Source organism: Spirosoma endbachense (assembly GCF_010233585.1).
Lineage (GTDB): Bacteria > Bacteroidota > Bacteroidia > Cytophagales > Spirosomataceae > Spirosoma > Spirosoma endbachense.
Genome location: NZ_CP045997.1, coordinates 7,052,914 through 7,110,584, shown reverse-complemented (window position 1 = coordinate 7,110,584; position 57,671 = coordinate 7,052,914). Strand labels below are relative to the sequence as shown.

The 57,671-nt window shown below is 48.0% G+C and carries 43 protein-coding genes (1 of these 43 running past the window's edge); 20 read left to right on the top strand and 23 right to left on the bottom strand.

Annotated features, from left to right (window positions below):
- Together GJR95_RS42315 and GJR95_RS28980 are read right to left on the bottom strand one after the other, a co-directional pair.
- Nucleotides 1-350, bottom strand: partial view of a hypothetical protein gene (locus tag GJR95_RS42315; RefSeq protein ID WP_232540891.1) — the 5' portion only. 25 nt of this gene lie to the left of the window's left edge; only the first 350 of its 375 coding nucleotides appear in the window; its start codon is at nt 348-350; its stop codon lies off the left edge, out of view.
- Between the two features lie 68 nt (nt 351-418).
- On the bottom strand, nt 419-967 hold the full coding sequence (locus GJR95_RS28980; protein ID WP_174260241.1) for an RNA polymerase sigma factor: 549 nt from the start codon (nt 965-967) through the stop codon (nt 419-421).
- A 615-nt stretch (nt 968-1,582) separates the two neighbouring features.
- Between GJR95_RS28980 and GJR95_RS28975 the strand changes: the two genes are divergently transcribed.
- Both GJR95_RS28975 and GJR95_RS28970 read left to right on the top strand, forming a co-directional pair.
- The gene (locus GJR95_RS28975; RefSeq protein WP_232540890.1) at nt 1,583-3,814 is read left to right on the top strand and encodes a hypothetical protein; all 2,232 of its coding nucleotides are present in this window, start codon (nt 1,583-1,585) and stop codon (nt 3,812-3,814) included.
- Between the two features lie 63 nt (nt 3,815-3,877).
- Entirely contained in the window at nt 3,878-4,402 is a 525-nt protein-coding gene (locus GJR95_RS28970) for a YfiT family bacillithiol transferase (protein WP_162389179.1), read from the top strand.
- 276 nt (nt 4,403-4,678) lie between these two features.
- On the opposite strand, the gene GJR95_RS28965 is transcribed toward GJR95_RS28970, so the two are convergent.
- The 4 genes from GJR95_RS28965 to GJR95_RS28950 all read right to left on the bottom strand — a co-directional run bounded on the left by GJR95_RS28965 (nt 4,679) and on the right by GJR95_RS28950 (nt 8,198).
- Nucleotides 4,679-5,569, bottom strand: a complete 891-nt coding sequence (locus GJR95_RS28965; RefSeq protein ID WP_162389178.1) for a sugar phosphate isomerase/epimerase family protein — start codon at nt 5,567-5,569, stop codon at nt 4,679-4,681.
- Nucleotides 5,570-5,657: 88 nt separating this feature from the next.
- Nucleotides 5,658-6,434 carry an SDR family oxidoreductase gene (locus GJR95_RS28960; RefSeq protein WP_162389177.1) on the bottom strand — a complete coding sequence of 259 codons (777 nt, stop codon included), beginning with the start codon at nt 6,432-6,434 and terminating at the stop codon, nt 5,658-5,660.
- Between the two features lie 3 nt (nt 6,435-6,437).
- Nucleotides 6,438-7,463, bottom strand: a complete 1,026-nt coding sequence (locus GJR95_RS28955) for a zinc-binding dehydrogenase (protein ID WP_162389176.1) — start codon at nt 7,461-7,463, stop codon at nt 6,438-6,440.
- Nucleotides 7,464-7,493: 30 nt separating this feature from the next.
- On the bottom strand, nt 7,494-8,198 hold the full coding sequence (locus tag GJR95_RS28950; protein ID WP_162389175.1) for an orotidine 5'-phosphate decarboxylase / HUMPS family protein: 705 nt from the start codon (nt 8,196-8,198) through the stop codon (nt 7,494-7,496).
- Nucleotides 8,199-8,450: 252 nt separating this feature from the next.
- Here GJR95_RS28950 and GJR95_RS28945 point away from each other — a divergent pair, with 252 nt between their 5' ends.
- Genes GJR95_RS28945 through GJR95_RS28925 form a run of 5 tightly spaced genes read left to right on the top strand, consistent with a single transcriptional unit; the run spans nt 8,451 to nt 14,854 of the window.
- Complete coding sequence (locus GJR95_RS28945) at nt 8,451-9,275, top strand: HpcH/HpaI aldolase family protein (protein WP_162389174.1); 825 nt, start codon at nt 8,451-8,453, stop codon at nt 9,273-9,275.
- Nucleotides 9,276-9,284: 9 nt separating this feature from the next.
- Entirely contained in the window at nt 9,285-11,390 is a 2,106-nt protein-coding gene (locus tag GJR95_RS28940; protein ID WP_162389173.1) for a hypothetical protein, read from the top strand.
- Complete coding sequence (locus GJR95_RS28935; RefSeq protein WP_162389172.1) at nt 11,387-12,250, top strand: glycerophosphodiester phosphodiesterase family protein; 864 nt, start codon at nt 11,387-11,389, stop codon at nt 12,248-12,250. The genes GJR95_RS28940 and GJR95_RS28935 overlap by 4 nt, the downstream gene beginning before the upstream one ends.
- 37 nt (nt 12,251-12,287) lie before the next feature.
- Nucleotides 12,288-13,670, top strand: a complete 1,383-nt coding sequence (locus tag GJR95_RS28930; protein WP_162389171.1) for a purple acid phosphatase family protein — start codon at nt 12,288-12,290, stop codon at nt 13,668-13,670.
- A gap of 35 nt (nt 13,671-13,705) precedes the next feature.
- On the top strand, nt 13,706-14,854 hold the full coding sequence (locus GJR95_RS28925; protein ID WP_162389170.1) for an acyltransferase family protein: 1,149 nt from the start codon (nt 13,706-13,708) through the stop codon (nt 14,852-14,854).
- A 219-nt stretch (nt 14,855-15,073) separates the two neighbouring features.
- Here GJR95_RS28925 and GJR95_RS28920 read toward each other — a convergent pair whose 3' ends face one another.
- Nucleotides 15,074-16,642, bottom strand: a complete 1,569-nt coding sequence (locus GJR95_RS28920; RefSeq protein ID WP_162389169.1) for a S41 family peptidase — start codon at nt 16,640-16,642, stop codon at nt 15,074-15,076.
- Nucleotides 16,643-16,856: 214 nt separating this feature from the next.
- Between GJR95_RS28920 and GJR95_RS28915 the strand changes: the two genes are divergently transcribed.
- On the top strand, nt 16,857-17,915 hold the full coding sequence (locus GJR95_RS28915) for a DNA glycosylase AlkZ-like family protein (RefSeq protein ID WP_162389168.1): 1,059 nt from the start codon (nt 16,857-16,859) through the stop codon (nt 17,913-17,915).
- A gap of 304 nt (nt 17,916-18,219) precedes the next feature.
- Here GJR95_RS28915 and GJR95_RS28910 read toward each other — a convergent pair whose 3' ends face one another.
- Nucleotides 18,220-19,242 (bottom strand): ligand-binding sensor domain-containing protein, encoded by a 1,023-nt coding sequence (locus tag GJR95_RS28910; RefSeq protein ID WP_162389167.1) that lies wholly within the window; start codon nt 19,240-19,242, stop codon nt 18,220-18,222.
- A gap of 233 nt (nt 19,243-19,475) precedes the next feature.
- On the opposite strand from GJR95_RS28910, the gene GJR95_RS42310 reads away from it, so the two are divergent.
- Nucleotides 19,476-19,919 carry a hypothetical protein gene (locus GJR95_RS42310; protein ID WP_232540889.1) on the top strand — a complete coding sequence of 148 codons (444 nt, stop codon included), beginning with the start codon at nt 19,476-19,478 and terminating at the stop codon, nt 19,917-19,919.
- A 97-nt stretch (nt 19,920-20,016) separates the two neighbouring features.
- Here GJR95_RS42310 and GJR95_RS28900 read toward each other — a convergent pair whose 3' ends face one another.
- Together GJR95_RS28900 and GJR95_RS28895 are read right to left on the bottom strand one after the other, a co-directional pair.
- Nucleotides 20,017-22,431 carry a hypothetical protein gene (locus tag GJR95_RS28900; protein WP_162389166.1) on the bottom strand — a complete coding sequence of 805 codons (2,415 nt, stop codon included), beginning with the start codon at nt 22,429-22,431 and terminating at the stop codon, nt 20,017-20,019.
- 103 nt (nt 22,432-22,534) lie between these two features.
- Nucleotides 22,535-23,632: an acyltransferase family protein gene (locus tag GJR95_RS28895; protein WP_162389165.1), complete on the bottom strand. Its 1,098-nt coding sequence runs from the start codon at nt 23,630-23,632 to the stop codon at nt 22,535-22,537.
- An 84-nt stretch (nt 23,633-23,716) separates the two neighbouring features.
- Here GJR95_RS28895 and GJR95_RS28890 point away from each other — a divergent pair, with 84 nt between their 5' ends.
- The 4 genes from GJR95_RS28890 to GJR95_RS28875 all read left to right on the top strand — a co-directional run bounded on the left by GJR95_RS28890 (nt 23,717) and on the right by GJR95_RS28875 (nt 29,872).
- The gene (locus GJR95_RS28890) at nt 23,717-26,314 is read left to right on the top strand and encodes a family 20 glycosylhydrolase (RefSeq protein WP_162389164.1); all 2,598 of its coding nucleotides are present in this window, start codon (nt 23,717-23,719) and stop codon (nt 26,312-26,314) included.
- Nucleotides 26,315-26,421: 107 nt separating this feature from the next.
- Nucleotides 26,422-27,258, top strand: coding sequence for an ROK family protein (locus tag GJR95_RS28885; RefSeq protein WP_162389163.1), 837 nt, complete (start codon nt 26,422-26,424; stop codon nt 27,256-27,258).
- A 139-nt stretch (nt 27,259-27,397) separates the two neighbouring features.
- Nucleotides 27,398-28,639: an MFS transporter gene (locus GJR95_RS28880; protein ID WP_162389162.1), complete on the top strand. Its 1,242-nt coding sequence runs from the start codon at nt 27,398-27,400 to the stop codon at nt 28,637-28,639.
- A gap of 69 nt (nt 28,640-28,708) precedes the next feature.
- Entirely contained in the window at nt 28,709-29,872 is a 1,164-nt protein-coding gene (locus GJR95_RS28875) for an AraC family transcriptional regulator (RefSeq protein ID WP_162389161.1), read from the top strand.
- A 50-nt stretch (nt 29,873-29,922) separates the two neighbouring features.
- On the opposite strand, the gene GJR95_RS28870 is transcribed toward GJR95_RS28875, so the two are convergent.
- The 5 genes from GJR95_RS28870 to GJR95_RS28850 form a co-directional block, all read right to left on the bottom strand.
- A complete protein-coding gene (locus tag GJR95_RS28870) occupies nt 29,923-30,870 on the bottom strand; it encodes an RpnC/YadD family protein (protein ID WP_162389160.1) in 948 nt (315 codons plus the stop codon).
- A 21-nt stretch (nt 30,871-30,891) separates the two neighbouring features.
- Nucleotides 30,892-33,246, bottom strand: coding sequence for a hypothetical protein (locus GJR95_RS28865; RefSeq protein WP_162389159.1), 2,355 nt, complete (start codon nt 33,244-33,246; stop codon nt 30,892-30,894).
- Between the two features lie 30 nt (nt 33,247-33,276).
- On the bottom strand, nt 33,277-34,500 hold the full coding sequence (locus GJR95_RS28860; RefSeq protein ID WP_162391897.1) for a DegT/DnrJ/EryC1/StrS family aminotransferase: 1,224 nt from the start codon (nt 34,498-34,500) through the stop codon (nt 33,277-33,279).
- Nucleotides 34,501-34,666: 166 nt separating this feature from the next.
- Nucleotides 34,667-35,392 (bottom strand): LytR/AlgR family response regulator transcription factor, encoded by a 726-nt coding sequence (locus GJR95_RS28855; protein ID WP_162389158.1) that lies wholly within the window; start codon nt 35,390-35,392, stop codon nt 34,667-34,669.
- Nucleotides 35,361-36,455, bottom strand: a complete 1,095-nt coding sequence (locus GJR95_RS28850; protein ID WP_162389157.1) for a sensor histidine kinase — start codon at nt 36,453-36,455, stop codon at nt 35,361-35,363. The genes GJR95_RS28855 and GJR95_RS28850 overlap by 32 nt, the downstream gene beginning before the upstream one ends.
- 287 nt (nt 36,456-36,742) lie before the next feature.
- On the opposite strand from GJR95_RS28850, the gene GJR95_RS28845 reads away from it, so the two are divergent.
- The 6 genes from GJR95_RS28845 to GJR95_RS28820 all read left to right on the top strand — a co-directional run bounded on the left by GJR95_RS28845 (nt 36,743) and on the right by GJR95_RS28820 (nt 45,896).
- Nucleotides 36,743-38,002: a PDZ domain-containing protein gene (locus tag GJR95_RS28845; RefSeq protein ID WP_162389156.1), complete on the top strand. Its 1,260-nt coding sequence runs from the start codon at nt 36,743-36,745 to the stop codon at nt 38,000-38,002.
- Between the two features lie 57 nt (nt 38,003-38,059).
- Nucleotides 38,060-38,872, top strand: a complete 813-nt coding sequence (locus GJR95_RS28840; protein ID WP_162389155.1) for a hypothetical protein — start codon at nt 38,060-38,062, stop codon at nt 38,870-38,872.
- Between the two features lie 181 nt (nt 38,873-39,053).
- Nucleotides 39,054-39,791: a GNAT family N-acetyltransferase gene (locus GJR95_RS28835; RefSeq protein WP_162389154.1), complete on the top strand. Its 738-nt coding sequence runs from the start codon at nt 39,054-39,056 to the stop codon at nt 39,789-39,791.
- A gap of 112 nt (nt 39,792-39,903) precedes the next feature.
- Nucleotides 39,904-42,222 carry a PSD1 and planctomycete cytochrome C domain-containing protein gene (locus GJR95_RS28830; protein WP_162389153.1) on the top strand — a complete coding sequence of 773 codons (2,319 nt, stop codon included), beginning with the start codon at nt 39,904-39,906 and terminating at the stop codon, nt 42,220-42,222.
- A 5-nt stretch (nt 42,223-42,227) separates the two neighbouring features.
- The gene (locus GJR95_RS28825) at nt 42,228-43,682 is read left to right on the top strand and encodes a DUF1501 domain-containing protein (RefSeq protein WP_162389152.1); all 1,455 of its coding nucleotides are present in this window, start codon (nt 42,228-42,230) and stop codon (nt 43,680-43,682) included.
- A 21-nt stretch (nt 43,683-43,703) separates the two neighbouring features.
- Complete coding sequence (locus GJR95_RS28820; RefSeq protein ID WP_162389151.1) at nt 43,704-45,896, top strand: c-type cytochrome domain-containing protein; 2,193 nt, start codon at nt 43,704-43,706, stop codon at nt 45,894-45,896.
- A gap of 58 nt (nt 45,897-45,954) precedes the next feature.
- Here GJR95_RS28820 and GJR95_RS28815 read toward each other — a convergent pair whose 3' ends face one another.
- Nucleotides 45,955-46,692, bottom strand: a complete 738-nt coding sequence (locus GJR95_RS28815; protein ID WP_162389150.1) for an IclR family transcriptional regulator — start codon at nt 46,690-46,692, stop codon at nt 45,955-45,957.
- 105 nt (nt 46,693-46,797) lie between these two features.
- A complete protein-coding gene (locus tag GJR95_RS28810) occupies nt 46,798-47,562 on the bottom strand; it encodes an SDR family oxidoreductase (RefSeq protein WP_174260278.1) in 765 nt (254 codons plus the stop codon).
- Between the two features lie 532 nt (nt 47,563-48,094).
- Between GJR95_RS28810 and GJR95_RS28805 the strand changes: the two genes are divergently transcribed.
- Complete coding sequence (locus tag GJR95_RS28805) at nt 48,095-48,901, top strand: sialate O-acetylesterase (RefSeq protein WP_162389148.1); 807 nt, start codon at nt 48,095-48,097, stop codon at nt 48,899-48,901.
- Between the two features lie 46 nt (nt 48,902-48,947).
- Here the strand turns inward: GJR95_RS28805 and GJR95_RS28800 are convergent, their stop codons facing one another.
- The 6 genes from GJR95_RS28800 to GJR95_RS28780 all read right to left on the bottom strand — a co-directional run.
- A complete protein-coding gene (locus GJR95_RS28800; RefSeq protein ID WP_162389147.1) occupies nt 48,948-49,478 on the bottom strand; it encodes a hypothetical protein in 531 nt (176 codons plus the stop codon).
- 298 nt (nt 49,479-49,776) lie between these two features.
- Complete coding sequence (locus tag GJR95_RS28795; RefSeq protein WP_162389146.1) at nt 49,777-50,145, bottom strand: hypothetical protein; 369 nt, start codon at nt 50,143-50,145, stop codon at nt 49,777-49,779.
- Between the two features lie 405 nt (nt 50,146-50,550).
- On the bottom strand, nt 50,551-52,482 hold the full coding sequence (locus GJR95_RS28790) for a CocE/NonD family hydrolase (protein ID WP_162389145.1): 1,932 nt from the start codon (nt 52,480-52,482) through the stop codon (nt 50,551-50,553).
- Nucleotides 52,483-52,645: 163 nt separating this feature from the next.
- The gene (locus GJR95_RS42580; protein WP_262889732.1) at nt 52,646-52,774 is read right to left on the bottom strand and encodes a hypothetical protein; all 129 of its coding nucleotides are present in this window, start codon (nt 52,772-52,774) and stop codon (nt 52,646-52,648) included.
- A 516-nt stretch (nt 52,775-53,290) separates the two neighbouring features.
- Nucleotides 53,291-55,474, bottom strand: coding sequence for a putative Ig domain-containing protein (locus GJR95_RS28785; RefSeq protein WP_162389144.1), 2,184 nt, complete (start codon nt 55,472-55,474; stop codon nt 53,291-53,293).
- A gap of 748 nt (nt 55,475-56,222) precedes the next feature.
- Nucleotides 56,223-57,671: SdrD B-like domain-containing protein (locus GJR95_RS28780; RefSeq protein WP_162389143.1), on the bottom strand; the 1,449-nt coding region annotated here is incomplete at its 5' end.

The following is a 57,671-nucleotide window of genomic DNA, read 5'->3' as shown; positions in this document are numbered from 1 at the left end:
TCAGGCAGAATGCCTTTGTTTCCTGAGGTTTGCTTATCAGACTCAGGCTGATGTTCGTTTTGCTTCAGCAGTTCATTGAAATACGTTTCCAGTACGTCAGAATAGGCCTGTATAGCTTCGTCGTTATGCAGGCCCGCCAGAAATGTGTCAAGTTCAGCACTTGACAGGTTGTTCTTGAGTAGTTGCTCAATTAGATAGCTGCTGTCATGATTTGACATTACACCACGTCCTTTAGCCGGTTTGCCTATAGTACTGGCAATAGCTGCTAAAGGACTATCTCTAAATGAGTTATTTTTTTGTGAAGGAACGGTGGTTAATAGATTCAGGGCTTTCGTCTGGATCCGTACCACACGTAGACATAACGTTGGGGTAAATGATGGTGCGGCTCCGGGCAAAAGCCCTGAACCTGAAACCGGCGCTAGGCAGGTAAGGCATAATCGAGCTTTTCCCGTAGGAGCTGCTTCGCCTTTACGAGCTGGTTTTTAACCGTATTTTTTGAAATTCTCAGGAGCTCAGCTATTTCCTGATAAGATTTGCCCCCCTCTATATTCAGGAGTAAGATCATTTTTCGCTTTTCGGAGAGGGAATTGATCGCCGTCTGAAGCGATTTAAACCGATTTTCCTGATCGTCAATTTCTTCATCGTGGGCGCTTTCCATGCGTTCCATATAACGCTGTTTGAGAAGCTGGCTTTTTTCAACCTGCTTCAGGTAATCGAAAGCCATGTTTCTCAGACAGGTAAATAAGTAGGAACTGAAATTCAGGTCCGGGTTTATAGATGCCCGGCGTTCCCAGATTTTTATGAATACATCATGCACCATATTCTCGGCTTCTTCCTGATCTTTCAGCAGGTAAAGACAGAATTTAAGGGCGGGCGTCCGATAATGACGATATAGTTTCGCAAAAGCGGCCTGATCACCCTGAATGACGTTGCAGAGAATGCTTTCAAGTGAGTAGTTAATGGTCATATAGAGGACGAGTAAGGTGGGAAATCAAGAGAAACAGGTCGGAACGAATGTCAGGTAAAACGGTTTAGAGGAAGGTCAATTTGTCTTTCTGGCGTTCTGCTATTTATAGTTCTGGTCAAAACCATTTAAAAATCATCGAAATTGAATGGTTTGTAGAATTTTTAGTAGTTATTTAAGTTGAATGTCCAAATAATATTTGGCAAAGTTCATCCAAAGGATATGTTGTTATTTAATAACAAATCCTTCATATTATCTTAATAAAGCCTTCTCAATCCAAATAAAATTTGGATTTTCGCCATATCTGGAACAAATATAGAGCATGCTATTTTAATTAATTTTCGCACTTTGCGTAAAATAACCTTCAATTTGCGCAAGAAGGTGTAGATTTTATAACTGGGTAATATGAACAGTGTCCAAAAACGTTTTTTCCTAATAATCAGCGGCTTGTATAACCTTTAAATTAATATTGACAAATGCGGTCAATCCTGGTTTTTCGTGGGAACTACCAAAAATTTGGCTTTCGATTAATAGCCTAATACGACCGCCTGACAGTATAACAAGTGAAGCCTGCCTGGTTCGTGTGCTTAATCAGCTTGACTTGTCCATTACAGTATTATGCAAAAACTCTGTTTACTCGCTGGTTTAGTTACCTGCTTTGTTTTCTTGGCCGCCAATGACCAGATACTAGCTCAGTCGGCCTATTCCGACAAGCCTTATGATCAACCGTATAGTGTTAAATACTATCTGAGGAAAACAGATGGCGGCCTCCTGGGGGCAGGCTTTGACCGAAATGGTATAACTCAGGTGCTCTCGTCCGAAGGGTTACTGCATCCTTCTGCCGGTTATTTCCTGTCGCCCGGCACCTTACAGCCTGATCGTACATATCGCCCGGTGAAAGACATGAAGCTGGCTGCTATTGGTACGTATGAGCAGCAACTGGTCTACCTCGATAATCGAGCCGTAGTAAGTAATGCCTGGGCCGGAAAATTGTTTGCTGAACACCAGCTTCCACAGGCACGGCTGTTTGTTGGAGGAACTGACTTTACGTTTCTTGTTTCCGATGGTAAAGCGATCCATCTGGTTAAGGAATCGGGTGTTTTGTGGAAAGGTGCCATACCCGATGATGAGGTGATTGGTATTCGGTATCAGCCAGCAGCTAACCTGTTCTGGGTGCTGGGTAAAAAAACACTGTCTACACTCTCGGGTCGGGAGCACAAACTGACGAAAGTGTTTGATGGCTCAAACTTCACATCGTTTGAACTGGCCAGCAAAAGCCAGAAAGTAGTAATCGGTACGACCGACGGTTATATTGAATTTGACCCTGTGAGCAAAAAACAACTGGGCTCGATTCATAAGAAATTACCCTGGACCGACATTACGACCGTGGCCGACGTAAATGGGAAGCTCTGGTTTGGCTCGACGAAAGGTGCTTTCTCACTCCGGCCTGATGGTAAATACGACTATTACAATGGCGAACGCTGGTTGCCCGGCGACGAGGTAACCGCGATTGCTGCTGGTCCCACTAATACGGTGCTCGTGCTAACCACGGCTGGCCTGGCCGAAATCGTCACGAAGCCCATGACGCTTCATGAAAAAGCGCTGTTCTATGAAGATCAGGTTCGGAGTCGGCATATGCGCAATGGATTTAATGCGTCATTGGATGGTATGGAAAAAGGTGACCTGTCTACTGGCTACCTGGCCGATTCTGACAACGACGGTTTATGGACATCGATGTACCTGGCGGGTGAGGTGTTTCGCTACGCGGTTACGAAAGACAAAGACGCCCTACAAAACTGCCGGGAGTCGCTCGATGCCATGGAGCGGCTGTATACGATCAATCCCGTACCGGGTTTTCCGGCGCGGTCGTTTGAGCGGGCGGGTTATATTGCCAAACTTAGTGACCCCGAACGCTGGCAACATTCGCCCCAACCGGGTTGGGACTGGAAATCGACAACCAGCAGCGATGAAGTGATTGGGCATGTTTTTGCGTTCGGAGCAATGGCCGAATTAGTGGATGATAAAAACCTGCAACGTCGGGCCATTACGCTCATCGATACGCTCATGAGTCATATTATCAGCCACGATATGTATCTGATCGATTTTGATGGTAAGCCCACCATGTGGGGGAAATGGAATCCGGACTACGTGAATGCCTTTCCGATAAACGTGGGCGACCGGAAACTGAATTCTTCGAATATTGTGGCCATGCTTCAGACTGCGTACCAGTTCACCAAAAAGGAAAAATATAAAAAGAAGGCTGTTGAACTGATGCAAAAACACGGCTATCTGGAAAACCTGATGCGTCCCATGAGCATCATTGGTAAAGCGCCGGAAGATGCCGATGAACACAGCAAGCACATGTCGGACGGCTGGAACCATTCCGATGATGAGATGTACTTTGTGGGGTATTGGGGCCTGTATCGGTACGCACTCAATGATACGCTCAAGGCTAAGTTCAAAAAAGCCATCATCGATCACTGGGAAATTGAGCGCCCCGAAAAAGAAGGAGCGTGGAATATTTTTACCGCCCTTACCGGTACCAAAACGTTTGACCTGGATGAATCCGTCTGGTATCTACGCGAATTTCCGCTTGACCTCATCGACTGGGAGATCCGAAACAGCCACCGCAAGGACATCGAGCTGCTGCCTGACAATTTTCGGAAGCAAACGACCAAAGAGGTATTATCGCCCGGTGAACGCCCGATTCAGCGGCACAATGGTAATACGTTTACACTGGACCGTAACCGGGGGAATGGCAAATCGGAGCACAGTGCGGGCGACATCTGGCTGTTACCCTACTGGATGGGTCGGTATCTGGGCGTGATTAGTGCCCCCGTCGGGAAGTAAGGAATCCTATGAGTCATCAAGAAGGGAATTGTCTAACTTGCAAGCGTAATTCTTTTGGAATACATGGACAATCGTAAATACCCCATTGGGCCCTTTGTCATACAGGAAACGTATTCGTCAGACGAGTTAGCGCAGATTATTCATCGTATTGAAACGATCCCTGCGGAATATCGGCGGCTCGTGGAGAATTTATCGCCCGACGATCTGGCCAAAACGTATCGGGAGGGTAGTTGGACCGTACAGCAACTGGTTCACCATGTTGCTGATATTCAGTTGCTACACTACCTACGGATGAAGAAAGCCCTTACCGAGCCCGACTATTCGGAAGCGACCATGATCGATATGAATGCCTGGGCTGGAACAGCTGACGCGACAACGGCCCCGGTCGACGATTCTCTGCTTTTGTTCGAAGGTGTCCATCGGCGCTATGCTTATTTAGCCAGGTCGCTCGATGAGAAAGCATTAGCTATTCGTTATAGTCATCCCGTTCGGAAAATAGATTTTACTCAGGCACAGGCATTAGCTATATCGATCTGGCATGCTGAACACCATTTAGCGCATATTAAGCTGGCCTTATCGACGATTTAGGGTAAAGGTTATACTTCGCTACTGCTGCCAGCCAGAATACTTTCGGCAAAAGGCGCGTTGAAAACGGGCCCTTCGCAAACTCAGGTAAAAACCCGTGCCACGGTTATTTTTGAGCGTCATATTAACCGTGGCACGGGTTTTTACCTGAGTTTGCGAAAAGTCTGGAAAATTTAAACCGATCTCACAACGATTAGGCTTTTCGCTTAGAAGCGTGCCACGCATCACTAGTAACCGTGCCACGCTTCTAAGCGAAAAGTCCTAACTGAGCAAAAACCATCAGCTCTCAGGCCAGTATTGGGCCATTTTTTTGCGTAGGAAAGCGACACTACGCTCCAGCTGTGCCATGCCGTCGACACCGTCTTCAATGCTGATCCAGCCATCGAAACCCACCCGTTTCAACTCGGTGAATATGGCGTCATAATCGTTGAGTCCCTTGCCAATTTCGCCGTGGCTGAGTCGTTTGGCATAGCCAGCAGCACCACCGTCTTCGCGACGAAGATCTTCGATGGTACCTTCGAGCAGATACCGGTCACTGGCGTGCATGGTCACTACGCGATGCGACACCCGATACAGTAGCTCCAACGGATCTTCACCGGCGAGGTACGTATTACTTGGATCATAATTGACGCCAAAATTCGGGTGATCGATGCGGTCTACGAGCTTGCAGAACACATCCATTTTCTGGGCAAATTCGGGGTATGTCCAAAAATCGTCTTTATAGTGATTTTCAATGATTAGTGTAATGCCGCGTTCCTGCGCGTAGGGCAGGCAAGCGTCAATGCATTCGGCCGCGAGAGAAATTCCCTCTTCAATCGACAATTCGGGTCGCCGTTGTCCGGATAAAACCCGGCAGTAGGAGCCACCCAATACGTATGTCATATCAATCCATCGCTTCTGCTTTACAATTTCGTTGGCGCGGAAGTCGGCATCGGGGTGCGTAAAATCCGGGGAGCAGCACATCATCGGAATCACTTTTCCATGCGCTTCAACCTGCTGACGAAACAGTGGCCAGTTTGCTTCATTTTCCATTTCCAGAAATCCGGCATACCATTCCAGTCCATCAATATCGAGTTTGGTCGCCAGCTCGATCCATTCGGAAACACGCATTGTTCCGTCCTTGCAGAGCTGCTGCATAAACGCTTTGGGGAAAGCTGCTAATTGAGGCATAGTTGTTTCATGATCAATGTATGGAGTCTTACAGATTACGTTTCATGATGGCAGGGAAGATGTTTGCTGCCACGAACCGTACTAATTATTAATTCTTCGCCGGATTTCGGCCGATAAAAGGATACTGCTCCAGGTCAACGATCTGGCCGCTAACGGGGCCGCTTTCGTCACCTAACCAGTATACGGCCGCGGCTGCAATTTCGTCGGGCCACAGAATACGGCCAGCGGGGGCAAATTCTGCTGGGAGATGTTGATACCAGTCGTCGGGAAGGCCCTGCTGGTGTTTTCGCTGGATTTCCCGTTCTGTGAGCACCCAACCCGGATTGAGCTGATTGACACGTACGCCCGCTTCCCGATGCAATGTATCGCCAAGGTTACGGGTCAGGGTGACCAACGCACCTTTTGAGACACTATAGGCCATTAGGTTTGGTTCGCCACACCAGGCATTGAGCGATCCAATGTTCAGTACGCAGCCCCGCCATTGTTGCAGATAGGGCAAGGCTACTTTGATCAACGCAAAAGGCGCCAGGGTATTCACTTCCATGATCTGGCGGAAGAGCGCCAGATCCGTTGTCTGGGTGTTTGACGAAACGACCATCGCGGCATTGTTGACCACCGCATCCAGCCGACCAAACGTTTTCAGGGCAAGGTCTACCAGGTGTTGCGGGGTGTTGTCGGCGGTAATTTCTTCAATGTGCAATACTGCCTTATCATGCCCCAGTGTAGCGACAATGGCTTCTCCCAGTTCCCGTTCCAGTCCATGAATAACAACCCGTGCCCCTTCGGCAACGCACCGACTGGCAATAGCTTTTCCGATGCCGGTGCAACTGCCGGTTATGATGATGACTTTATGTTGGAGCCGCATGGATTACACCGGTTTGAGTACGCTTTTCACCACGTCGCCCCGGTGCATTTTTTCAAAGGCCTCGTGCCATTCGGTAATCGGCCATACGCCCCCAATAATGGGTTTTACGTCCAGTTGCCCATTGGCAAGCAACGCGATGACTCGCTCCCAGATCGGCCAGTTATGGCTGAAACTTCCCTGAAGTGTAACGTTTTTTTGTACCAATGGATCGAGCGAGAAACCAAGTGGCTGCGGACCCCAGCCAACTTTAGTGATATGGCCATTGGGTCGAACCAGTTGCATCGCTAGTTTCAGAGTAATGCTCGTACCGGCTGCGTCAATGATGCAATCGGCCCCAAGTCCATCCGCCTTTTGTGCCCATTCGGTTGCATCGCCAATGATGGCTTCGCAGCCGTAGTGTTTCCCAATGGCCAGTCGATGCTGGTCGGCCGCTAATCCGACAAGGGCGACTTCGGCTCCACAGAGCCGGGCCATGGCCGCACACAAAATACCGATGGTGCCCGGTCCCAGAACAATAACCCGGTCGCCAGGTTTTATACGGCTATTTTCTACTACGGCATTGAAGGCTACGCAGCAGGGTTCGGTCAGACAAGCCTGTTCGAAAGCAAGCTGGTCAGGAACATGATGCAGGCAGCGGGCCGGCACGCGCACAAACCGTGTCATGGCCCCATTGACACCATACCCAAAACCTTTACGCGTTGGGTCGAGGTTGTAGAGCCCGCGACGGGTCATTGGGTTGTTGGTATCGATGACGGCAGCCGTTTCGCTCACCACGCGGTCGCCTTCGTGCCAGCCCGTAACCCGATTCCCCAGTTCAACAATATGACCGCCAAATTCATGACCAAGAACCACGGGGTAATTGACGGGCCAGCTATGGTCGGCAGTCCACTGATGTAGATCGCTCCCGCAAACCCCAACATTGGCAACTTCCAGCAATACATCGTCTTCGCCAATGGCGGGCCGGTCAAGTTCGCGAATGGCAACGGAGCCTTTCTCCGGCGCATAATTAACAACCGCAGCAGATTTCATAACATAAAGAAAATGAGGAGTAATACGCAATCAGTTTGCCATTGGCACATCGCCATAAGCGTGAATTTTTTGACAGATTAACCGCAATGACGCTTCCAGATTGCCGTCAGCTGTTTTGAACGCATCCGCATCAATGGTCAGCGGTGCACCGAGCACAACCAGTGGAGCGCCATATTCCGGACAGCGGATTGCCTGTTCCAGACTGAGCCCCCCGACGGCCTGGACAGGTACCCGAACGGCCTGAACAACCTCGCGAAGCTGATCCAGCGGGCTGGGCATCCGGTGGCCCCGCGCGGCAATGCCCCGTCGTTCGTCGTATCCAATGTGATGAATAACGTAATCGCAGCCCAGGTCTTCGAGCCATTTGGCTCCTTCAACCATATCTGGACATACCATATTGTCGCCCATGACTTTAACGCCAAAATCATGCCCGGCTTTCACGACGCACCGGATCGTTTCGGCGTGCGCCCGTGCCATAACCACCACGTGCGTAGCACCGGCTTTGGCCATCATTTCGGCTTCGAGATAGCCGCCATCCATCGTTTTGAGGTCGGCTACAATGGGTACATTCGGGAAGGCCTCGCGTAATTTGCGTACACCATGCAGACCTTCGGCCAGGATCAAAGGCGTGCCAGCTTCCAGCCAGTCGACACCCGCCCGCATCGCTAATTCGGCCGTTTCGAGCGCTTCGTCGATGTTGGTGAGATCCAGTGAAATTTGAACAATGGGTTTCATCTAAAAATAAAAGAACAAAAGAGTGAACCGGAGCGCCGGACCATAGCCAACAAGTGCTGTTCAGGTTGGGAGAGATCACAGATGTAATGCTCCCTGCCTGCAACTAAGAATCCACAAGAAATAACAACACTTCGGGATATAGTACTACGTTAATGCTTGTTCAGGCTATCGATTGATTGAAAAAAATCGCAGCACCAGTAGCCTGAACCGCCCTGAAAACAGTAGTATGACTAGTCTGTAATCGCTAGTCAAATGAATGGTTCAACCAGCGCGAGCCTCCTCCAAAAGCTTAAAAACGGTCAAAACGTCTACGGAACCTGTATTACGTCGACAGCGCCGATGTGGCCGAAAGCCGTCAGTCAGATCGGTCTTGACTTCGTTTTTTTAGATACCGAACACATTCCGCTGGATCGGGCAGAACTGGCCAGGCTGTGCCAGCAATTTCGAACTTACGGCATTACGCCCATTGTCAGGATACCGAGCCCCGATCCTTTTCGAGCCTGTCAGGTCATTGATGGCGGGGCGCTTGGGGTAGTGGCTCCTTATCTCGAATCGGTAGAGCAGGTTCGGGAATTGGTGGGCGCTACCAAATACCGACCATTAAAAGGTGAACGATTGGCGAATGTCCTAAGCGGCAACGAAACGTTGTCGGCAGAAATGGAAGCGTACATCACGGCCTATAATGCCGATCATATCTGCATCGCCAACATCGAAAGTGTACCTGCCCTGAATCGGCTCGATGAGCTGTTATCGGTGCCGGGTCTCGATGCCGTGTTTATTGGTCCTCATGATTTGTCGGTAAGTCTGGGACTGCCGGAACAGTACGATCACCCTGATTTTGAAGCGGCAGTACGTGCCATTATTCACAAAACCCGCCAAAAGGGATTGGCCATCGGCATTCATTTTTCGCTGGAACCCGAGCGGCAGATCAAGTGGATAAACGAAGGCGCCAATATCGTTGTGCATAGTTTCGACATCGCTCTCTTCAGTCAACGCCTTCGTCATGATCTGCACATTATCAAAGAAGCCGTTGGCGACGACCAGAAGCCGGAGCAGGCTACTTCACTGATTATTTAATGCGATTCGATGGCCATTTCTACAATAACTCAATCACCCATCCGGCGATTTAACTCTGTATTGCTGTGCGGTATGGCCCTGTCGATTGGTTGGGGAATCCGGGGAAATTTCGGGCATGAGTACGGGGCTGCTTTTGCGGGCTGTCTGGCGGCTATCGTGATTGCCTTGTTGTCTGGCCGGGCCGACTGGCGAGCGCGTGTCCTTTACTTTGCTTTTTTCGGAGCTATCGGCTGGGGCTTTGGCGGCTCTATTTCCTACATGCAGGTTATTTCCTACACTCAAAGTGGGCATGGCCTCTCGCAATGGTACGGTTATGTCGGCCTGTTTTACATCGGGTTTTTGTGGGCAGCGCTTGGCGGAGCCGGAACGGCACTGGCGGCTGTGGCCGAGCAGAAACGTCTGATTCAACTATTCAAGCCGATTCTTGTTCTGTTTGGCGTTTGGTTTATTCAGGATTTGGTCGAAGATCCTCTTGTTGACTGGATTCAATCGGACATTGCCTTTGATCATACCTGGTCGCGGCACAAAAGCCCGCTCTATTGGCTCGATGCCGATTATCTGGCTGCCCTGTTCGCTTTGCTGGCAATGGCTTTGTATGACTTAGTCGATCGAAACGAAAGAAATCGATTGCTTTTGCCCATTTTCGGAGCAATGGGCGCTGTATTGGGCTGGGGAATTCAGGCTCTATTGAAAGGATTGGGGCTGGATCAAAAACTGGCCTCCTCTCTAACGTATCCGCTGGGCGACCCAACCTACATAAACCCCGAAACGGGAACAGTAGCGTTTGATCCGCATAATTTTCTCAATAACTGGCCTCAATGGTTTGGCGATTATCCGCAGCATATCGGCTGGGTTATTGGCCTGTTGCTTGGGCTGATTGTCTATTTCAGTCGTTTTGGCAAGTTCCGCGATGGGGCCTCGCTCATTGTATACATGGCCGCTGGCTGGTTGCTCTTTTTTTTAGCCTTTCCGGTGCTGGGCAGTGTATTTTTTGCAAACGCTGGCGGACTCCGAATGACGCCACCCCGCAGCGACGATTGGGCGGGTATTACCGGTGTTTTCATCGGGGCAGTGCTTTGGTTCCGGCAGAATAAGCTGCTCCCGGTTGCGGTGGCGTCTATCCTTAGTGGCACCATTGGTGGGCTGGGCTTTTCGGGAATTCAATGGGTAAAACAACTGCTGATGATTCCCGGCAATCCACGGATTCTGAGCGGGAAAGGATTCTTGCCCGAAACCGACGAATTTAAAACCATTACCGACAATTGGGCCGACTGGCAGCATCAAAACTGGCATAGCTTTCTGGAGCAGAGTTACGGATTCGTCAACGGTGTAGCTATCGTTGTGGCGCTGGGCTTTCTGGCGACCCGAATTCCGGTGCATGTCGATCAGCATGAATCGGCATCAACCGGCAGGAAATGGACGCTGGGTGTCGCTTCCGTTTTTGTCTGGCTGGCTATTCCGTATGTTAACCTTGTCAAGAACGTCGAGGAATGGGGAAAACAATTGAATCCAGCTGTATGGACGCGGGTAGTTGATCATCAGGAAACGTCAGCCGCTTTATGGGACGTACCTTATTTGGGCCGATTGCCGGGAATCGACTTCCTGCACATGACTCCTACCTGGTGGTTTAACGTAACCTGGCTTTTGCTGCTTCTCGTGTTTATCCTGCTTATACGGAGACAAGCCAGAGAACCACTATCCATTATTTCAATGTCCTGGCTGGGTAGAGGGCAGCTGATTTTTCTGGTGTTGCTCTGGACAATGGTCGTTGGGAATTTTGAACGAGCCCTGGTCGACTGGAGCCCCCAACGCTTGTTAACGGAGTGGGTCATTACGGTCAATGCCATCCTGGCGACGCTGCTTGTGCTGACGGTACCGCGCGAACGGGAAGAATTCGCTATTCATCTGCCGGAATCCTTTAGCTTGTTTTACCGGCAAGCCTGGATGCGGGCGGCCCTGGCTGTAGCGATTTCAGGCGTATTGTTCCTCGTAACAAATCGACTGGTCTATAACTACCCGGCCAATGAAAAGCCGAGCAATGCCATTCATACGCGATTCGGTCTGGAGGCCGATTGGCGGGCAAAACCTAACTTGAAAAACGCTCTGCATAAATGAATCGAGCTTTGAAAAATCTGAGAAGTGGCTTCATAATCTGGTGCCTGATTGTTCGAAATTCAGCTTACGGTCAATCGCCTGATTCAGTTGCCTATTACCGTACGGCATTGGCAGCGCAGCAAAAAATAGGTGTTTCAGCGCATAGAGGATCGTCGGAAATAGCGCCTGAAAATACGCTGGCTACCTTTCGGGCAGTTTTACAAATGCAGGTCGATTACATTGAGATCGATGTCCGAACAACGAAAGACGGCCAGCTGGTCATTTTGCATGATGGCACACTGAACAGAACGACTACGGGCACTGGCCCCGTAAAAGACCAGACGCTGGCTGAACTGAAAAAACTATCGGCGGCTAAAGGATATGGTGATCAATTCCAGAAGGAACAGATTCCAACGTTGGATGAGGTTGGAGAATTGCTTGCCGACTGGAACGCTCACCATCCGTCGAAAACAAATCTCTACGTCGATTGCAAAGACGTATTGCCGGAGCCATTGGTGAAAACCCTGACAAACCATGGATTATTGAGTGATGCTGTTTTTTACGGTTCCGACGAAACCCTGTTGGCTTTACAAAAAGTGGCGCCGACTGCGAAGCTGATGCCTGGACTGAAAAAAGCAGAGGCAATGGCCGACAAAATAAGCAAACTTCACCCGTATGCTTTTGATGTGAGCTGGCCAGCCCTTACTGAATCGCTGGTTGATCAAATTCATGGTCAGAAAATTAAAGTATTCTCTGACCTATTGGATTTTTATGATTTACCCAGTCAATATACCAAAGCAGCCCGACTCGGTATCGATGTTATTCAAACAGACCATGTGCTAAAGGTATACCGGACACTGGCTGTAAAAATGGTGAAATAACCTCGCCCTCTAAATAAGCTCAATAGAGCATCGTTTCATGATACGTAATTTTCTGACTTTTCTCCTTGTATTGACCGTTGCTTCATCCTGGGCACAAATTCACAAAGATTATCTGCCTACAGTCTATCCTGACCGGCTTATTCTGGGTTGGCAGGGAAATCCGGCTACGTCGCAATCGGTCAACTGGCGTACCGACTCGACCGTTAGTAACGCTGTGGGAGCGATTGCCGAAGCCGACCCATCGCCCGATTTTGTCAGCAAGGCTACCCTTGTTCCGGCCATAACGGAACGGGTTGTGCTCAATGGGAAATCAGTGCTCTATCATTCCGTTCATTTTAACAATCTGAAACCAGACACTAAATACAGTTATTGCGTTGGCAACGGTACATATTGGAGCGAGTGGTTTCAGTTTAAAACAGCGCAGGACCGTTCGGCCCCGTTTTCGTTTCTGTATTTCGGCGATGCCCAGAACGATATTCGGTCGCTTTGGTCGCGAGCCATTCGCGGAGCTTATTCAACGTTGCCAACCGTAAATCTGATGATTCATGCGGGCGATTTGATCACTACATCCAACGCCGACTGGCAATGGGCCGAATGGTTCGAAGCGGGCGGCTGGATCAATGGGATGGTGCCAACACTGGCGACGCCGGGCAATCACGAATATTTTAAGGATGAACAGGGGAAATCACGTGTATCGAGACATTGGCGTCCCTCGTTTGTACTGCCCGAAAATGGGCCCAAAGGATTGGAGGAAACCGCTTACTTTTTTGATTATCAGGGCACACGCTTTGTTTCGTTAAATTCACAGGCTGCGTTGCTCGATTCAATCATACTAACTACGCAGGCTGACTGGCTCGTGCAGGTGTTGAGCAATAACCCCAATCGCTGGACGGTGGTTGTTCACCATCATCCGATCTATTCGACGAAACAGGGTCGCGATAACGACGAATGGCGCGTGAAGATGGAGCCGATCTACAAAAAATACGGTGTCGATCTGGTGTTGCAAGGGCATGATCATACCTATGGTCGTGGTTTAAACATGCCGTTGGGAAAGAGCCGTAAACATCCCGATGGGCCTATTTATGTGGTATCGGTGAGTGGCCCTAAAATGTATGATATCGGTCTACAGAACTGGATGGATCGGGCGGGGTCAAACACACAACTGTATCAAACCATCTCGATTGACGGCGATAAGTTATCATATCAATCCTATACCGTAACGGGCGAGAAATACGATTCGTTTGCGTTAATCAAAAGCAATAAAGGCCAGAATACGCTCGTCGATCAGGCACCTGCGCTATCCCCCGAACGACTCGAATTACCGGCGGAGTATCAGAAACGGTTTAAACCTCAGGAAATGGATGAATATCGAAACCGTTTTCAGGAATACAAGGCCCGTAAACAGGCAAAAAAAGATTAATTTGCCAAGCTCTCCTACTTTTTTTGCCCAACTCTATGCAAACAAGTACCTCAAATTTACCAGAACCAGCCATTGCCCAGCCCGCGCCCGTTAAGCGGCTTCTCTCGCTCGATACACTACGAGGTTTCGATATGTTCTGGATTATGGGCGGTGAAGAAGTCTTTCATGCACTGGCCAAAACCACCGGATGGGCGTGGGCTGTTCTCCTTGCCGACCAGTTTACCCACCCCGACTGGAATGGCTTTCGGGCTTATGACCTGATTTTTCCGCTGTTTGTATTTATGGCGGGCGTTTCAACTCCTTTTTCGATAGGATCGCGGCTGGATAAGGGTGCTGATAAAGCACAGATTGCCCGCAAGGTTATCAGCCGGGGGCTTATTCTGGTTGTGCTCGGTGTCATTTACAACAATGGTCTATTCGTAAAAGCCTTTGTTGATACCCGTTTTCCAAGCGTTCTGGGGCGTATTGGGCTGGCAGGGATGTTTGCCCAGTTGATCTACCTGTATGCCCGACCGCGCACGCAATACATCTGGTTTGCGGGAATCCTGTTGGGTTACTGGGCCGCAATGATGCTGATACCGGTGCCGGGTTGCGGAGCGGGTGTGTTAACGATGGAATGCAATCTTGCCAGTTACATCGATCGTCAGGTAGTACCCGGCCATTTGTACAAAACGATCCATGATCCGGAGGGGTTGTTTTCTACGATTCCGGCAATCGGCAATGCACTGCTTGGCATTTTTGCCGGTACATTCCTGCGTACTCCGGGCAAAACGGGTAATCAGAAAGCAGTGCAACTGCTTGGTGCAGGAGCGCTTTTTGTTCTGCTCGGCTGGCTTTGGAATTTCAATTTCCCCATCAACAAAAACCTCTGGACCAGTTCGTTTATGCTGGTTACCGGTGGCCTGAGCCTGACCTTACTGGCTGTATTTTATTGGATTATCGACGTAAAAGACAGAAAAGGGTGGACGTTTTTCTTTACCATTATCGGTATGAATTCCATCCTGATTTATCTGGCTGGTGAGTTCATTGACTTCGAATATGCCGCTCACTTTTTCTTTGGTGGATTACTCAAACTGTCTTCCTCTGAAGTTGTCCGGGCCGTTGGCGGTGTTTTAGCTTTTTTAGCCGTCAAGTGGGTGTTTCTCTATTTTCTGTATAAGAAGAAGACATTCCTGCGGGTTTAAGCAAATCGATTTATGACGCCAGTTTATTCTTTTAAGATTTTCGGAAAACAGGCTTAGTTGTAAGCTTGCCCGATGCGACTTTGAAACCAGAGCACATAAATTTTTTAGTTCCTGGCAACATAAATTATCGATTGATTTCCAAGATTACTGATCGGTAAAAGTTGATAAACAGTACCTTCATCAGCTTAAAGTTTGATAAAAAAGGTGCTGTTTATCAATTTATTTTTTTCCTGCTTTAATTAACCTTATTGCAAAGTTTAGCTCAGTATCCTCTTTTTTTGCTAAGTCTTCCTGAGTGGACACAATTGGATAATCCGGAATGATTCCTCTGCCGGTTGTATGGGAAAATCCATTAAGGTTTACGACTCTTCTTATAAAAGGAATATCTGCTCTAATTTTGGTATTAGGAAGAAAAATATCCATTCCTGCACCTGAAATAGGGCCTGCCATATCACCACCGCTTTCCTCGCCAATAAAAACGGCATCTTTCCTGTTTACTCGAATAAGGGTTGCGAAAATAGAGGCTGCTGAACCTGTTGCTCCATTGAGAAGCACATATACTTTGTTGGTATAGGGTGTAGCGCTTGGCTGCATAGGCCTCGACCATGTTTCTGATTTAGCCTGAGGATTACTTCTGAACGTATTTTGTGTTGTTCTGATAAATAAAGAATCGGAAAATTGGGTCATTCCTGTTGAATCTCGCAGGTATTTCTTGAAATCAGGAAACCTATAATTTAAACATTCATGATAGTCGTAAGGCCTATATGGACCACTAAATAGGTATTGAAGCAACTCCATGCCAATCGCCAAATTACCGCCTTCATTTCCCCGAAGGTCAATAATAAGGTTTTGAATGTTATTGTCTTTTATGTATTTGAAGTTATTTCGGTATTCTGTCGAATAGCTTAAATTATATTTTCCCCAGATCCCGGTATGGAAACTAGATAGGCGAAAATAGGCTGTATTTAAGTCCAGTAACTTGAATTCTAGTGGATTCTCATTTCTTTTTTTACGATCATTAATTGATGAATATCTCCTCCAATAGTAATTGTAAATTTTCTGAGAGGTAAGCGCTGAAATTTTAACCTCCTGCTTTAGTGAACTATTCGGTTTTTGAATGATAAGATTAAATGTGTCTGGACGGCCAATAAAAATAGCATAATGAACCATGAAACGGTTGTAGGTCTGCTGAAGTGAAAACTGTTCAAGATTTCTATACCTGAAACTATCGATAAACCCATTCGTATGAATAGTAGGCAAAAGTGTTTTTATTATTTGCAAACCTGTTCTATCATTAATCGATAAAATTTCTGTTCCGTCTGGAATCGAACTATCATCGCTTAAATTATTGTCGACAAATAGCCGATTATTGACGATTTTAATAAAGAACGGAAATAACTTGGCTTTTGATGGAACTGGCGATCCTGAATAAATAGTCTGTCCTATTTCATTTTTCCAATAATCACTTGACGGCAAGGCAAATGTATGCTCATCACGAATAGTCGTCATCACTCGATTGACAATTTTATAAAAATCAATTTCTGTCATAGGATGATTTAGTTGATTAAAGCTACTATCGAGGAAGATATCCATTGTCTTTTTATCAGTGTACCGATAAAGGCCAATGTGTGCTTTTTCAAGTACTTCCCTCAGAACTTTAAAATCTTCCTGCAAAGCAGGTACATCGAATAATTTGTTTGAGTCGTAATTTGACAGCTGTCCAAATGATGGATGAATGAATGCTAGTAAGAAAGCTATGGGGAAATATAAAATTATCTGACTTTTCATTTTGATCTCATTATATGCCTATATAGATATTACATCGTAAAAATATAAAATAGGGAAGATAGCTTCTTTACATGCGCAACTGGAATCGCCCATTGTAGACAGTTCAGTGCCAATAGTTACGATGTATATCACCTCGCTTTGTACTAAAATCAACTTTTATTCTGGAAACAGGTAGTTTTGCTGAACAACTCTATCCGAAAACATCAGCCAGATTATGGAGTCGACGCTGAAAGACTTACGGCAGCACGCCATATCGGTATCGCTTTTCAAACCTACTTCGCTTAGCCGGGCTGTTGAACGACTTGGCTTTGTCCAGGCCGATCCGATCCGGTCGCCAGCGCGGGCTCAGGATCTTATCCTGCGTCACCGCGTAGAGAACTACAGAGCTGGCTATCTTGAACAGCACTATCCCGCGCTGGATTTAGAAGAAGATTTTCTCTATGCGTATGGCTTTATGCCTCAGTCAACGTGGCAGTTGCTACACCCTCGACGCGAAAGAGAGCTCAGTCCTGATGAACAACGGGTGCTTGTTATTGTCGCAAACAATAAACGAATTCATCCGCGCGAACTGGAAGCTTATCTAGGCGCTGGACGTGAGCGCAATGACTGGGGTGGCTACTCGAAAGCGACTACCCGAACCCTGCAATCACTGCACTACCACGGTTTCCTGCGGGTAGCCGAGCGGGAGAATGGAATTCGTTTGTATGAGTTGGCGGCCCGGACGCACGAGCCAGCAGCGCCCGACGAACGCTTACGCCAGCTTGTCTTACTGATTGCATCCATTCTTGGCCCTTTGTCGGATCGCAGTCTCCGCGCTGTGGTACAGCATTTAGCCCATGCCGCGCCAACACTGGAGGGAAGGCGATCCATTGTTACACAGCTCATCGAAACCAGCGAGTTAGCTCATGCTGTTGTCGATCAAGTTCGGTATGTCTGGCCTGCTTCGGATCAGATTGAGGCCAGCCAAAATGAGACTGTACGCTTTCTGGCTCCTTTCGATCCGCTCGTTTGGGATCGAAAACGGTTTGAGCATTTTTGGAATTGGTCCTACCGATTTGAGGCTTACACGCCTGCTGCCAAACGGCAACTGGGTTATTATGCGATGCCGATGCTCTGGCGAGACGACATAATCGGGTGGGTTACGATCTCGAATCAAAAGGGAAATCTGGTTGTTGAACCCGGATTCAAAAAAGACATATCAACCGACCTGAATTTTGACAACGAATTTGAGGCCGAGGTGGAGCGATTTCGCCTGTTTCTTCAAAAGCGGTAGCCCGCCAAGCTGTCGTCGTCAGTGGATTGCATAGCAGCCAAATATGCTAATAGCATTATCCGCTCACCGCAACCTGCACGGTTCCTAACCTACTCTTATTTTACTGGCTTTTCTCTTGTTTATACTTGCAACTGGTTTGATGCAAGTGGATTTTACAAACGTATGACGTTGGTAGCACGTTTGTAAAGCTCGTTATATATACTCAGCCAGAGCGCTAAAATGAGACATTGATCATGAAATCCTGGCGTGTGTTTTGCTGAATGGGCGTTTTAAGAAACAGCTATACATTTTTTAGTTGATCTCTTTACTTCTTAAAGTCGGTAATGGTCTTTCCATCATACCGATACACCCCACCTGAACCAAACCAAATACTGCCATCATTCGCTTCTAAAATCCCAAAAAGCATGCCTTTCGTATCGTCAGATTCTGGATCTACTTCGGTTACCGTGGGATTTTTATTGGACAAAGTAGTTCCATCATAACGGAAAAGTGACCAGCCCCAATTCGTTTCTGAACTCGTCCAGATGTTGCCTTTTTTATCTTCGTAGACATAGGCAACACCACGCTCGGTGAAGTTGGTAAATGTATTGCCGTCATAGCGCCAAAGGCCATCACTGCCACCGAGCCAGATATTGCCTTTTTTATCTTCGATTATCGTACGAACATTCCTAAATGGGGTGCCATCATGAGTTAAAATGGTAAATGTTTTTCCATCATAAATACAGGCATTGCCCCTTGTGGCAAACCAGAATTTCCCGGTTTTATCTTCAATAATAGAATTGACATCATTATGGTCAGCAAGGAAGAGTCTTTCGTCCGTTGTAAAATTTAGACCTTCATTCATCCTATAATTTCGAAAGGATTTCCCATCGTAACGGCTTGCTCCACTTTGTGTGCCGAACCAAATAGTCCCGGTCTTATCTTCATAAATGTCAATAACCTGATTATTGGCAAGGCCATCCTTGATTGTAAACTGTTGAAAGGATTTACCATCGTAGTAATAAACCCCTTCACCAACCGTACTAAACCAAAAATTCCCTTTTCGATCTTCTAAAACCGAAAAAAAACGGGCCGAACTCACCTTACTGGTAACATTGGTAAACGATTTTCCATCATATCGAAAAACACCGCCAAAGGTTCCAATCCAAATGTTGCCCTTCCGATCTTGCTTGATGGTACGCGTGATATGGCTAGGTCCATAGGAGGTAATTACCTCTTTGGGTTCGGACCTGATCGTGTCTTTTGGTAGTTCAGTTTTGTTTTGTCCTTTACAGGAAGTGTAAAAAACAAATAGCAGCAACAAAGTATATACGGGTGCGTATTTCATTATTTTTCCTCCCAAAGAATTTTAACCGCAGCCGCGGACGGTCGCAACGGCGGACCGTAAACCTACTCGTTTTTGTGCTGAGCTTTGGTTAACAGCTTGTTAACGAAACCTAAAAGCAGTTTTTACTGACTGCCGTGGGTTTTTGCCCTTGAGTAGTTGGCCATATGGCACAAAGATGTTGCCTATACAACTGTCTCACAAAATACCCTCTTCCTTGTGAAGAAAGAACATTTATGCATCTGCGTCTCAAATGGCCGGGCTGCCGGAGCTGGCGTTTAACGAGACTCCACAAGTTAGGCGATGGGCGAAGAAATGATTTGTCATTCTACGGCAAAAGAGATTTCTTTGTCAGAATCGGATTTGCCCAATTTTGGGCAGGAACGTACCCAAAGTTTCAGAATTTTCTTAACGTTGACAGTATTATGTTTTCAAGTAAAGACTACTCTAAAATGACACTTGAGGAGTTAGTGTCAGAAGAGAAAAAGTTGAAATCACAAAAAATTACAATTGCTGTGATCATCGGTATTGTCGTTGGCATTGCTGTTTATTCGGCTACACATAGGGGTTTTGTTCTGCCGATTATTTTGCTAATTTTTTCTTTGGTAATTGGCTCCAGATATTCAAAAAACCTGAAGGGCATCCAGGCGGAAATAAGCCGCAGGGATACCGTTCGTTAGCTTCGTCGTACCACCGTTTGTCGGAAAGGCAGCACTCCTGATTGCTACATCTGGGCGGACCGTGCTTCTAAGCGAAAGTCTAATTATCTACTTTTCCTCATTTCCTGACTAACCAGATTTCGGTCACCTGTGAGCCGCGTTCGCCCTCTCCGCACGTCCAGATGAAAGTAACGGCTCCATCGGTCAGAGCCGCTTTGGGCACGTCGAATTCATAGATGGGTTGCTGGCCCGTTTGAATAAAATCATGGACAACAGACCCATCGTCGGTCATGAGTTTCATGCGCGACTGGAAGCGCCCGGTGTAGGCAATTCGAAGCTGGTAGGTAGCGTTGGGATCAAGTTCGGTATAGGCGATTTTTAAGGGTTGATCATAGAGGGTTTTCGCCTGTTTCATCCACGCGCGTGGAGTGATCTGGCCTTTGAAGCCCGTAGCTTTAATTTCATCCACCCACTCGACTCCCACCAAACCAACGCCGAATCCAATTCTTGCTGATTGCAAACTGCCCGGATCGGTCGCCCAACTCACGTCAGAAACAACGCGGTGCCAGCTTTCGGGCGCACCAAAATGATCGTAGAAACCGCCTGGCCCCGGATCAGTACGGTGCAGCATCTCACGGATTTTCTGGATTCGTTCGGATTCATCCGCTAATTTTTCAATCTGCGAAAGCTGCGATAAGAGCCAGGGTGAGTCATTGAGCGGGATGTCAATATTATCGACAAAATTACCCCGCCCCGACATCGCTCCGTGTCGTTCGATCGTCAATTGTGCGCCGATACTTTTGTAAAGCGAGTCTGCTAAAGCAAAACACTGCTGTCGATAAGCGGGCAGAATAGGTTCTTTCCATGCTTTTTCGAGGATGGCGTTCGCTTGCCGGATGGCTGCCAGAGAGCCTCCCGATTCAATTATTTCCAGCTGATTGCGTGCCTGTTGCTCGAGGTCCGTTTCGTACAGCAGCCGACGGCGCGTGTAGGCATCGTAATATGCCCGGATCAGGGCCATCTGAAAACGGGGATTTTGTCGTATGGATGGCGGAATGGATTTTTCCAATGCCTGCCATTGCATCAGTGTCCGTTCGACAGCATCGTTAGTCAGTAGATTCCCCCGCCAGTTCTGCTCCAGTGCGACAAGCCCCTGCGCAACGGATTCTGTGTGGGTTGACCCAATAAAAAGTCGGCCATAATCACGTAATGTTTCAATGACCGGCGTTTCCGGGTTCCAGTCCTGATCACTCCAGACAAACTTATTGACATCGTCGTTGGTGCCTTCCGAATAGCTGATGCTGCCTACTCCGAATTCATCGAGTGCATTGTGAATTGCTTTCTCGTCGTGCGGACGCGGGTTGATGCATTCCCGACCAAGGGTCATGGCCCAGGCCAGATCCCAGTGCGGCACCGGATACTGGGAGGCATAGTTGTGCGTAATATCGGGATAATGACGAATCGGAATGGACGGATTGACCCGTTTACGGATCTCCTGAACCGGCATTTTGACCCACGGTCCGAAAACCACCCCACCAAACCAGTCGTAGCCTTTATTGACGTGTTTGTAGAAGGCATCGAACCACTGTTGCGTCGGTCGGAAAACTTGCGGTGACACCCAGATTTTGGCTTTCGGATGGTATTTGTGCAGCACCTGGGCTTCTTTTTCGAGCCAGGCAAAGAGCACATCAGGATCCAGTTCGCCGGGGTCGCCACCCGGCACAAAAACGGCATCCAGTTTCTGCACAGCCGCAAAAACTTCGTGTCGCTCAGCCAGTTCCTTCTGTATGGAATCAGGATGCGTATAGTTCTGGCCCATATTCGGATACCACATCCAGACATCCAGCCCGTATTCGGCACAAATCCGCGACTGCTCGCCAATCATTTTTATGGCCGGAAGTTTCATGTGGCGACTGGTGAAATCGTCGTCGGTACGCGGGGGCATAATCTCGATGCTATTGGCGCCAAACAGGGACAGTTCGCGAATGTACTGGTCAAATTGAGCCACCGAAAACGCATCATACGCATTGGTTTTAGGCCGATAACCAAGCTGGTGCCCGCGAATGGAATAACGGGGACTGGTGGCAATAGCCAGGTTTCCGGCTACATCCAGTTTGCCCGGTTGCATAGTCAGTTTACGGAGTAATCGCCCGACACCGTAGAGTAAGCCCCGCGCATCATGCCCTAAAATCAGCACCGCGTTCGCCGACTCGATCGCAACCAGCCTGAAACCCTCGCTTTTGCTTTCGGGCATTGCCTGAAGCAGGGTTCGGAAACGCTGAGGCAATTGTGGTAAATCACTTTCCAGCGCAAGACCAATAAACGGCTGATTATCGGTAGGCAGTTTTGTGGTAACAATGAGCTGAATCCCGCTGCGTTTCCGAACTTCCTGCTGAAGAATCTCTACGGTTCTATGCAGGGCTTTCTTATCAGAAACAACGTTGACTATATGTGCTTTCGATAAGTCGATTGAGCCTGAATAGGCGGCACTTGTCAGGATGGAAAGGAAACAGATGATTAATCGAATTGACATTTTCAATTAGGTGGTTAGGGTGAGGTTATGTTCATAAACCTGACCTGCTAGGTTTTGAGAAACCTAGCAGTGTCGGTTTTGAGAAACCGACAGCACACTGGTATCAGAGCTTTATGAAAATCTTTCGCTTATACAGCACATAGGCCGGAATGAAATTGATGCCAATGAAAAACAGGGCATAACTCAGACTGGCGAGCTCGGGCTGCATACCGATCGCTATTAATCCATTCACAACGTGCTCATTTATTGAGCGATCTCCGAGTTTAAATCGGTAAAAAAATAGGGCGAAAATGTCGGCCAGTACATACACCGTAATAGCGTTGGCACCGAAAATGACGCCTGGTTTCGTGCCGCCTGTGTACCCAAGAACATCGACGAGGAAATACAACGAACCCAGCAGCAATGCCACAAAACCAGACGTGACGAGCACAAATGAACTCGTCCAGAGGTTTTCATTCACGGGAAAAGTAAGTCCCCAGAAATAGCCAGCGGCCGCCGTAAACAGGCCAGCCGTCATGAGATACGACACTTTTTCGGTTGGGCTGGCGCTACTGAGCATCCAGCGTCCGGCCAGCATACCCATAATGCCCGTTACGATCGATGGAAACGTACTGAGAATGCCTTCGGGGTCCCAGGTGCCCTGCCACATCCGACCGGGCAGGTATTGTCGATCAAACCAGGCGGCTAGATTCTGACCTGGCTCCAGGACGACTTTTCCCATATCCGGCGATGGAATCTGGGTCATGGCTAACCAATAGGCAACCAGTGTGAGGACTCCAATCCAGGCTTGTTGCTTCCAGGTTGTATTCAGAAAAAGAAACGCACAGACCAGAAACACAATGGCAATTCGGTGAAGTGTACCCGTCCAGCGAACGTTCGGAAAATCAAAATCGGGCATCAGGTTCAGGAACATGCCTACCGCGAAAATCTTCAATGACCGGATCACGATTTTTCGGTAGAGTTCGCCTTTCGGATGGCGTTTGTCCAGCTTCTGTGCGTAGGCGAGTGCAATGGACACGCCCACGATAAACAGAAAAGTCGGGGCAATTAAATCGGTGAATGATAGGCCATTCCATTTGGTGTGTCTCAGCGTAAAATACACGAACTCTTCGCTTCCCGGAAAGTTGGCAACAATCATAGCCGCGATGGTAAATCCACGCATCGCATCTAACGAAATGAGTCGGCTTGGTTGCGGCATCATTAAAAAGTGAAAAAAGCCATGTTACGGCAATAGTATCTTTAGTACTGATTTGAGTACTATAAAGGCTATTAAACCCGAAGATTTATGCGTACCAGTTTTTATGCCGTCCTGTTGCTGCTCGCTGTTAGTTGGGTAAACGGTTGTCGGCAGGCAGATAAGGCGGGAATTGACGAGGGGCTGCAACTGGCCGTTTCCTGGGAATTGGTTAGTAATTTTACGGACATAAAAGACGGATTCGAAGCTCGTTTTACACTCACCAATAAGAGCGATTTGCCGTTGACGGATGCCAATTGGGCGTTGTTTTTCAACATGTCGCCCCGGCCTATTCTTCCCGCCAAAACACCCCAGCCTGCTACGGTTCAGCACATCAATGGCGATTGGTACAAACTGATTCCCAACAAAGGGTTTAGCCTTAAACCGGGTGCATCAACGGAAATTCTATACCAGGGAACGGAGGCTGTTACCAAGGTGACCGATGCACCCCTGGGGCTGTACGTCGTTTTTTACGACAAAGACGGCAAGGAGGAAAACATTGTTCAGATCGCGCAGGCGAACTATACAATCGTACCATTTACCCGTAAAGAACAGATGCTACGGGGAACCGCCGATCTGGAACCACTGCCAACGCCCTCGGCTACCTATCGAAATAACCTGGCCGTTTCGTTGCTGCCAACCGAACAGTTACAGGAAATTATTCCGTCGCCGGTTAGGTTGACTACCGGTTCAGGAACGTTGGCGTTGAATTCGTCACTGCCGATTTATGCCGATAAAGGTCTCGAAAGCGAAGCCCGTTTCCTGAGCCAGAAACTAAAGGCCATCACGGGCAAGGCCTTTCCTGTAACTACCGGATCGCTGACTGGGAAAGGTATTTCCCTCAAAACAAGTAAAATCAACGTCAATGGCATTGCCAAAGAAGCGTATCGGTTAGGCATCGACGGCAATGGTGTGTCCATCACCGGGAGCGATGCCGCTGGCGTGTTCTACGGCGTTCAGAGCCTGCTGGCGCTGATTCCAACTGCAACCTACTTAAGTCCATCCGCCGACATTTCCCTGAACTACGTGCAGATTGAGGATGCGCCCCGGTTTGAATTTCGTGGTATGCACCTGGACGTCAGCCGGAATTTCCAGACCAAAGAAACCATCCTGCGCCTTCTCGACCTGCTGGCGTTTTATAAAGTCAACCAGTTTCTGTTCTATACGACCGAAGACGAAGGCTGGCGGCTCGAAATTGATGGTTTGCCCGAACTAACCCAGGTCGGAGCGCAACGGGAGCATACGTCAGGTAAAGAAACGTCGGTGCTGCACCCGGCCTATGGGTCTGGCCCAAAAGCATACGACGATGGTAAATACGGCAGCGGCTATTATACGAAAGCCGATTTTGTCGAAATTCTGAAATATGCCAAAGAGCGACACATTAAGGTGATTCCCGAGGTGAATTTACCGGGCCATGCCAGGGCCGCAATCAAAGCGATGGAAGCTCGTTATGAACGATTGATGAAGGAAGGCAAGGAAAAAGAAGCTAATGAATACCGGCTCATCGATCCCGACGATAAATCCGTATACCTTTCGGCACAAGGCTATACCGATAATGTGGTGAGCGTCGGGCGGGAATCTACCTATCATTTCTACGAAAAAGTGGTGGATGAGATTACCAGACTATACAAGGAGGCCGGACTTCCGATGGACGTCATGCACGCTGGTGGCGATGAAGTACCCGAAGGAGTCTGGACCAAATCGCCCATTGCGGCCAAACTGCTGAAGGAGAATCCATCGATCAAAGACCCTAAAAATTTGCAGGCGTATTTCTTTGGTAAACTTCGGGAACGACTCGCTAAACGAAAGCTGGAAGTACATGCCTGGGAAGAGGCCGTTCTGGTAAAAGCCGCCGATGGGAAATTAGTCATGAATCCTGAATTTGTCGGAAAAGGGGTCGTTCCTTATGTCTGGAATAACCTGTTCGATCTTGATCTGGGTAATCGGCTGGCAAATGCTGGTTATCCCGTCGTGTTGTGCAACGTTTCGAACTTTTATTTCGATATGGCTTATAACAACGATCCTCAGGAACCGGGGCTTTATTGGGCGGGTTACGTCGATACACGCAATAACTGGGCGTTTGCTCCCTTCGATATGTTCAAAACCACCTACAAAACGGCGATGGGTAAACCATTGACTTTTGCGGGTCTGGAGCATATGAAGCCTGAAGCGCGTAAAAACATCCGCGGTGTTGAGTCTCAACTCTGGAGCGAAACCGTTAAAGGGCGCGACATGGCCGAATACGATATCCTTCCCAAACTACTGGGTTTTGCCGAAAGTGCCTGGGCACCCGAGCGGCCGTGGGAAACCATCGAAAACCGGCAGGCACGCGAAAAGTCGATCAGTACGGGCTGGAATGTATTTGCCAATACACTGGCACAAAAAGACCTTCCACGCCTGGCCCGTATCAATGGCGGGTATAACTACCGGTTGCCGCTTCCGGGAGCCCTGATCGAAAACGGTACGTTAAAAGCCAACGTCGAGTTGCCGGGGCTTGCTATCCACTATACGACAGATGGCTCCGAACCGACAGCTCAATCACTTTTGTACAAAAATCCAGTGAAGGTGTCGGGTACGGTGAAACTAAAAAGCTTTGATGTGGCTGGCCGATCAAGTCGGTCGGTCGTTGTTGCCGGTATAAATCCATAAGGTCTCGCAGCCTTTATCGGTTTTCGATTTCGCTCAATAAAACCGTGACACGGCTCCGGGCGAAAGACCTAAAAAAAGTAAGTATTTGCTAAAAACTGCATTTCAACATGACTATCGGGGTTGATTTAGGAGGGACTAATGCGCGAGTAGGTCTGGTCGATAATGGAACAATTGTTCGTCAGAGGAGTATGGTGTTGCAGGACAAAGACTCCCTTTCGGCTACGTTAGCGCAGCTTATCGACCTGATCCGGCCATTCGTGGAATCATCCGTAAACAGTATTGGCATCGGAGTGCCGTCGGTGGTCGATATAGATCGGGGCATTGTCTACAATGTGGCCAATATTCCGTCGTGGGAGGAAGTAGCCCTGCGTGATATTCTGGAAAAAGAATTTGACCTGCCCGTTTTTGTGAACAATGACGTGAACTGTTTTATTCTGGGCGAACACCAGTTTGGTCTGGCGCAGGGCTATCGGTCTGCGGTTGGAATGGCCATTGGCACAGGGCTTGGTTCGGGGATTGTTATTGACAATCAGCTGTATACGGGCAGTAATTGCGGAGCAGGCGAAATCGGATTGTTACCTTACCTCGACAAAAATATTGAGTCGTATGCCGCTGGCGATTTTTTTGAATCGGTTCACCACACAACGGCTCTTGAAGCCAGTCAGGCTGCGCTTCTGGGGGAACCTAATGCCTTGAATCTCTGGGATGAATTTGGTAAACACTTTGGCAATGCGGTTAAAGTTGTGCTCTATACCTACGATCCGGAAGTGATCATTCTGGGCGGTTCTATTGCCAAAGCTTACCCTTTTTTCCGAACGACAATGTTTGCCAGTATGGCAGACTTTGCTTATCCGGTAACCCTTCGGCGGTTAAAGATATTTCAGTCTCAGAACGAAAATATTGCCTTGTTGGGAGCCGCGGCTCTGGTACGTCAGTTGGTATAGCTGGTGGTGTCAGGTTCTCAAACCTGATACTGACCTATTCATTGGTTGGTTGCCTATCACCCCAAGGTATGAACGCTGGCTATTGCTCTTTCACTAGGGGCTGGTGTTCTGATTCACCCTTTCGCTCTTTATTTTTCAGATGAAACGTAACTCCCTGATTGTTGGCCTGATTCTATTGATATTCTTTGTTATTTCTTTTCTGACCAACATTCTGGGGCCAATTATCCCCGACCTGGTCGAAAGTTTTCAACTGAGCATTGGGCTGGCCGGGTTTCTTCCGTTCGCTTTTTTTGTGGCGTATGGCGTATCGATACCGTCGGGGATTCTGGTGGAAAAATACCGGGAGAAATCAGTGCTGATTGGCGCATTTGCATTGGCATTTCTGGGGTCGTTACTCTTCGCGATGATTCCCCAGTTTTCGGTAGCATTGGTCTCTTTGTTTGCCATAGGCGTTGGAATGGCCATGTTGCAGGTCGCCATTAATCCATTGCTGCGCGTAGCCGGGGGCGAAGAACATTTTGCGTTTAATTCGGTGCTTGCTCAGCTTTTTTCGGGTGCTGCTTCGTTTTTCAGCCCACTTCTATACAGCTACTTTGTTCAGACGATTCATACCAATGACTCCTCCTTTCTGATTCACCTGCTCAATCAAGTGGTACCGGTTCATTTTGAGTGGGTGTCGTTATACTGGGTTTTCGCCCTGACAACCCTGCTCATGATTATGGTGGTCGCTTTGATTAAATTCCCGGCGGTCGCACTTAAAGACGATGAAAAAATAGAAGTTGGCGGGACATTGGTTGAATTACTTCAGAACAAAACCGTATTGCTGTTCTTCGCGGGTATTTTTGCGTATGTCGGCACCGAACAGGGTATTGCCAACTGGATGTCAAAATTCCTGCAACTCTATCATGGCGTTGACCCGACTACTACGGGTGCCACGGCGGTCGCTTATTTCTGGGGGTTAATGACCGTTGGTTGCGTGCTGGGGTTGGTTTTGCTAAAATTCGTCGATAGCCGCAAAGTTCTGCTCGTGTTCACCCTGGGCGCTATTGGTTCGTTGTTGCTGGGTTTGTTTGGGCCGAAAGAATTGGCGCTCTACGCGTTGCCGGGTACTGGCTTTTTTGCTTCGGTCATGTGGTCGATTATTTTCTCGCTGGCTCTCAATTCAGTACCACAACATCATGGCACTTTTTCCGGTATCTTGTGTACCGGAATCGTGGGTGGAGCTTTGGTGCCGCTCATGATCGGAGGATTCGCCGAGCTGGTTGGTCTGCGCTGGGCCATGCTATTGATGCTCATTACGTTAGGCTATATTTTTAGCATTGGTGTCTGGGCAAAGCCCTTAGTGACGAACGCGATAATTAAACTAAAAGTAAGTGAGTGAATTAGTAAATGACTGAATAAATGCGTCAATCATTCAGTCATTTACTAATTCACTCACTCATTCATCCTCATGCACAAGATCATTCTGCTGATTGATTTCTCCGAGGACTACAGCCGGAATCTGTTGAAAGGGATATCCAAATACGCGCGGGAATATGGCCCTTGGGTGTTTTGTCAGATGCCCCTCTTTCATCGAGAAACACTGGGCGTCGATGGTATATTGAACTGGGCCCGCGATTGGGAAGCCGACGGTATTATCGGGCAGTTATACAACGATAGTAGCGTAGAGAAAATCGTTCAGGCGGGTATTCCGGTTATTGCACAGGACTTCAAAGAGCGTTTTGTCGAGATTCCTAATATAACGGGCGCTCACCGCGAAACGGGGGCTATGGCCGCCGATTATTTCCTGAGAAAGGGCTTCAGGCATTTCGCTTTTTATGGATTTAAACACATCGTTTGGTCAAGGGAACGAGCCGAAGGCTTCGACGAACGGGTATCTCGTTCAGGTTGCACGGTGCATTATTTTGAACATGAAGAGTACAGTTCGAGCGATCTGTGGCATTATAAACCCAGTTCACTGAGTAAGTGGCTGTCGTCGTTACCGAAACCCATTGCCATTCTGACCTGCGACGACCGGATGGGCCAGCATATCACGGAAACCTGCCGGCATTCGCGTATTCGAATTCCCGAAGAGGTGGCTGTGCTGGGGGTCGATAATGATGAGATGCTCTGCGAACTCTCTGACCCGCCACTTTCCAGTATTGTCCAGGATGCCGAGAAAGGTGGCTATGATGCTGCCCGACTGCTCGATCGGCTGATTCGCAAGGAGATAACCGACATTTATGACATTATTGTTGAACCCACTCAGGTCGTTACCCGCCAGTCGACCGATATCTACGCGACCCACGATGAATACATCGCATCATCGTTAAAATACATTCACCAGAATATCGACAAAAACCTTCAGGTCGATGAGGTCGTGAAGCAGGTTCCCTTATCGAGACGGTCGTTGGAAATGCGTTTCCAGCAGGTTATTGGGTACCCAATCTACAAATACATCCAGAATCTGCGTATTGAGAAGTTCTCGAAAAAACTACTGGAAACAGATCAGGCTGTTTTTGAGATTGCGATGGATCTGGGCCTCAACGACACGAAGAATATTGCCCGTCAATTCAAGCAGATAAAAGGCTGTACGCCCCTTGAGTATCGCCATCGGTATCTGGCCGGGAAGTGACTTTAGGAGTGGCTCTATTGAAAGAGTCAGGGCATCAGCGTAGTGATAATCTAGGCCACATCATTGCTTCCAGATTCAGGTAGTGTGTCTTTTCTAACCTGATCAACAAACGCAACGTTCACTTCCAGAATATCAGCAATCTGTTCGCTGGTAAAGCTGGTTTTCGCCAGAAGTCGAGCCACAAGTACTCGTTTCTCCTGATCTGCCCCTTGTTCAATCCCTTCTTTTTTAGCCCTCTCCAACAGAAATTGCTCAATACCCATTGTCGTATTTTTTTGTGTGATTGCTTCAATTTCTCTTTCAAACTTACGGTTCGTTTCCGGGTTTTCCAAGCGGACATAATAACGAAGAAAGTTCATCAGACTTCTTATTTTGCCTTTCGATATCTGGCTGCTTAACAATACTTTAGCTATTCGCAGCTTAAGCTCTAGCAATTCCTCGTCGGTTAAGTTTTTGGCTTTTAGGGCGGCTTTAACCGTCAGGATGACCAGCGCAAAGGGATTGGTACTGGCCAATAAATCGGCTTCACTCTGTTCGTGAATTTTATAGGTATTGTATTGATAACTCAGTTGAGTACCCAGATAGGATTGCTCATATTTGCTGGGATGGTAGCCTTTGCGACCATCCGTGAAAATGGCAAAGGCTGTGATGGGCTGGCGGTATTTGTCAAAAATACGGTAATAATACTGGAACATCCGTTCGGCAAAGCGAGGATCTTTATACCCCTGAATTTCAATGTGAATAAGTATCCATTGTTCATGAGGCAGCCCTTTTTCGCGGATAAATACTTTTACCAGCTTATCCACATAACGGGGTGCGTAGGTGTCCTGTTCAGGCGGAAACAATTGTTCTAATTCTTTGTCGAGGTAGTCAATCCGGCGGGTTTCATCGTCATTTTCCAATAAGAATAACTCATTGGCATTCGGAAAGAAAAACCGCAGAAAGTCATCGAAAACATCTTCCAGTATGGCTTTCCACAGAGTATCATCGCGTTTCATATGCAATAATACACCCTTTGTTTATTGTTTTAGTAACCAAATGTCAGATATACGTGAATTTTGGCGCCAGTTCAGATGTGATTCTTCCGGTTGATCGAACGTAACGCTAATGCGACCATCCTGCGTGGCCGATAAAGGAACGATCCATTCTTTCATCGTATCGGCTTCCCGATTGTATACGATAGGCTCCAGCCGTCGGCCATCTACCCGCAAAAGTGCTTCACCAAAACCAACAATCCGAATGACATACCGGGCACCCGGATCAAGGTTTTCATAGTCGAGTGCCGGACTGCGTTGAAACGTTTGCGACGATAACCGGGAGCGGCTAAAACCGTCTTTCCACCAGGCAATATCAGTGGCATCATCGGAGAAGGTTTTCACACGTGGGCCTTTGCTAACGCTTGAGACATCATCGTAGAAACTTCCCTTACCGGGGTTTTCCCAGGTGCTGATCTCGTTCAGACGGGCCAACTGCTCATCCTTTGTTTTCAGCGATTTGATTTTTGCCAGCTCATCGGTCAGCCACCAGCGATTATTGAGCGGGTAATCGACAAAGTCCAGTAAACACCCGCGTTCGTAGCCCTTGGCCTTGTATTTCGGCACGCTGGTCTGCAAGCCAATGGAGGCAAATAAATCGGCGCATAAAGCTTCTATTTTGCTCCTGAGTTCGGGCGAAACAGGTTTTTTGTCGGCTTGATCGATCATGTCAATTGCCTGCGCCATGGCCGTTTCAGGACCGATTGTCGCGGCACTGGCTAATATCGTATTAGTTTTCTTTTCGAGAGCCTGCTCATAGAGTAATCGTCGTCGGGTATAGGTATCATAATAGGCACGGAGCAGAAAAATCTGCCAACGCCAATTGCTATGCAGACCGGGATTGTCGATCTCCAGCTTTTTCCAGTAGGCAAATGTGGCCTCTACGCCACCATTTTCAGCCAATGGGCCATTCCAGTTTTGTTCCAGAGCCGCAATACCATCGGCGGTAGCTTCGGCTAGATTCGGGCCGAAGAAAAAACGACCATAGTCGGCTAAAATCTCGTGAACATCCATGTCCGGGTCCCAGCCGCGCATGCTCCAGATCACTTTATTGACATCATCATGACAGCCATCTGAATACGATACAAAGCCATCGGTAAATGGGGCGGCAGCGGCCTGTACTCTCGCGTAGGAATAAGGCCGGGGGTTCGGCGCTTCGCGGCCCAGTGTCAGCGCATAAGCCTGGTCCCAACGCTCGGTCGGAAATTCGCAGCGAACATTATGGGTGATGTCGGGATATTGCCGGAGCTGATATTGTTTCGGAAGGCGAAAGCGGGTTTCGGCCAATGACGGACTGCCTGGTCCGTGCACGACACCTGCCAGCCAATCGGGCTTATACTGAGCCAGGTATCGGTAAAAATAGTCGATCTGCTCTACGCTGAAGCCTTGCAGAGAAAGCCAGATTTTAGCGTTGGGATGGTATTTTATCAGCAACGTGTGCAGGTCTTTCAGAAAAGGCATAACCTCTTTAGGATGGTTATCGCCCGGATCACCGCCTGGCACGAAGATATGGTCGAGCCGGGGACATGCCCGATAAAAAGCTTCGTGCAGGTCAAGCTCCGCCTGTCGCTTTGCTGCGTCGGTAAGGGCAAATGTAGCGGGTGTCCAGACCCAGTAATCAAGATCATATTTCTGGCATAATTCACTCATTTTGATCCGCATTTCCGGCGCGGGTATCTTGAAATGAGGACTGGCTTTTTCCTCTTCATGAAAAGGAATTCCTTCAATAGCATTGGTACCAAAAATGGCTAATTCCCGAAAATACTGGTCAAACTGAGCCACAGACCAGGCATCGTACGAATTGGCGGTTGTGCGATAGCCCAACTGATGCCCTCGAATGGGATAAGCCGGGGCCGTAGCGATATTGGCGGGCACTGCTAATTCCAGCCGTTTCTGGTCCATAGTCAGATGACGGAGCACCCAACCTGTTCCAAACAAAATGCCTCGGGCGTCGGCTCCGATAATCCAGAGGGTGGTTCCTTTTGTGTTGATGTCACTCACAACCCGGAAACCTTCAGGCTTCAATTCAGGGCGCTCTTTTTCGGTACTCGCCGGAACAACAACGCCCTGTAATTCCTTGTCGCTCGACAGTGCGAAAGCAATAGTAACGGACTTTCCAGCGGGCCAGCCTGGCGCATTTTTCAAGGTGATCCCTGTTCGCTTGGCAACCTCTTCGCTCAACAAGTGCGGAGCCGTTTCCCGCATGGGCATCGGAATCGAGGGCGACACAAGCATGACAGCCCGTTGAAAATTAATCGACTGTGCTGCCAGCGGCACAAATCCTGCCGAAATCAGGATAAGAAACGAACAAAGCCGGTTTAGGATACGATACGCATTCATGTGGTAAAGGGAAAGGAATAGTCGTGCAGCCTATTTGTTAATGGCATGCTGAACTTTACGGATGGCTTCGGCAAAGGAGTCCATGTCGCTCTTCGTACCCAGCATAGCCTGCTGAAAAATCCAGATGGCTTCGTCGGCGCAGGCATGTTCGGCAACCGGGCAGTAGACCTGCGAATAATCGACCGAGTCGGGAATGGCGTAGCACATCCAGTTTTTTTGCTGAAAAACGGGTTGTTTATAAAGCGGGTGCGGATAACCCGGTGAACAGGGGAGACCTTCAGCCGCCAGCATTGCCACAAACGCCTGCTTGGGCATCTGATTGAACTTCGCTTTGTTGTATTTGAAAATATAGAGGTGATAGGAGTGGCGAATATCAACCAGCTCCCGGCTTAGGGGTGTAATGCCCTCTATATCAGCCAGCAGATTGTCTAAATAAAGCCCATTTTCGTTTCGGATATGGGTTTGTTCGTCAAGTCGCTTGAGTTGTTCGCTGAGTAAAACGGCTTGTAGTTGGGTAATGCGGTAGTTGCAGCCCGGATTGAAATGGTCGTACCATTGGCCGCTCGGGAGCCGTCCAACATTCCGCAGGGAGTTCATGGTTTCATAAAGCGCATCGTCGTTGGTGATGACCATGCCGCCTTCGCCAGACGTCAGATTTTTAGACGACTGAAAGCTGAAACTGCCCGCATCGCCAATCGCGCCCAGTTTTTTACCTTTGTATTCGGCCCCGTGTGCATGAGCCGCATCTTCAACTACCCGTAACTTATGTCGATTGGCTATGTCCAGAATCGCGTCCATATCGCAGGGCAGTCCGGCAAAATGGACCGGAATGATGACCTTTGTCCGCTCTGTAATGGCGGCTTCTAGCGCTTTCGGATCGAGGTTATAGGTGTTGGGGTCGATGTCGACAAAGACGGGTACGCAGTTGACCTCCAGTACTACCGAAGCGGTAGCGATAAATGTATAGGGTGGCACAATGACTTCATCGCCGGGACGGACACCACAGGCAATTAACGCCAAGCGAAGAGAAACCGAACCGTTTACGCAACTTATGGCGTATTTACTGCCACAATACTCGGCAAACTGCTGCTCAAATTCTGCTACAGCCCCGGCGCAATCAGGATTACCCCATTGGCCGCTACGCACGACATCGGCTACCGCCTGCACATCCTGCCCGTCGTAGATCGGCCAGGGAAAGTTGGTTTTAACGGCCTTTTCGCCACCGTCTATGGCCAATTGTGCTATCGAGGGCATTTTATTCATTCTGTACGAAGAAAAATAATCATCTTCTCCTTAATACGGGATGAAAGCTAATTCGGGCTATCGACTATCGTAAATTTTGAGAAGTAATCGGAGTTACATGGTATTGGTTGAGCATCGTACGAGCCTGATAAAAAGGATCTTATTGGGTTCAATATAGTTAGGTAGGAAGCTTACGAAGGAGATGCCGAACCTGCAACTGTTCGAATACCTGCTGCTTATAATTTCGACCGATGGGTAACGTCTGGTCAGGAATATCAAGGTGACTTTCGGTTATCACCTTGATTTTAGCCACAGCTACAATGAACGATCGATGAATACGGATAAACTGTTCGGCTGGTAATAGCTCCTCATAGTAACCGATCGACTGGCGGGTAACGACCTGCTGGGTCGCCGTTCTTATTTTGACGTAGTCTCGTAAACTTTCAAGTGATAGGATGTCACGCAGGTCGATACGCACTAATTTACGGTCTTCCCGAACAAAGATAAATGGCTCTTCATCGGCTACTTGATTGGACGTGGGTGCGCTAGGCCGGTGAGTGAGCATCTTACCCACCGCTTTAATGAACCGATCAAACGGCACCGGTTTGATTAAATAATCCAGTACATCCAGTTCATAACCTTCCAGGGCATATTCGCGATAAGCCGAGGTAATGATTGTTTTAGGTGGATTGGAGAGCGTCCGGAGTAACTCAAAGCCGGAAAGCTGAGGCATCTGAATATCCAGAAATAACAGATCGACCGGCTTACTCTGCAAAATCGTAAAAGCCTCCACGGCTGAACTGCATCGACCTGCCAGCTCCAGAACGTCTACTTTCTGAATGTAGGCAGCCAGTATATCCAGCGCAATGGGTTCATCGTCGACTAGTAAACACTTGATTTTCATGGCCTTTGGTTGGAGTGAAATCAATGGGGGTTAACTCGATCGTTAGTGTGGTTAAAAATGAATCTACGCCGTCCAGCTGCCGAAGCCGGTGACGATCGGGGTAAATCAGTTGCAATCGTTTGGCGACATTTGGCAGACCGATGCCGGAGGAGGTTGCCTGGCCGGTCGACACCGGTTTGCTATTTTCGACTTTAAAGATCAATTCGTTCTGATTCACAGTCAGCTGAATTTGAAGCCAGGCCTCGCTGAGCTGACGACTCAGGCCGTGTTTGAACGCATTTTCGACAAACGGCAGCAACAGCAAAGGTGCAACCTGTACGCCCGCTGTATCCCCACTGACATGAAAAGCCAGGTGTAATTCCTGACCGTAGCGTATCCGTTCCAAGGCCAGGTAATTCTGTAAATAGCCGATTTCTTCCCGCAGGGGCACCCGCGTCTGGCTACCCTCGTAGAGCATATACTGCATCAACTGCGACAACCGCAGAACCACCTCGCCCGCTTTTTCGGGATTGCTGCTGGTTAGGCCATACAGATTGTTGAGAGTATTGAACAAAAAGTGCGGATTGATCTGGTCCTTCAGCGATTTTAGCTCAACGGTCTGATTGGCAATTATCAACTGCTGATTTAGCCGCTGCTGCCGAAAACCATACCGAATCATATGGAAAGCAATCAACAGGCCGCTGGTACATAGCATATAAAAGCTGGAAAGAATCAGGCGGCTAGGATCGAAGGGTGTTTCCTGTTCGAGTTTTCCCGGATCAAACGGGGCTAGAAACAGGTAATAATAACCCAGCCAGTAAAGCACCCCGCAAATAGCCAGCACTAGCAGGGTTAAGAGGCTAAAGTAAAGGTATCGAAGCCTTAACAGATAGGTTGGAATAAGCCAGTAAAGGGTAGTATACGTGAACAGAAGCTGAGCTGGCAACTCCGATAACGCAATCAGCAGATGCTCGGTGTATTGCTGCCCGAACTGATCGACCGCCAATACCTGAAGGTTAATATAGCACAGCCAGGCTACAACATGAATCGCAACTTCCCGATAGATCGGCTGAGAATGAGGCATCTTCCTGGCGTTAATAGGCAAATTTATCGAAAAATCCGACAGTCCGTTGATGTGTTCAGTCAGCTGCGTCTGCCGTGATGATCAATGCATGGTCAGTCGCGATAAAAACGGACCAATAGGCGACAAACGACGTTTGTATCCGCTAAACGTCCGTCTGTCAGCCGAACGTCGTTCTTCGTCTCAGACAGTTGATAATCTCACGTAACCACTGAAAATTTAACAGTCAATTCGCGGGTTGACAATGAAAATGGTGAAGCGATACTGCCTGTTGTTATGAAACTGTAAGGATGAGAGCGCTGGTTTTATTATTGTCTTTCTGGATTGTCGGCCCGGCTGCTTCAGCGACCGAGCCAGCAATCGGCAATGACGACACCTACGGTTTCTTCTTTACACACCACCGCACCTCGACGCGCATTCCGTTTCAATTTCAGTCGAATCTAATCATTATATCCGTTTGCGTGAACGACGCCGACAGTTTACGATTGATTGTCGACACGGGTGTCAGCCATACCATCATTACCGACCGTCGTGTATTCACAAAACGGCCGCCTACATTGGCCCGTCAGATTAAAATTGCCGGTGTTGGCGAAGGAAACTCACTAACGGCCTCGGTGGCTATCAACAATACCCTGAGTCTGGGTGATTTACGGTCAGGACACCACAACCTGGTTATTCTGGACGAAGATGTATTGAAGCTATCGGAGTACGCTGGCATGGCCGTTCACGGTCTGATTGGCTATGAACTCTTCGCTAATCTGGTGGTAACGATTGACTTTCAGCGCCGGGAGATGATTCTGATGCAACCTGAGCAGTATCACTATCACCGTCGAAAAGGCGAACGCTATCCGATTACGATTCTGGAACGAAAAGCATACACGGATGCACTGTCGATTTTTGATGGAGCCCGGTTTCAACCGCTCCGGGTGGTGCTGGATACGGGCGCGGGACAGGCGTTGTTACTCAATCGGTTTAACCGAAGCGCCCTGATACCGCTACCCGACAAAATGGTTCAGGTCCCGTTGGGATCGGGTTTCACCGGACTTATATCGGGTACCATCGGGCGTTTTCAAAAAGTATGTTTTGGCCGCTACCAACTGGCCGACATGATCGTTTCGTTTCCCGACAGTTCGAATTTTGACTTAAAATTAACTGGAATGCCTGAGCGACAGGGCAATATAGGTTGTGAACTACTGCGCCGGTTTCGTGTGACGTTCAATTATCCAGGCCAGTTCATTGTCCTGAAACCGGTCAAACGATTGATGAATGAGCGTTTTGAGCACGACATGAGTGGTCTGGAACTGCGGGCGAAGGGAGATAATCTTCATACTTATTTCGTGAATAAAATCATTCGTAATTCCCCGGCCGAACAAGCCGGATTACGGCCCGGCGACGAATTGCGAATGATCGATAACATTCCGGCAACTACGTTGAGTATCAGTGAGATTTACCGGATGCTTCAGGCTGGTGAGGGAAAATCGATTGGGTTGGTTATTCAGCGTAACCGCCAGCAATTGACCGTTCGATTTATGCTTAAACGGCTTATTTAAAAACACTACCTAATAGGCAAATAATCGCTTATTGGACACTTTTATTGACTAAACAGGATGAATAGATTAATCAGGTCGGGACGGCTACTGTATGGCACCGCTATAGTTGCCTTGGGCCTTGAACACCTCATAACGGGTAATTTCCCCACGGCCTTACTGCCCGTTCCTGCTGAAGTACCAGGTCGGTTAGTGCTGGTATATGCTACAGGAGGGGCTTTAGTCATAGCCGGATTATGTGTGGTATTCGGGAAAAAAGCCGATTGGGCCGCCTTGTTGGTAGCCGCCTTGTTTCTCCTGCTGGACCTGGTTACCCACTTGCCCAAACTGATTGCCAATCCGTATAATGGTGGGGTCTGGACAACTTTCACTGAGCTTATTGCACTAACGGGAGGGGCTTTGGTGATTGCAGGAGAATTATTGACGGATTTTTCAGTTACCCGGCGGGGGCATTTTACCAACACATATATGCGGTATGGTAGTCTGTTATATGCCCTATCGCTCATCATCTTTGGTATTCAGCATGTCCTGTATGCCAATTTTGTTGCTACGCTGATTCCAGCCTGGATTCCGTGGCATTTATTCTGGACGTATTTGATCGGGCTAGCCTTTGTTGCGACGGCGGCCAGTATCCTGTTGAAAAAGCAGATTCCGTTATCTACGACCTTGTTGGGCGTCATGTTTCTGTTGTGGGTCATTCTCCTGCATATTCCCCGAGTCATTGCCAATTTGCACCATGAAACCGAGTGGACAAGCACCTTTATTGCCCTGGCCATGAGCGGTATTGCATTTGTACTGGCGGATTTTTACAAGGTAAATGAAGCCGATAAGATTGATGCCACAACAGCTTATAAGAGCTTGTCAATTAGATAAATAGCTTCACTACAATATTGGCTTTAGTCATTACCTGACAACCTATGATAATTGATTGATGAGAACTCGCTGGGCGGAAATTGATTATCCATCAATTTCCTGCTTGGCGACATTACTGAGTTTGGGTGGGTGTGATTGACCAACGGCAGTAAAAGGCTGACCGTTGGTCATTTTACGTTCTATGGAACTACAGATTTACCAAGCTTCAGGCGATGAAATTCAGCCCTTTCGGGTCTTATTTCTTCAGGAAAATAACTTCCAGTTTGTTTGCAACAAATGCCATCAGTATGGTTGGGCCGATACTTACCTATTTACGATCAATGGCATCAGAGTAGGCTATGGATCTGTATGGGGCACAGATCGTCGCGAGGACCGGGATACTATTTTTGAGTTCTATGTTATTCCTCCGTTTAGAGGATTTGCCAATCTGCTTTTTCCCCAATTCTGTTCGGTTTCTGGAGCTACATTTATCGAAAGCCAAAGTAACGATGGGCTATTGTCGTCGATGCTCTACGAATACGCACAAACTATTAATGCCGAAGCGATCCTGTTCGATGATTATATCACCACTGATCTTATGGTTGAGGACGTCATTTTCCGTAAGCGAAATACTAACGATGGTATGGATGATGATAGCCCGTATGTACTTGAACTGAGTAATGACATAGTCGCCAGCGGAGGTCTGATGCTGAATTATAACATGCCGTTTGCGGACATTTACATGCAGGTGAATGAGCCGTTTCGGCGGCAGGGACTGGGCAGTTTTATGGTGCAGGAATTAAAAAAAGAAGCGTATCGAATGGGCCGGGTGCCTGCCGCCCGATGTTCCATAAGTAATCGCATCTCGAAAGCCACTTTAGTAAAGGCGGGCTTGCGGGTCTGTGGATTTCGGCTCAAAGGGACTATTGTAACTACGTAGCTTATAACTCAATTAGATTGTTGTAAGTGATTGATCTTGAGGTGACTAATAATCTCCGTAAGTAGAAAAGAAAGCTTTTTATCCTTGATTGAAAAAGTAGGCGAGGGATAGTATGAGAACAATGTCTTATTATCTGTTTACTGTGATTGCGGGAATTGGCTGGTGTTTCCAGTCCTGCACGTCCAGTTCGTCAAAAATGACTGAAAATGCGCAGCTACCGGACGTAGTTAGCTATAATTTTGACATCCGGCCTATTCTGTCCGATAAATGCCTGGCCTGCCACGGTCCGGATGCCAATAAGCGCCAGGCAGGCTTGCGGCTCGATGTGGCAGAAAGTGCCTATAAAGCCCTAAAAGAGCATCCGTCTGCGCATGCGTTGGTACCTGGTAAACCCGAACTGTCGCAGGTCTTTTTGCGGATTACCTCCGAAGATACAGCCACCTTAATGCCCCCCCCGGCATCGAATCTGAAACTGTCTTCACATGAAATCAAGCTCATTGAGAAATGGATCAAGCAGGGAGCCACTTATCAAAAGCACTGGGCCTTTGTTGCGCCAAAGAAACCTGTACTTCCGGTAGTTAATCAGACGGAATGGCCTAAAAATGAGATCGATCGGTTCATTCTGCACAAGCTGGAGCAGAACGGCCTGACACCAAACGCAGAAGCCGACAAAGAACGGTTGCTGAAACGGCTCAGTCTGGATTTGCTCGGCCTGCCGCCCAGCCTGCTTATGATGGATCAGTTTCTGGCCGACAAAAGCCCAAAAGCCTATGAGAAAGCGGTTGATCAGTTGTTAAGTAACCCGGCCTATGGCGAAAAAATGGCGCTGCACTGGCTGGATCTGGCCCGTTACGCCGATTCACATGGCTATCAGGACGATGGCTACCGTACGCAGTGGCCCTGGCGCGACTGGGTGATCCATGCGTTCAACCAAAATAAGCCTTACGATGAGTTCGTTACCTGGCAATTGGCCGGTGACTTACTACCGGCCTCGACTAAAGAGCAATTGCTGGCTACGGGCTTCAATCGGAATCATAAAATAACTGAAGAAGGGGGTGTTATTCAGGAAGAATACCGGATCATGTACGTCACCGATCGGAACGACATGTTTGGCAAGGGCCTGCTGGGCGTTACACTGGAATGTGCTCATTGTCACGATCATAAGTACGATCCGTTCTCCCAGAAGGAATACTACCAGATGTTCGCTTTTTTTAATAACATCAAGGAAGTCGGTATGGAATCGGTTATTGGCGGCCCCGATACATATGCCAAGAAACCCTTGATGGAAATCAGCGATAAGGATGTAAAAGATATTCTGTCGTTTGTGAATAAGCGCGATACCAATCAACTGATCGTATCCGTCATGGGCGACCAGGATACCCTTCGAAAAACCTTCGTGCTCAAACGGGGTGTATATGATGCGCCTGGCGAAGAAGTACAGCCCGGAACGCCCAAAGCCATCTTACCCTTTAACAGCAGCTACCCCAAAAATCGGCTGGGATTGGCCAAGTGGCTGTTCGACAGGCAGAACCCTCTGACGGCGCGGGTTTACGTAAACCTGTTATGGCAGGAGTTTTTTGGAAAAGGAATCGTTAAAACATCGGGTGATTTCGGCATGCAGGGCGAGCTACCTTCGCACCCCGAGCTGCTGGACTGGCTGGCGGTCGATTTTATGGATCACGGATGGGATATTAAACGGCTGGTGAAGCAGATGGTTATGTCGGCTACTTACCGCCAGTCGGCTGTAGTTACGCCCGAAAAACTACAGACCGACCCCGACAACCGCTTATTAGCTCGTGGGCCGCGCTACCGGATTCCGGCCGAATTTATCCGGGATCTGGTGCTATCCAGCAGTGGGTTGCTGAACGGAACGATTGGTGGCCCCAGCGTCAAACCCTATCAGCCACCGGGTTTGTGGGAGGGGTCTACATCGGGTAGGGGTCTGCTATCGATGTATACACAGGATCATGGCTCGAAGCTCTATCGTCGGGGCATGTATACCCTGATCAAGCGAACCAGCCCCCCGCCATCGATGGCTATTTTCGATGCCAGTAATCGGGATCTGTGCGAAGTGAAACGACTCAAGACCAATACACCGCTTCAGGCTTTAGTGATGCTTAACGATCCGGCCGTATTGGAGGCTTCGCGCGTATTGGCGGCCCGGTTATTGGCAGAAAAAGGGGCAATAAATGACAAAATCAACAAAGCGTTTCGGCTGATCGTAAGCCGGAAACCAACCGAAAAGGAAGTCACGATTTTAGCTTCATACTACGAAAAAGAGCGACAAAAGATCGACCGAAAAAAGGCAGAAAAGGTAATAGCCGTTGGCGAATACCCCATCCCGGCAAGCATTGATAAGAGTAAACTTGCCGCGTTGATGCGGGTTGTAACGACGATTTATAACCTGGAAGAAACCATCACAAAGTCCTGACTCCAATGGAAAAAGAAATTTTGGAACACGGCCTGAATTTTAACCGGCGTCGTTTTCTATCCCGATTAAGCTTAGGATTAGGCAGTGCGGCATTGGGTTCGTTGCTGATTCCTGATCTGTTCAGCGGACGTGGCGTTGATGAAGAGGGATTGACGCCGGGCATTCCGCATTTCGCACCCAAAGCAAAACGGGTTATCTATTTATTCCAGAACGGGGCGCCGTCGCAACAGGAATTATTTGATTTCAAGCCCAAACTATGCGAAATGTTGGGCGAAGAACTACCGCCTTCGATTCGCGCCGGGCAGCGGCTAACGGGCATGACCGCCAATCAGAAGGCGTTTCCGTTGGTTGGATCTTTCGTCGATTTTAAACAATATGGCCAGTCTGGGGCCTGGATAAGCGATTTGCTGCCCTACACGGCTAAGGTGGTGGATGATCTTTGCATCGTGAAGTCGATGTATACCGAGGCTATTAACCACGACCCGGCATTAACGTTCCTGCAAACCGGCTCGCAACAGGGCAACCGACCCAGCATGGGTGCCTGGCTGAGTTATGGGCTGGGCAACGAAAACAAAAATCTGCCCAACTTCACCGTCCTGCTTTCCCGCGGCATTGGCAACGGACAGGGTGTTTATTCGAAACTCTGGTCGAATGGGTTTCTGGATTCCATTCATCAGGGTGTTCAGTTCAGCAAGGGCGAAGATCCGGTGCTTTATCTGCGCGACCCGGAAGGCATGAACCGGCAGGATCGCCGGGAAATGCTCGATAACCTGGCTCAACTGAACGACCTTTCGTATCAGGAGTTTGGCGATCCGGAAATAACGGCCAAAGTAAAGCAATACGAAATGGCATACCGGATGCAAACAGCCGTTCCCGAAGTCATGGACCTGTCGAAAGAGCCGGACGATATCATTAAGCTCTATGGTCCGGATTGCCTGGTGCCTGGTACATTTGCGGCTAACTGCTTGCTAGCCCGCAAGTTATCGGAAAATGGCGTGCGGTTTGTGCAGTTATATCATCAGGGTTGGGATCAGCACGGCAATCTTCCATTCGAAATAGCGAAACAGGCTAAAGACGTCGATCAGGCGTCGGCTGCTTTAGTCACTGACCTGAAACAGCGCGGTTTGCTGGACGAAACGCTCGTGATCTGGGGGGGAGAGTTTGGCCGGACCAGCTATACTCAGGGCAAATTGACCAAAGACAATTACGGTCGTGACCATCATCCGCGTTGCTTTACGATCTGGATGGCGGGCGGTGGTATCAAACCCGGAATTGTCTACGGCGAAACCGACGAGGTGGGGTATAACATCGTCAACAATCCAGTCCACGTTCATGATTTTCAGGCCACCGTGCTGCACCAGTTAGGTCTTAATCATGAGAAATTGATTTTCAAACATTTGGGCCGCCGATACCGGTTGACAGACGTTTCCGGGAAAGTAATTCCAGGCCTCATTGCCTAAACTTTGCACCATTACTTCTCCATGAATAAAAAGCTTACAGGCTGGGCAGAACAGATATTGTTCGCTTCGGCAATCTTTATCCTGGTTCTGTTGCTGTTTGAGGATAAAATTGTCGTGCCATTCTGGTTACAGGCTGTTGGGCGAATGCATCCGTTATTACTGCATTTTCCGATTGTTATTCTGTTATTGGCGATGGTTATGGAGGCTTTCCGGTTTAACCAGGCTACTTCAGCGAACCAGTCGGCCGGTGCGGATTTTTACCGTAATTTTCTCACAAACCTCTTGCTGGTTGGCACTTTGTCGGCTGGTGTTACGGTCATTATGGGCTTGTTTCTGGCCAAAGAAGATGGCTATACGGGCCAGCTCCTGGCAAGGCATAAGTGGTCGGGGGTAATGATCTTCTTTGCGGCCTGTCTCATTTACTGGAGCCGAAACAAAACCTGGTATAGCGCCCCAATGGCCAAGGTAAGCGCAGTAACGACAATTCTTTTTCTGTTTGTTGCCGGGCATTATGGTGCAGCCTTAACGCATGGCGATAACTTTATTTTTGCACCGATAACCAGCCGAACAAAGGCGGCACCCGTTGCGCTCGATCAGGCACTGGTCTTTACCCATGTTATTCAGCCCATCCTGGAGCAGAAGTGTGTAAGCTGTCATAATCCCGACAAACTGAAAGGAGAATTGATGCTCACGGATGCCGAATCGATTCGGAAGGGCGGAAAATCCGGGAAGTTATTCATTGCCGGAAAGCCCGATAGTAGTCTGTTACTTCAGCGTATTCATCTGCCGCCGGACGAAAAGAAACACATGCCTCCTTTGGGAAAAACCCAGCTTACACCCCAGGAAATGAACCTGTTGGCATTATGGGTGAAAGGCAATGCCAGTTTTACTAAAAAGGTTATTGACCTGCCACCCGCTGACTCGTTGCGGTTTATAGCGTCGAGTTTATTTAAACCGACAGAACAACCAGCTGAAGAATTTAATTTTGAGGCCGCTGATGAAGAAACGATCCAGAAACTGAATAACGATTACCGCCGGATTGCACCATTAGCCAGAGAATCCCCTGCGCTGGCAGTCAACCTGTATAACAAAAACAACTACACGCCCGAAAAAATAGCCGAACTGAGCGCTGTAAAACGGCAGATTATCTCCCTCAATCTTAATAAACTGCCCGTAAAAGATGCTGATTTAAAGCAGATTAGCCAGTTTGAAAACTTGCAGATACTAGACCTCAACTTTACCGACATTACAGGAGCCGGACTGAGCGAATTGGCCTCGTTAAAGCAACTGAAAAGCCTGGCATTATCCGGAACGAAGGTGACCTATGCCGATTTACGAAAGCAGATCAATGCCTTCAAAAACCTGAAAACCGTTTCTGTCTGGGAAACGGCGTTAACGCCCGTTGAAATTCAGCAACTCCAAAAAGCCAATCAGCAAATCCAGTTTATTGCCGGCTTCGACGGCGACAAGAGCGATCCCATCCGGCTGAATCCACCGCAGGTAAAAAACAGTTCTACAATTTTCGTCCAACAACTTCCCGTAAAGATAGAACATCCAATTCGGGGCGTTCAGCTACGTTACACAACCGATGGAACAGAACCAGATAGCATCAAATCGCCGGTGTTGACGAACCAGATGATTATCAATGATAACACGTCAATTAAAGTTAAGGCGTATAAAACGGGCTGGTATGGCAGCAATGTGGCCACGTTTGATTATTACAAAAGTGCTTACCGTCCCGACAGCGTGAATTTACTGCTGCCGCTTAATCCGGTTCATCAGGCCGATGGCGCACACACCTTTTTCGATGGAAAGCTCGGTACATTTAATGCCAATAGTCCCGCGTGGGCCAACAACTGGGCGGGTTTCAGAAAGAATGATATGGCGCTGGTATCGGAATTTACGAAACCGGTCAGTGTGTCGGCTGTTGCTTTACGGACCATGGTTGAGCCGGAAACCGGGATATTCCCACCGATGATTATTGAAATCTGGGGAGGGAACAGCCGAACTCAGATGAAGCTCATCGCAACTAAGCAGCCCGCCATGCCCGCCGAAAAAAGCGCTCCCAGCTTAACCGCCATTGGCTGTACGTTCAGGCCCCAAACTGTCTCCTATCTGAAAATCGTCGCTAAACCGCTGAGTAAACTCCCCGAATGGCATGGAAATAAAGGTAAGCCTGCCTTACTGCTTGTCGATGAGGTATTTATAAATTAAAGCGTGAGTTGAAGCTAGTCAGATGCAGCTAAATACTGCCCGAAAACTTTAGATAAATTTATGCATCCAGGCGTTCATTAATAGCCTGGGCAGCCAGCTGTAATGATTGCACAATTTCCTTCTGTCGCGTAATTGAGCAGCGGATTTCCGGTAAAAAAATACTGAGACTGGCAACCACCTGCTTCTGTTTCCGAATAGGAACGGCGAGCCCAATAATGTGCGTTGGCGACAGCGTTACGCAAAGACCTTCGGCTTGTATTTTGGATAACTCAGCCTCCAAGCCAGCCTGCGTGTCTGCTTCCGGCCAAATAATGGACGAGGGCAACCCAATATTGGCGATCAGACTATCCCGCTCTCTAGGCGACAAATAAGCCAACAAAAGCCGCCCTGTTGCTGTCTCGTACAGACTGCGCTCGGTGCGGCTGCGGACCTGCAAGTCCTGGTCGCTGTTAACCAAATGAACAATGAACCGTTTCTGGTTTCTGATAACGCCCAGAATAGAGGTCTCATTGAATCGGGCTGTCAGGCTTTCCATCACCTCTTTAGCCGCCGTTACCAGGTGCTGACTATACGATAAGTTGTTGGTCAAATTGTAGGCCATCGGGCCAAGCCGATAGCCTTTTTTTCGGCCCAAATGTTCCAGATAGCTTTTTTCAACCAGCGTCTGTAAAATATTGACGCAGGTAGCCTGATGCATGTTCAATCCCTCGGCTATTTCGGTCAGCGAGTAAGCCCGGTCTGCATCGCGGGCTATATACTCCAGAATATCTAATGCTTTGACGACAACTAAGACCATGATTTTCAGTACTAAATTATGAAGAATAAATGCTGAATGACGGGAAGGATGCCAGCTTGCTATCTTGATCTCGCGTTCATTCCTCTAATCGTTCAGCATTAGAAATCAACGGCCCATCCAGCCTCCATCTACGGTAATAATGGTACCGTGGACATAATTTGAGGCTTCTGATGCCAGAAATACAGTAGGGCCTTTAAAGTCCTCGGGTTCTCCCCAGCGCCCGGCTGGAATCCGGGCCAGGATACTTTGACTGCGATCGGCATCGTTCCGAAGAGCCTCCGTATTGTCGGTAGCGATATAACCTGGTGCAATGGCATTGACATTAACGCCTTTAGCTGCCCACTCGTTGGCAAACGCTTTCGCCAAACTACCAATCGCCCCTTTGCTGGCAGCATAGCCCGGTACCGTTATGCCACCCTGAAAAGTAAGCAGGGAGGCCGTGAAAATGATTTTCCCCGATCCTCGGGCTACCATATCGCGCCCAATTTCGCGGGTCAGAATAAACGGAGCATTCAGATTTGTATCGATCACTGAATCCCAATATTCATCGGGGTGTTCAGCGGCCGGCTTACGTAAGATGGTACCCGCATTGTTGACCAATATATCAATGACGGGAAAAGCTTGTTTTACTTCGTCCAAAAACGAATAAATAGCGGAGCGCTGGCTGAGATCGCATTGATAACCCCGAAACGAACGCCCCAATGCTGTTACATCGGCTTCAACGGCGCTACCTTCCTGCTCCAGTGAAGCCGATACACCAATTATGTTGGCACCCGCTTCTGCTAACGCAACAGCCATTGCCCGGCCAATCCCTCGTTTGCACCCCGTTACAAGGGCCGTTTTACCAGTCAAATCAAATTTCTGTAGAATAGACATAATTCATCATTGTGATAGTAAATGCAATTTTAATTTATAAGTGTCAAAATATAAAATTGATTTTTGAAGACAGTAGCCTAAATTTGGACTTTTTCAATACGAAAACTTCCCTGTTTGAACAGAAATGCATTTCAACTATGCATTTTCGAATGCATCTTGAACTAAAAATAATACTACTAAAAATAAATAAGTGGAAAAATCGGACAATTGACGAATCAGGCTATAGTTTGACAATAATGAGTTTTCTTTATTTGCAAAGAGTAAAAGATGAAGCCCAGCTTAATACAGTCTTTTGTCGTGCTCATCCGGACTCTTGAGATCGACCTGGTTCTAAACGTCTCAATCTGTTTTGGTGTCGATAGCCGATGAAGCTGGCAAACCGCGGTCCGGTATAGCAGGTAGCGACAATAGCGGTTTTGTGTTTAGTATATACAGGTGAGCGACCTTTCGTTAATTTCAATATATGATTGCCAGTGGGAGGTTTATAATCAGACTGGCCATTACTCATTAAAGCAAATGCCCGACTATGTGCAAAGTATTTCTAGTAATTGCTGCTTTTCTGGCCATGAATAGCCTGACTGTACTTGCTCAATCATCATTTCCACCGGGCATTTCGCCGACGAAATTCCATCTGTATGTACTGGCTGGGCAGTCGAACATGGCGGGCCGGGGAACCGTTGAAACCGTTGACAAAACTCCGCATCCACGCGTCTGGGTATTGAACCGGGCCAACCAGTGGGTTCCTGCCACTGACCCGTTGCACTTCGACAAACCCGATGTAATTGGTGTCGGTCCTGGCCTGGCTTTTGGTAAATTAATGGCTACTCAGGACACCACCGTGTTTATTGGTCTTATTCCGACGGCAGCCGGCGGATCAGCTATTGATGCCTGGCAACCGGGCGGTTATCACGAGCAAACCCATAGTCATCCTTACGATGAAGCTATAAAACGAGTGCAACTGGCCCAGAAGACGGGTACGCTGCATGGCATTCTCTGGCATCAGGGCGAGAGCGACAGTAAACCCGAACAGGCAGCTGTATATGAACAAAAATTAAAGCAGCTTATAAACCGTTTTCGCCAGGTTTTAAGCGCTCCGGCCGTACCTGTTGTCGTTGGAACACTGGGCGACTTTTATGTTGCTAAAAATCCAGCAGGCGCTCAGATCAACAATATCCTTCGGGCTTTACCCAGGAGTGAGCCTCATGTCGCCTGTGTCGATGCATCAGGGTTGACTGATAAAGGGGATCAAACCCACTTCGACGCGGCATCGGCCCGTGAACTGGGTCGTCGATATGCCGAAGCCATGCAGGTTTTAGAGCGAACAGGGAAATAAATTGGTGATGGATCGGGTCTTAAGAACACCAGGTCTTTACTGGTCTTTACTTTTTTTCATGATCATTCAAGAGTTTGCTGAACTCTTCCATGAAGGGGTCTGTATGGCTTAAATCACAATCGGAGGCAAGTGCCGAAATTTTTTGGCTGAATAGAGTTAGCCTGGCACCTTTCTCCATCATACAATCAGCATTATAGCCTTCTCTGTGAATGATGAGGGCCAAGATATCTGCATGCTGCCAGGATTCGCCCCACATGACCAGCGGCTTGCCTGCTTCCTTCGTGCAAAACTGAAAACTGCCTGCTGGTCTGGAAACCCCTGTTCCGTATTGTTTCAGAAGGGTCTCTTTCAATTCATCGCTATAATCGCAGGAAAGCTTAAACAGCGTATTGTCGTAGAAAAATAAAAAAAGCCTGGCTACCGAGAGGTTCGCTATTTTCGCTGTATCTGATGCGAAAATGCGAATATGGGCGCAGGGCAGGGCTATTGTCCCTTTAACATACGATTGGTCTTCCTCCTTAAAAACAAAACGATTCAGCGAATCGGGCGTTGTGATTCCTATACTATAGTTTCCCAATCCTGACACTTTTGTCTGAGCCCTACTAAGACTGGGTAACAAAAGGATGGCTACTAGCAGGCAATTTATTGGACCCATCTTTAACGAAAAGACCTCAGAACTATATATAGACCTTACAATCAGGAACGTGTTCCTTTAAGGCACAGATGACAGGGAAATGGATTGGAAAATGTCTTTTAGTCGGGCTGTTAAACTTTATAAGCTAACTACAGAAAACACCGTCTGCAACAACAACCAACTAAAGGCATCGACTTTAGCTGATGGAATGCAGAACGGTAACTAAGTATTGAAATCTGGATTAATCGACAATTTCAACGTCAAATTCTCGTCGCTCATCATCGTAAAGCGTCGCATTGCCTTCCTCATCAAGCTGCTCAGGGTTAATATGCATATCATTGAGGTAGCTGCCCGAAGGGAAGTTTATCTTACTGACTTCACCGTTTTTGACTTCAATATTCAACTTGTAACTCGCCCGGTAGCTGGTTTCGGGATTATAGTAGTTGACTGCCGCTGAATGAGTACCATCTAGAGCAACTAACTTGATCGGATTCGCTTTGCTATCCACTTTTTTAGCGGATGAAGGTCGGCTTACTTCGCTTCGATTATCTACTTTCTGGCCACAGGAAAGTAAAAGTACCAAGGGGAAAATTACTAGTAGTTTGTGCATAGCTGGCTGTGTTAATTAACTAGACAACTGATTTGTTGATAGGTAGGGTTGGTTAAACCTAAACTAATTGGATACCAGAGTGATAAACAGTAAACCACCCAAAATTAAGGCTGTTTTTCAATAAAGAAATTATTTTAACGAAGAGTAGTGGATATTTATACTGGATGGCGGTTTTTACCCGAAAATGCCATACTACAAGCGCTTTCTAAAGGTCGTCATGCGTTTATTGAGCCGTTGAGTATCTACTGGTGATTTATACTCAGCTAACCGTTTGTTTGTGAAACATGTTCACGCATCTGTCAGAATTTTAATTTTATTAGTTAAAAATAAGGAAACTGGAAAAGAGAGTGACATCGAATAGCCATACCTTTTCCAGTTGTTGGAACCGAAGATTGCAACTACATCCTAATTAGGATCTTTAAGAACGCTTACCATAACACTCGACGGCTGCTGGGGTGAAAAATAAACCCGATGAGTTGCCTTTTGAAAATCAGCTTCAGTTGCCTTGTAAATATTCACAAACGTTTGAGGATTGCGATCAACCAGCGGAAACCACGAACTTTGAACCTGTATCATCAGCTTATGACCTTTTTTAAAGGTATGAGCGGCATCCTGCATATCGAATTTAACTTCTGTCACCTCACCCGGCTTCATCGCTTCGGGCTTTGAAAAGCTGTTTCGGAACTTGGTCCGCATCACCTCACCCCGTACAAGCAGTTGAAAACCAGCCATTTTGGTCGTAGTAATAGGGCTGTTGTTGGGTGCATTGTTCGGATATACATCAATCAGCTTAACAACGAAATCGGCATCAGTACCCGTAGTAGAGACAAACAGATCAGCTACTACATTACCGGCTATAGTCACATCTTCGGTTAATGTATCTGATTCGTATACGACCACATCGGGGCGGGTTGCAGCAAAACGCTGGTCTTCATACATGAAATCGCTGCCACGAACCGGCCGGATTTCGGCTGTATAAGGAACCGGTTTTTTAGGATCACTGACGTACTCATCAAACGTGTTCTGGCCGTTTGGTGGAGCATCAAACGAAAGCTTTCCATTCGGATGGAAATAGAGTTTTTTCTCCTGGGCTGTTTTGGGCGGCCATTGATCGTACTTTTTCCATTGATTTGAACCCGTATCAAAAATATAGGCTTTCGGAAGCTGTGGATCGGGTTTGTCTTTCAGGTAGTGCCCGAAAAAAGGGAACTCAATGGTTTCCCGATAAAACACAGATGTTTTGTCGCCAAAGCGGATATTGCCCAGTGTTTCTCCCGTCGACCGCGACCAGCCTCCGTGAATCCAGGGCCCCATGACCAATGAGTTAGGTGATTTCGGATTGTTACGTTCGATGCCAGCATATACTTTAAGCGGACCATATAAATCTTCCTGATCGAACCAGCCCCCAACGGTCATTACAGCCGGTTTGATGTTCTTGAGATGGGAGACGGGGTTTCGGGCCTGCCAGAATTCATCGTAGGTGTCATGATCCATCATCTCATTCCAGATCGCATTATTGCCCTTGAAAATCCGCTCATTCGCGTTCTTAATGGGCCCCATATTCATGTAAAATTCATAGGAGTTGGGCGTGCCGTAAGCCGAAAAACCAGGGCTGTTCTTCGGGGTGGGCACAGGGCGCGGCTGTCCATAGGAGGACAGGAAAGCGAAGGTGCCCATTAAAAAGAACGCGCCATTATGGTGTCGATCGTCGCCCATAAACCAGTCGGTTACGGGGGCCTGTGGCGAAGCCGCTTTCAGGGCCGGGTGTGCGTCGATAAGGGTTGTTGTCGTGTAAAAACCCGGTGCCGATATGCCCCAGGTGCCAACCCGCCCGTTGTTGTTCGGAATGGTTTTGATTAACCAATCGATGGTGTCGTAGGTGTCAGAAATTTCGTCGACGTCTGTTTTCTTTTTCTTGTTCGGAATGTAAGGCCGTACCGATACAAAATCACCTTCAGACATATAGCGCCCGCGTACGTCCTGATAGACAATTATATAGCCATCTCGGGCAAAGAGCATGGATGGCCCCAGCGACGTTTTGTATTTATCCTCGCCATAGGGCGCTACGCTATAGGGCGTGCGGTCGAGCATGATTGGATACTTCTGGTCGGTGTTTTTAGGCACATAAATCGACGTGAAAAGCTTTACTCCGTCGCGCATAGGAACCATGCGCTCCAGCTTCGTATAGTTTTCCCGGACATAAGCCGAATCTGCTTTATTGACTCCCGCTGGGGTCTGGGCAGCCAGTTGGTGCGCCAGCAGAGACAGCAAAAGGCATAGGACGATGTTGAGTGCCTTTGGGTTGTTATTGATCTGTTGATGAGTAATGTGCTTCATGAATAGGTCATTATAAAATTATAGGGTTTTCGCTCAGGGTGCGTCCATTTTCCGGAGCAGATCGCTATTTGAATAGGTCGCCAGACCGCATACGCCAACTATAAATGATCCTTCGTAGACAGGATTCTGTGCTCTGATCAGGAAGTCTTCCATTTTCTAGACCCTACAATTCAGAAAAATCGTCCATCCGCCTGCAAATTACGATGAGTTTGCCGGGTGATTTAGGCACAACAATGGCCCGCTTGGGAATGGTAAACCATTCTTGCTCTTTATAGAAGGCATTTTTATCCATATAGATGTCAATGCCTTCAACAGTCCAGAAGTCGAGCGGATCGGGTACAATGGACCAGGTGCCCCATAAAAGTCAGGATATACCACAGGTTGTATAGGATGAAGATCTACACAGCTTGATAGAGGACAAGAAAGTCGTTATTGATACTACGGAAAAGCGTGGAACTAAAATTAAAGCAAGGCTTAACTATTCGCAATTAAATTTTGAATTTATGAAAATAATGGAATTTAATTTTTATAAAATTCAAAATTTAGAGCCTGGGGAGTTGTCGTATAAGGCCGACTTGTTGCGATAAGGCAACTAATGATTGTAGGTAATTTCATTTTTCCATTTACTGCTTTCACAACATGAGTCTAGTTAAGAAGGAAGTAGTTGATTTTGGACGGACTAAAGCTAAGAAATGTGTCGTATACTTTCGACCGTATCGTATTGCTACGAACAGAAGCAACGATCAGGAGCGAAAACACGAGATCGTTTTCGCTCCTGATCGTTGCTTCTCATTTAAAAGACTAACTATTAATCACCAATTCGTTTTCCTCGCTGGGTTTGAGTAATAACAAAGGGTACACATTGGTCGGGCGGACATCCACAGACTGTTGATCGCAGAATCATCGTAACATCGGTAGAACAGCCTAATTCATTATAAACCCGTACTGTATAGAGCTGGTCTGTTGCTGGATTCACCAGATTATTCACAATCGATCCGCCTGGTGGAATTAATTGGGCTGCGCCCGAAAGCGACGCTGCCGGGTCAAAGCTGGCCCCGGCCGAATACTGATACGTATAAATGGGATTAAAGTCGCTCAAAATGATTTGCCCATTGCTTTGTAGTACATTACCGATGCAGGTAACACCTATGACTTTGGCAGTGAATGTTGGCGCAACACAAGCCTGAATGGATGTACAGGAGGCTGGTGATGTATACGTAAAACTAGTCGGTACAGAACCTGTAACGGTGATGGTGTGGGGGCCTGTGCCTGAAGGTAATCCACTCAAACTAAAGTCGACAGAATTTTGGTTAGCACTTACGGAAACGGTAGTGGTAGAATTGCCATCGACAATAACGAGCGTACCGGCTTCTGTACCAGTCAGGCTAATCGTCCCCGATAGTGCATATTGGTTGGTCGCCGGGTTACAAGCTCCCGGATTCGCTGAAACCGATAACTGTTTACCCGGATTCGTGATCGGAGCAGGATAAATCGTCAGCAGAAAGCTGGTGCTGGTCGACAAACTACCCGGATCGGTTGCTATTACAGTAATGGTTAAGGGCGAGTTCAGGGTAGTGACCGGAGTACCCGAGATCGTCGCTGGTGATACGAAGCTCAGTTCTGGAGGCAAACCGCTGATAGCCAGGGTTAACGAGGCTGATGTTTCGGCATCGGTAAAGGTGTTGGCTGGAATCGTAAAGCTAAAATTCTGTCCTACGGTTGCCGATTGGGGCGGTATAGCATTTGCGACTACAGGTGCCGTGTTAGCCCCGGAAGTTGTACACGAGGCCGGTGCCGTATAGGTACTGGTTAGCGAAGAACAGCCGGGTAAACTTACCGTAATGGTATGAATACTTGCATCGGAGGGTAAATCGGCGAAGACGGCGGTTAGACTGCTGGTTCCCGAAGTTGTAGCTAACGTCCGGATAACTGATCCATCCGTAACCGTCAGTGTGCCCGTTGTGGGATTACTTAATGTGATAATGACGGTGGATGTATAAGTATTGGTCGCTGTCTGACAACTACCTGCCGATACAACAGCGGTCATACAGCATGTTGCTGGTTGCAGGGTTACGGTTTGATCCGTATAGCAACCCGCGGCATTGTAGACCCGGATGGTATAGGGTGTATTGGCAACGGGGCTGGGCAGGTTATTCGCAAGTATTCCAGTGGAAGGTATTGGCTGAGGGTTTCCGGAAAGAGGAAGTCCGGGATTGAAGCTCGGCCCTGCTGAATATTGATAGGTATACGCTGGATTGACATTCGTTAATACGATCTGCCCATTCGCCTGAATCGTATTTGTAGTGCAGGTTGCGGGTATTGCCTGGGCCTGAAAAGTCGGTAATGGATCTTCTTCGATGATAAAGGGACATTGAGAAAAATCAGGGCATTTCCCTGTTACATCATCAACGGAAACGCTGTAACTCCCAGGGGTCGTTATTTCTAACAGGTTCGTAGTTTGGCCCGCTAACTCGATGCCGTTCCTGAACCAGCGATAACTGCTTCTACCAGCCGGAACAGTCAATCTGAACAAAAAATCATCACCCGCACATACTTTGATCGGAACGGTTGTGCAGGTCTTTGCTGTATCGCCAGGTATAGTCGCCTGGTTATAAAAAATGCCAGCGCTGTCAGCTACGCTTCTGAAGGTTAAGGTCAAACTTTGTCCGGCGCCTACTGAAGGTATTTGCCAGGAGCTAATGGGCATTCCCGGCGTAAAATTGCTGCCGGTTGGAATACTGGCAGACCCAGGAATATAGCGCAAGCCTACACTGGCCGAATCCCTCACGACAAGATTCGTTGCCGGTACAGTGCCGCTATTGCTTAGTATGAGTGTATACGTAAGTGTATCGCCAACGCTTACTTTCGATCGGCTAACCTGCTTATTAATCGCTAACGGCCCTCCGCCAGATTGAGCCTCTGTACGATTTGTCCAGCTTGATAACAGGCTTATCAGTAGAATAATAAACCCGTATTTTTTTAGAAAAGCCATAGCTACATTAAAGGGATTGTTACCAGTCAAAAAATGAAGACTGTACACATTTGCGCTGCTATCAACGATTGGGCCTATACTGAAATGGTTTTGATCAGTACCTTATAGATAAGTTGCCTACTTTACCTATGTACAAAATCGGGCATAGCAATAACATGGAGTAAAATTCAAAATGCGTGCCAATAATTAAGTCTATAGTACTGGGATGGATTTGGAGTAATTATTCATCAGTAGTAAATAATTTGTAATTGGCTGATATTGTGGATGTTATATGGGTAGGCGATTTGGTAAATAATAATTGATCGATTGGAAATGGAAACTTTGATCAATTTCTGGGAGTAGAAAATAGTATGGTCTATTAATTGATAGTCTTGTTAATCTTATGGGTATCTGGAATTATCGGTGACGACTGTTGACGCTAAGAAACTGGATTTCAATAGCTCGATCAGGAGTAAAACAACGTGAGGTGCTTAACGTGAACTCCGTATTGACAGATGAAGTGACTGGATAAAATGGGATTTCTGGGGAAATCATCTATTGAAAAGGTGCTTAATTATAATAGGACTTTCGCTCAGAACCATGCCACGGTTATCACAAGTAGCATCAGTAACCACCATCCGCGGCTGCGGTGGCACGGTTCTGAGCGAATAGTTCTATATAAACTAGAATTGGCTTAAACCAGAAACGCCTACTGTACTCACAGTAGGCGTTTCTGGTTTAAGCCAATTCTAGTCTGCAACGGAGTTCATCACTTACTAATACGCTTTGCTTTTTTGGTTTGACTGATAACCAGTGGTGTACAAGCCTGAGGTGGGCAATCACATAGGGTTGGCCGTAGTGATACTGTCACATCGGTATAACAACCTACAGTATTGTACACTCGAATCGTAAACAACGCATCGGATACTGGATTCGGCAGATTATTTACAATCAATCCACCCACAGGAATTACCTGGAGAGCACCTGATAGCGAAGCGCCTGAGTTGAAGCTAGATCCGGCTGAATACTGGTAAGTATAGGCCGAATTGAATCCACTTAGCTTGATTTGTCCATTCGCCTGAGCCACACCATTGACACAAGTGACTGGAGTAGCCAGTGCCTGGAAAGTCGGTGATGGATCTTCTTCGACAATAAAGGGACAGCAGCTGAAATCGGTACAACTACCCACAGTATTATTGGCCCCGAGACTGTAGCTACCAGGTGTCGTCACATTGAGAATATTGGTAGTCTGACCCTGAATGAGGATACCATCTTTGAACCACTGATAACTAGCCCTACCGGTAGGTGCAGTAAGCTGGAAGGCATACGTTTCTCCTGCACATACCTTCACGGGAATAGTCGTGCAGACCGTAACCGTATCACCGGGGATAATAGCCCTGTTGCGGAGGATACCGCTGGTATCGGCTTTGGCCTGGAACGTAAGCGTTAGGCTCTGGCCAGGGTTGAGGCTGGCTACTTTCCAAAGGCTGGTCGGCGTACCCTGGGTGAAGGTTGTGCCCACAGGAACAGTGGCTGAATTGAGCACGTAGCTCAGGCCTGTGGAAGCGGAATCGCTGACCAGCACATTCGTAGCCACAACGGAGCCAATATTCGTGAGCACAACGCTGTAAGATAGTACATCCCCAACGCTAGCTTTCGACTTGTCGACTCGTTTCTCTAACCTGAGTTCTGGGTTAGTCCCAGTGAAGCCGGCATCCAGGGTTGGGTTGAACTCCCCAGCCAGCAGGGTGATGGACTGAGTCCGGCCTGTGGCCGGGTTGGCATCACTGTCCTTGGTATCGTCCCCGACATTAGCCAGGGTGGCCGTGTAACCTGCCGGAGTGGAGAAGCCCACCGAGTAGGAGAGGCTGTTACCAGGGGTCAATCCGGTGAAGGAGTAGAACCCAGTGGCGTTGGTCAGAGTGGTGGCTGAGCTGACCCCGTTGATGAACAGGGTAGCGACCACACCGGGTATCGGCGCTTCGCCGGCATCCTGACTACCATCCTTATTGGAATCATTCCAGACGAAGTCACCCAGTCCAGCCAGTCCTGATACGAAGCCGGCATCCAGGGTTGGGTTGAACTCCCCGGCCAGCAGGGTGATGGACTGAGTCCGGCCTGTGGCCGGGTTGGCATCACTGTCCTTGGTATCGTCCCCGACATTAGCCAGGGTGGCCGTGTAACCTGCCGGAGTGGAGAAGCCCACCGAGTAGGAGAG

What these genes read in the sequence shown, in the direction of transcription:
- GJR95_RS28980 (WP_174260241.1), bottom strand. Translation starts at nt 967, where the DNA reads ATGACCATTAACTACTCACTTGAAAGCATTCTCTGCAACGTCATTCAG.
- GJR95_RS28975 (WP_232540890.1), top strand. Translation starts at nt 1,583, where the DNA reads ATGCAAAAACTCTGTTTACTCGCTGGTTTAGTTACCTGCTTTGTTTTC.
- GJR95_RS28970 (WP_162389179.1), top strand. Translation starts at nt 3,878, where the DNA reads ATGGACAATCGTAAATACCCCATTGGGCCCTTTGTCATACAGGAAACG.
- GJR95_RS28965 (WP_162389178.1), bottom strand. Translation starts at nt 5,569, where the DNA reads ATGCCTCAATTAGCAGCTTTCCCCAAAGCGTTTATGCAGCAGCTCTGC.
- GJR95_RS28960 (WP_162389177.1), bottom strand. Translation starts at nt 6,434, where the DNA reads ATGCGGCTCCAACATAAAGTCATCATCATAACCGGCAGTTGCACCGGC.
- GJR95_RS28955 (WP_162389176.1), bottom strand. Translation starts at nt 7,463, where the DNA reads ATGAAATCTGCTGCGGTTGTTAATTATGCGCCGGAGAAAGGCTCCGTT.
- GJR95_RS28950 (WP_162389175.1), bottom strand. Translation starts at nt 8,198, where the DNA reads ATGAAACCCATTGTTCAAATTTCACTGGATCTCACCAACATCGACGAA.
- GJR95_RS28945 (WP_162389174.1), top strand. Translation starts at nt 8,451, where the DNA reads ATGAATGGTTCAACCAGCGCGAGCCTCCTCCAAAAGCTTAAAAACGGT.
- GJR95_RS28940 (WP_162389173.1), top strand. Translation starts at nt 9,285, where the DNA reads ATGGCCATTTCTACAATAACTCAATCACCCATCCGGCGATTTAACTCT.
- GJR95_RS28935 (WP_162389172.1), top strand. Translation starts at nt 11,387, where the DNA reads ATGAATCGAGCTTTGAAAAATCTGAGAAGTGGCTTCATAATCTGGTGC.
- GJR95_RS28930 (WP_162389171.1), top strand. Translation starts at nt 12,288, where the DNA reads ATGATACGTAATTTTCTGACTTTTCTCCTTGTATTGACCGTTGCTTCA.
- GJR95_RS28925 (WP_162389170.1), top strand. Translation starts at nt 13,706, where the DNA reads ATGCAAACAAGTACCTCAAATTTACCAGAACCAGCCATTGCCCAGCCC.
- GJR95_RS28920 (WP_162389169.1), bottom strand. Translation starts at nt 16,642, where the DNA reads ATGAAAAGTCAGATAATTTTATATTTCCCCATAGCTTTCTTACTAGCA.
- GJR95_RS28915 (WP_162389168.1), top strand. Translation starts at nt 16,857, where the DNA reads ATGGAGTCGACGCTGAAAGACTTACGGCAGCACGCCATATCGGTATCG.
- GJR95_RS28910 (WP_162389167.1), bottom strand. Translation starts at nt 19,242, where the DNA reads ATGAAATACGCACCCGTATATACTTTGTTGCTGCTATTTGTTTTTTAC.
- GJR95_RS42310 (WP_232540889.1), top strand. Translation starts at nt 19,476, where the DNA reads ATGCATCTGCGTCTCAAATGGCCGGGCTGCCGGAGCTGGCGTTTAACG.
- GJR95_RS28900 (WP_162389166.1), bottom strand. Translation starts at nt 22,431, where the DNA reads ATGTCAATTCGATTAATCATCTGTTTCCTTTCCATCCTGACAAGTGCC.
- GJR95_RS28895 (WP_162389165.1), bottom strand. Translation starts at nt 23,632, where the DNA reads ATGATGCCGCAACCAAGCCGACTCATTTCGTTAGATGCGATGCGTGGA.
- GJR95_RS28890 (WP_162389164.1), top strand. Translation starts at nt 23,717, where the DNA reads ATGCGTACCAGTTTTTATGCCGTCCTGTTGCTGCTCGCTGTTAGTTGG.
- GJR95_RS28885 (WP_162389163.1), top strand. Translation starts at nt 26,422, where the DNA reads ATGACTATCGGGGTTGATTTAGGAGGGACTAATGCGCGAGTAGGTCTG.
- GJR95_RS28880 (WP_162389162.1), top strand. Translation starts at nt 27,398, where the DNA reads ATGAAACGTAACTCCCTGATTGTTGGCCTGATTCTATTGATATTCTTT.
- GJR95_RS28875 (WP_162389161.1), top strand. Translation starts at nt 28,709, where the DNA reads ATGCACAAGATCATTCTGCTGATTGATTTCTCCGAGGACTACAGCCGG.
- GJR95_RS28870 (WP_162389160.1), bottom strand. Translation starts at nt 30,870, where the DNA reads ATGAAACGCGATGATACTCTGTGGAAAGCCATACTGGAAGATGTTTTC.
- GJR95_RS28865 (WP_162389159.1), bottom strand. Translation starts at nt 33,246, where the DNA reads ATGAATGCGTATCGTATCCTAAACCGGCTTTGTTCGTTTCTTATCCTG.
- GJR95_RS28860 (WP_162391897.1), bottom strand. Translation starts at nt 34,500, where the DNA reads ATGCCCTCGATAGCACAATTGGCCATAGACGGTGGCGAAAAGGCCGTT.
- GJR95_RS28855 (WP_162389158.1), bottom strand. Translation starts at nt 35,392, where the DNA reads ATGAAAATCAAGTGTTTACTAGTCGACGATGAACCCATTGCGCTGGAT.
- GJR95_RS28850 (WP_162389157.1), bottom strand. Translation starts at nt 36,455, where the DNA reads ATGCCTCATTCTCAGCCGATCTATCGGGAAGTTGCGATTCATGTTGTA.
- GJR95_RS28845 (WP_162389156.1), top strand. Translation starts at nt 36,743, where the DNA reads ATGAGAGCGCTGGTTTTATTATTGTCTTTCTGGATTGTCGGCCCGGCT.
- GJR95_RS28840 (WP_162389155.1), top strand. Translation starts at nt 38,060, where the DNA reads ATGAATAGATTAATCAGGTCGGGACGGCTACTGTATGGCACCGCTATA.
- GJR95_RS28835 (WP_162389154.1), top strand. Translation starts at nt 39,054, where the DNA reads ATGGAACTACAGATTTACCAAGCTTCAGGCGATGAAATTCAGCCCTTT.
- GJR95_RS28830 (WP_162389153.1), top strand. Translation starts at nt 39,904, where the DNA reads ATGAGAACAATGTCTTATTATCTGTTTACTGTGATTGCGGGAATTGGC.
- GJR95_RS28825 (WP_162389152.1), top strand. Translation starts at nt 42,228, where the DNA reads ATGGAAAAAGAAATTTTGGAACACGGCCTGAATTTTAACCGGCGTCGT.
- GJR95_RS28820 (WP_162389151.1), top strand. Translation starts at nt 43,704, where the DNA reads ATGAATAAAAAGCTTACAGGCTGGGCAGAACAGATATTGTTCGCTTCG.
- GJR95_RS28815 (WP_162389150.1), bottom strand. Translation starts at nt 46,692, where the DNA reads ATGGTCTTAGTTGTCGTCAAAGCATTAGATATTCTGGAGTATATAGCC.
- GJR95_RS28805 (WP_162389148.1), top strand. Translation starts at nt 48,095, where the DNA reads ATGTGCAAAGTATTTCTAGTAATTGCTGCTTTTCTGGCCATGAATAGC.
- GJR95_RS28795 (WP_162389146.1), bottom strand. Translation starts at nt 50,145, where the DNA reads ATGCACAAACTACTAGTAATTTTCCCCTTGGTACTTTTACTTTCCTGT.
- GJR95_RS28790 (WP_162389145.1), bottom strand. Translation starts at nt 52,482, where the DNA reads ATGAAGCACATTACTCATCAACAGATCAATAACAACCCAAAGGCACTC.
- GJR95_RS42580 (WP_262889732.1), bottom strand. Translation starts at nt 52,774, where the DNA reads ATGGATAAAAATGCCTTCTATAAAGAGCAAGAATGGTTTACCATTCCC.
- GJR95_RS28785 (WP_162389144.1), bottom strand. Translation starts at nt 55,474, where the DNA reads ATGGCTTTTCTAAAAAAATACGGGTTTATTATTCTACTGATAAGCCTG.